The following is a 46,796-nucleotide window of genomic DNA, read 5'->3' on the forward strand; positions in this document are numbered from 1 at the left end:
GCCGTCCCACGTCTCGGCGTTGACGCCGAACACCAGCCGACCGGCGTGCTCGCCGTGGGCGAGCTGGATGCCGTGCACCGGCCCGGTGGCGTACCAGGAGTTCCACTCCCCGGGCAGTATCTCCTCGCTCAGGTCGCGCGGCTCCGACCAGGTGAGACCGTCGTCGTCGCTGAACTGGAGGTACGGGACGCGGTCGCAGGGCACGGCGCAGTTGGCGCTGTCCGTACGGCCCGTGTTGTACGTCTCCGCCAGCAGGACCCGGCCGGTCCTGCGGTCCACCACCGGAGCGGGGTTGCCGTGGGTGTCGCCCTCGCCCCTGTTGATCACCTGCAGCGGGCCCCAGGTGCGGCCGCCGTCGGTGGAGCGCTTGACGACGAGGTCGATGTCGGCGGCGTCCCCGCAGTTGAGCACCCGTCCCTCGGCGAACGCCAGAAGCGTGTTCCTGACGGTGCGCACGACGGCCGGGATGCGGAAGCAGGCGTAACCGGACTCCTGGTCGGCCCTGAAGAGGACCTGCTGCTCGAAGCCGGCGGCCCGGGTCTGTCCGCCGGCGGCGTGCCCCGGCGCCGCGAGGAGCCCGGCCGCGGCGAGGACGGTGGCGAACACGGCGGTGACGGCCGGTCTGTGACGTGCGCGGAGGTGTGACGGCATGGGTGCGACCTGCCCTTCAGGCGGCGGCGTTGCGTCGTGAGGCGGCGTGTTGCGTCGTGAAAAACAGGACATCGGACATTTCATGTCCGATGTGGACCACAGACGGTACGGGCAGCCCCAGCGCCTCACAAGGACCAGGTACGGCCATGTCGTGCGAACCGGAGTGAAAGCGGCGTGAACCGGACACCGGTCCGGGTGCCGACGTGTCGGCGGCCGAATGCGAGCCGTTCACGGGTTCGTCGACCCGGATTTCCGGTGCGGACGGCCCGTGCGGGCTAACGTTCCGTCATGACCGCACCGGACACCGAACCCCGCCTGGCGCTCGACCCCGCGCGCACCGCCCTCGTGCTCGTCGACCTGATGGACCGTATGGTCGGGCTGCCCCTCGAGCCGCACAAGGGCACGGACGTGCTGGTCGCCGCCGAGCGGCTGGCGCGGACCTTCCGCGGGGCGGGCGCCCCCGTCGTGCTGATCCGGGTGGAGCGTTCCGGCGTCGTCGAGCAGCCGCCGGGCAGCGGCCTGGCCGCCGGGCTCGCCGCGGACGGCGATCTGGAGATCGTGAAACGGACCGTCGGCGGGTTCCAGGGCACCGGTCTCGACGAGCGGCTGCGCGAGCGGGGCGTCACCACCCTCGTGTTCGGCGGCGTCGCCACGAACCTCGGTGTCGAGTCCACCGCCCGCGCCGCCGCCGACCTCGGCTACGGCCTGGTCTTCGTCGAGGAGGCGATGTCCGCGTTCACGGCCGCCGAGCACGAGGCCTCGGTCCGCCTGGACTTCCCGCGGCTGGGCACGGTGGCGGGCGTCGAGGACGTGCGCTTCGTGCGCTGAGGCGTACCCCGGGGCGCTTCCGAGGCGGGGCCCCTACGGCGCAGGGGGCGCTCCCCGTCGGTCGGAGCCCCGCCGCCGTGCAGCGGAGGAGCCGGGTCAGCCCTGGGCGGCCGCGGCCCGCAGGGCGATCCGGTGCTCGCCCGCGTACACGTTCATGGAGGCGCCCCGCAGGAAGCCCACCAGGGTCAGCCCGGTCTCGGCCGCCAGGTCCACCGCCAGGGACGACGGCGCCGACACCGCGGCCAGCACCGGGATGCCCGCCATCACGGCCTTCTGCGCGAGCTCGAAGGAGGCGCGGCCCGACACCAGCAGGACCGTGCGGGACAACGGCAGCGCGCCGTTCTGCAGGGCGCGTCCCACCAGTTTGTCGACCGCGTTGTGCCGGCCCACGTCCTCGCGGACGTCGAGGAGCTCCCCGTCCTCGGAGAACAGGGCCGCCGCGTGCAGCCCCCCGGTCCGGTCGAAGACCCGCTGGGCCGCGCGCAGCCGGTCGGGGAGACTCGCGAGCAGCTCGGGTTCCAGCCGGAGCGGTGAGGTCTCGCCGCCGCGGGTGTCGTCGACGGCCCACCGGGCCGTGGTGCGCACCGCGTCCAGGCTCGCCTTGCCGCACAGCCCGCACGACGAGGTCGTGTAGACGTTGCGTTCCAGGGTGATGTCCGGGATGACGACGCCGGGCGCCGTCGACACGTCCACCACGTTGTAGGTGTTCGACCCGTCGGCCGTGGCCCCGGCGCAGTACACGATGTTCCGCAGCTCGTCCGCGCCGCCCAGCACGCCCTCGCTGACCAGGAAGCCCGCGGCCAGGGCGAAGTCGTCGCCCGGGGTGCGCATGGTGATCGCGAGCGGCTTGCCGTTGAGCCGGATCTCCAGGGGCTCCTCCGCAACGAGTGTGTCCGGGCGGCTGGAGACCGCGCCGTCCCGGATGCGGATGACCTTGCGTCGTTCCGTGACTCGTCCCATGTCCCGATCAGCCCCGGTTCCTTGCGTGCTGTGGCCCGAACGGCCCTTGCTGTGCGGATCGCCGGAGCCACCGGACCGTCGTGGCCGGTGACCCCCTGTACACATCATTGTGCTGTACATCCGGGCTGATGCCACGGCCCGTGCGGCGGTCTGCGCGCCGCCGCCCAGGCTCGTCGACGAAATACTGTGTACAGTATGGAAGTTGGGCCGGCAAGGCTCCGCACGCCATCTCGTGCGCCGCCCGCGTGGCCCGCCGGGCGTCGGCCCGGCGGGCCGCGCGGGGCGGACCGAACCTCGTTCGGGAAAGCCTTTTCGTGGCCCTGAGCCCGGGAGTAACCTTCGGAGGTGAAGTACCGGAACGGAGGTTCCCGGTCCCGGTATTAAGTGGTATATACCCCTCCCAGGTCTTTTTATTTGAACCCCCGCTGTGCCGACTGCTTAAGTTGACGGGAAAGAGGGACGGCTGAATCGGGGGGCTCATGACCGTCACGTACGAAACCCGCGCCGGAACGGGCGGAACCGGAACAGGTATTGTGCGCATGGACGCCGGGAGGGCGGACATCGCGCAGCTCAGGAGGCTGGTGCGGGCCGGATCGCGGGCGTTGAACGAACAGTTCGACGACGACGCGCACCTGGACCGGATCATTCCCAAGCCGTGGGGCCACGAGTACCGTGCCTACGTCGACGATTTCTTCGACCTGTGGTCGCTGCACATCGACACGCCGCACAGCACGTCGATCCACGTGCACCCGAGGAAGCTGACGTACCTGCTGTGCCTCGGGGGGCAGGGCGCCACCACGGGACTCGACCGGGAGGACATCCGGATCGCGGCGGGCTCGGTCCTGCGCATCGCGCGGGGCACGTTCCACGGGACGCGGAACATGGGGGACGACCCGCTGGAACTCATCGAGGTCGAGGTGCCGAGGAACAAGTTCGACCTCATGCGGCTGCAGGACGACTACAACCGCGCCGGCACGGCGTACGAGTCGCAGTCGGTGGAACACCCGCGGAACACCATGCGCGCCGTTCCGTCCCTGCCGAACGCCCGTATGCGGAAAACGAGCCCGGACCGGCGGTTCCGGTTCGAGCTGCGCACCGGAATGGACATTTTCTACCGGCGGCGTCCGGAGGACATCTTCCACATTCCGCTGTGCGTTTCCGGCGTGGTGAACTCCGACGTCGAGATCCTGACCGGAAACCCGGCCGACACCCGGCGGCCGCTGATGGACAGGACGTACCTGTCCATCAGCCGCAACCACTGAATTCCGCGCCATACGACCGCCATACAATGGGGGAGCCAGCAATGTCTCGCAATGCCGTCATCATCACCGGTCCGGGATTCCAGGACCACGACGTCGTCTTCACGTACTACCGCCTCCTCGAGGAGGGCTGGCACGTCGACGTGGCGACGAAGCACGCCGATCCGGTCACCGGCAAGTACGGCGTCCCGCTGCCGATGGACAAGACCGCCGGCCCGCTGATCTCCTTCGAGGACCTCGCCGTCGAGGACTACGACGTCGTGATCCTCACCGGCGGCCACGAGGCCCCGGACCGCGTCCGCCAGGACCGCGACGTGCTGGACTTCGTCGCGGGCATGGACCGGGCCGGCAAGGTCGTCGCGGGCCTGTGCCACGGCCCCTGGATCATGGTCAGCGCCGGTGTCCTCAAGGGCCGCAGGGCCTGCGCGTACATCGGGCTGCGGGACGACGTGATCAACGCGGGCGCGGACGTGGTGGACAGCGACGTCATCGTCGACGGCAACATCATCACCTGCTCGTACTACGGCTACATGGGCGCGTTCATGCGGGCGGTCTTCACGACCGCCGAGAAGCTCGGCGGCGGTGGGGAGCGGGCCGCCTGATGACGGGGACGGGGGAGAACGGCCGCGGCGGGGACGGCGGCCGGACCGGGGACTGCGGCGATGTGCTGGCGGTCGACTTCGACGGAGTGGTGGCCGACGCGCTCAAGGAGTGCGCGCTCGTCACCTGGCTCGGCGGACGGGGGCTCGACCCCTCGCTGTCGGGGGCCGAGCAACTGGAGCGCGTGCCCGACGAGTTCGTCGAGCGGTTCCGCCGCGTCCGGGACTACGCACGCCTGCTGGACCACTTCGTGGTGGCGCACCTGCCCGGAGCCGGGGCGGTGGACTCGCAGGCCGCGTTCGACGCTCTCTTCTCCGGCCTGGACGCTGCGTTCGTCCGCGGGTTCACCACGGCGGCCGGCGCGGCACGGGAGTGGCTGCGGACCGGGGAGCCGGACTTCTGGCTCGACCTGCACACCCTCTACCCGGGCATGGCCGGCCTGCTGCGCCGCTGCGGCGGCCGCGTCGTGGTCGTCACCGCCAAGGACGAGGGATCGGTGCGGGCGATCCTGGCCCGGCACGGCGTCGAGCACACCGTGCGCGAGGTGTTCGGCGAGTGCCGGCACAAGGCCGGGGCCGTCCTGGACGTCAGCGCGCGGTGGGGGGTGCCGGTGGAGCGCATCACCTTCATCGACGACAACCTCGCCAACGTGCGCGAGGTCGCCCGGACCGGCGCCCGCGCCCGGTGGGCGCTGTGGGGGTACGCGACCCCCGAGCACCGGGCCGAGGCGGACCGGCACGCGGTCCCCGCGCTGCACCTGTCCGAGGTACGTCACCTCGCTCCCGTGACCGTGTGACGTCGGGGCCGGTGCCGACGGTGCCGGCCGGCGGCGGGGGCGGTGCGGGCGTGAACGCGCCCGCACCGCCCCCGCCCACGGGTTCACCGGAGCGTCCCGAGATACCGAGCAGGAGATCCATGCACAGGAGCACCGCACGGTCCGTCCCGCCCCCGCCCGGTGGGAGGCAGGCACGGACGGGGTTCACCGTCCAGCTCGTCGCCCTGGTGGCGATGGCGTTCGCGATCCCCGCCCAGCTGTATCTGGCGATCCCGGTGGCCGGCGGCGTCCAGCGGGCGTTCGGGGTGAGCGCGGCGGCCGCGGCCTGGACGGGCAGCGCGTTCTCGCTGGCGTACGCCGTCGGCTTCCTGGCCTTCGGACCGCTGTCGGACCGGGTGGGGCGGCGGCCGGTGCTGGCGTTCGGCACGCTGGCGACGGCGGCCGCGACCGGGGCGGTGGCGGTCAGCCCGGGCTTCGGCTGGTTCCTGGCCTTCCGGGTGGTGCAGGGCCTTGCCGCGGCCGCCTTCGCGCCGGTGGCGCTGGCGTACGTGGCGGAGCACGCACCGCCGGCACGGCGCGCGGTGGCACTGTCGTTCCTCACCACCGGCCTGCTGGGCGCGGGGGTCGCCGGGCAGGTCTACGGGCAGGCGGTCGCCGACCGGTGGCGCCTGGCGTTCTGGCCGGCGGCCCTGGTCTACGCGGCCGCTGCGGTGGCCTTCTGGCTGCTGCTGGCACCGGCGCGGGGGCGCTCGTCCGCCTCGGCGCGCGGCGTGGCCGCGACGCTGGGCGGGCTGCTGCGGCACCGGGGCACCGTGGCGGTGTTCGCCTCGGCGCTCACGGTGTTCGGCAGCTTCGTCGCGCTGTACGCGGCGCTGAACGCGCATCTCGGGGCGACCGCCGGGTACGACGCGGCCGGCCTGCTGGGCGTCCAGGCGCTGGGTGCGCTGGGTCTGGTGGCCGGCCCGGTGGTGAACCGGCTCGCGGGGGCGCGCGGGCCGCGCCCGCTGACGGTGGCGGGGTTCGTCGTGGCGTCGGCGGGGCTGCTGCTGGCGCAGGTCACGGCGGTGCCCGCGGTGCTGCTGGCCGGGACCGTGGTCTTCGTCGGCGGGATCAGTCTGGTCGTACCGGGCCTGGTGGGGCTGCTGCACCGTCTCGTCCCGGACGCCGCGGGGGCCGCGGTCTCGTTCAACACCTTCGTGCTCTTCGTCGGGTCGTCCCTGGGGCAGCTCGCGGCCGCGCACACCGGGTACCGCACGGTGGCGGCCGTCTCGGCGGCGGCCACGCTGGCGGCGGCGTGCGGGGTGGCGGTCTGCACCCGGCCGCCGGTCACACGGCGGCCGTCCGACGGCCCGCCCGGCCGTCCGCCCGGCGGACCGGCCGACGCCACCGCCCTGAAGACAGCGGGTGACCCCGTATGAGCAAGGTCCTCTTCGTCCTCACCAGCCACGGCGAACTCGGCGACAGCGGCCGGCCCACCGGCTTCCACCTCGGTGAGACGGCCGAACCGTGGCGGATCCTCCGGGACGCCGGCCACGAGGTCGACCTCGTCTCCGTACGGGGCGGACGGCCCCCGGTGACCGGGTACGACGCCGACTGCCCGGCCCACACCGCGTTCCTCGCCGACTCGGAGGGCGGCGCGCTCCTGGACTCCGCGCGGACGCCGGAGGAGACGGACCCCGGCGAGTACGCCGCCGTGTACTTCGTCGGCGGCCACGGCACCATGTGGGACTTCCGCGGGAACCAGGCCGTGGAGTCGCTCGCCCGCCGCGTGTACGAGGCCGGCGGGATCGTGGCCGCCGTCTGCCACGGCCCGGCCGCCCTCGTGGACGTACGGCTGTCGGACGGGAGCCACCTGGTCGCGGGCCGCAACCTGACCTCGTTCGCCGACGCGCACGAGCGGGCGCGCGGACTCGACGGCGTGGTGCCGTTCCTGCTCCAGCGCGCCCTGGAGGAGCGCGGCGCCGTCCACACCCACGCGCCCGACAGACTGCCGCACGTGGTGGTCGACGGCCGGCTGGTCACCGGACAGAACCCGGCGTCCGCCCGCGCGCTGGGCGAGCGGCTCGCCGATCTCCTCGGCGCCGGCGGCGCCGGCGGAACCGCGCCCGTCCCGCCCGCCCGATTCCCGTCACACCCCGATCGCCCACGCACCCCGGATCCCGACCCGACACGGAGGCACGTGCCATGACGAAGCAGCAGCAGAAGAGGAAGGTCCTGTTCGCCCTCACCAGCCACGGCGAGCTCGGCGACACCGGCCGCACGACCGGTTTCTACGTCCCGGAGGTCGCCCACCCGGCGGCCGTGTTCCGCGCGGAGGGCTACGACATCGACTTCGTGTCCGTACGCGGCGGAGCTCCTCCGCAGGACGGCGTGGACCCGGAGGACGAGGTCGTCACCGCGTTCCTGGCGGACCCGGACCACAAGGCCGCCCTGGAGTCGACCCGCACCGCGGCCGACGTCAGCGCCGAGGACTACGACATCATCTTCTACGCGGGCGGGCACGGCGCCATGTGGGACTTCCCCGGAGCCACCGAACTGGCCGCCCTCGCCGCCGCCGTCTACGAGCGCGGCGGTGTCGTGGCGGCCGTCTGCCACGGCCCGGCCGGGCTGGTCGACATCAGGCTGAGCGACGGCTCCCACCTCGTCGACGGCAAGCAGGTCGCGTGCTTCACCAACGAGGAGGAGGCGGCCGTCGGTCTCGCCGACGTCGTCCCCTTCCTGCTGGAGGACAGGCTGGTGGAGCGCGGCGCCCGGCATACCCGGACGGCCGACTTCGCGGAGCACGCCGTCGCCGACCGGCGCCTCGTCACCGGCCAGAACCCGGCCTCCGCCGTCCGGGTCGCCCGGCTCGCGCTCGCCGAACGCGGGTCGCGCTGAGGCCGGTTCACGCCGGGTAGCCAGGCGCTGCCCGGTCCGCCGACTGCCCGGCGGGACGTCGTGATGGCAGAGTAACCCTTGTACATGTCCGTTTTGCCCTCGGCGGGCGGACGGGTGCCTACGGGGGGCCTCCATGACGATTCAGCTGGGCTGGCTGCGCACCTTCGTCACCGTCTACCGGCTCGGATCGTTCACCAAGGCGGCCCAGGCCCTGGGACTCTCCCAGCCTGCCGTCACCCACCAGGTGCGCAACCTGGAGAAGGAACTGGGACGTCCGCTCTTCGAACGGCTCCCGCAGGGCGTGGAACCCACGTCCGCCGCCGACGCCCTCGTGCGCGAGGTGCAGGTCCCGATCGACACGCTGGCGGGCGCCGTCGAACGCTGCTTCGGGAACGAGCAGGCCCGCGGGCCCGTCCACGTGGGCGGGCCCGTCGAACTCATGACCAGCCGCGTGATCCCCGCCGTCAGCGACCTCATCGCCGACGGGCTGCAGCTCCGGATGCACTTCGGTCTCGCGGACGACCTCCTCACCGTCCTGATGGACCGGCGGGTCGACCTGGTGCTGTCGACCGTACGGCCGCGTGTGCGGGGCTTCGCCGCCACCCCGCTCGTCGACGAGGAGTTCATGCTCCTCGCCTCCGAGAAGCTGTCCCGGTGCATTCCCCGGGACCGGCTCGCGGCCGACGGCCCGGCCGTGCTGGAGGACTACCCGCTCATCAGCTACGCCGAGGTGCTGCCCATCATCCGCCGTTACTGGCTCGCCGTCTTCGGCACCCGGCCCACCGCGAAGCCCGCCCTCGTCGTACCCGACCTGAGAGGCGCGCTCGCCGCCGTGAAGTCGTCGGCCGGGATCTCCGTCCTGCCGACGTACCTGTGTGTGGAGGAACTGGCGGCGGGCGAGGTCGTCCCGCTCCTGGAACCCGAGGTCCCGCCCATCAACACCTTCTACCTCGTGGTCCGCCAGGGCGAGCTGACCCGGCCGAACCTCGCGCTCCTGCACGGGCACCTGCTGATGAAGGCGCAGCTGTGGACGTAGTCATGGACATGGGGAGGACGGAACCCGGTGCACCGGGGTCGTGAATCCGCCACAGTCATGATCCGTCACCGCGCCACAGCGCACCGCAATGGCCGCTCCCGACCGTTCATCGGCCGGAAACGACCGTTCGTCGCACCTTGCTTACCGCTCACCGCATATGGCCGGCCCTTGAGCTTCGGCTCCTTCCCAACCGGGCGGCCGGTTCCTATCGTCCGGATCATGAGTCCCCCTGTAGCGCCACCCGGCTGGAGCCGCTGGCTCGTCCCGCCCGCGGCCCTGTCGGTGCACCTCTCCATCGGGCAGGCGTACGCCTGGTCCGTGTTCAAACCCGCCCTGGAGTCCGCCCTCGGCCTGAGCGGCACCCAGAGCGCCCTGCCCTTCCAGCTCGCCATCGTGATGCTCGGCCTGTCCGCCGCGTTCGGCGGCACCCTCGTCGAGCGCAACGGTCCGCGCTGGGCCATGACCGTGTCCCTGGTCTGCTTCTCCTCGGGCTTCCTGCTGTCCGCGCTCGGCGCCTGGACGGAGCAGTACTGGCTGATCGTGTTCGGCTACGGCTTCGTCGGCGGCATCGGCCTCGGCATCGGCTACATCTCACCCGTGTCGACCCTGATGAAGTGGTTCCCGGACCGGCCCGGCATGGCCACCGGCATCGCCATCATGGGCTTCGGCGGCGGCGCGCTGATCGCCTCGCCGTGGTCCGCGCAGATGCTGGAGTCCTTCGGCGCCGACAGCGGCGGCATCGCGCAGGCCTTCCTCGTGCACGGTCTCGCGTACGCCGTCTTCATGTCGCTCGGTGTGTTCCTGATCCGCGTGCCGCGGCCCGCCGCGTCCACCGACGGCGGTCCGGCACCGCTGGAGGGCGTGCAGGTCTCCGCCAACAGCGCGCTGCGCACCCCGCAGTTCTGGTTCCTGTGGATCGTGCTCTGCATGAACGTGACCGCGGGCATCGGCATCCTGGAGAAGGCCGCGCCGATGATCCAGGACTTCTTCGCGGACACCTCCGCACCCGTCTCGGTGTCGGCGGCGGCCGGGTTCGTCGCGCTGCTCTCGGCGGCCAACATGGCCGGCCGCCTCGGCTGGTCCTCCACCTCCGACCTCATCGGGCGCAAGAACATCTACCGCGTCTACCTGGGGGTGGGCGCGCTGATGTACGCGCTCATCGCGTGGTTCGGGGACAGCTCCAAGCCGTTGTTCATCGTCTGCGCGCTGGTCGTCCTCTCCTTCTACGGGGGCGGCTTCGCGACCATCCCGGCGTACCTGAAGGACATGTTCGGCACCTACCAGGTCGGCGCCATCCACGGCCGGCTGCTCACCGCCTGGTCCACCGCCGGCGTCCTCGGACCGCTGATCGTCAACTGGATCGCGGACCGGCAGGAGGCGGCGGGCAAGACCGGCGCGAACCTGTACGGCCTGTCGATGTGGATCATGATCGGGCTGCTGGTGGTCGGCTTCGTCGCCAACGAGCTGGTCCGCCCCGTCCACGCGCGCCACCACGTGGCCGCCGAGCAGGAGGAGGCCGTCGATGTCCGGCAGTGACACCGGCAGGGACAGCACCCCGGCCGGCCGGCAGGGGCTCATCGTCGTCTCGTGGATCTGGGTGGGCGCGCCGCTCGCCTACGGTCTGTACGAACTCGTCCGGAAGGTGACCCAGCTGTTCACCGGCTGACGGCACGGTCACCGGCCGTCCGGTCACGCGCTCCGGGGCGCCCGGACACTGTTCGCGGCGCCCCGGGCGTCCAGGTGTCTGACAGAAGCCCACAACCGGGGCCGCCCATTCCTGTTCCCCCGCACGCCCTCGTACCCGTGAGTCACTGATCAGACTGGGGAATTCCGCTACCCACGGCAACGAGGGGATTCCCCACATGAACGGCTCGCGCATCGTCGCCGTCGGCCACTACCAGCCCGCCAAGGTGCTCACCAACGAGGACCTGGCGGGCATGGTCGACACCAGCGACGAGTGGATCAGAACCCGCGTGGGCATCCGTACGCGCCACATCGCCGGGCCCGGGGAACCGGTCGACGAACTGGCCGCGCACGCCGCCGCCAAGGCCCTCGCGGCCGCCGGTCTCGCGCCCGACGCCGTCGACCTCGTCGTCGTGGCCACCTCCACCGCCGTCGACCGCTCGCCGAACACCGCCGCCCGGCTCGCCGCGCGCCTCGGCATCCCCTCCCCGGCCGCCATGGACGTCAACGTCGTCTGTGCCGGGTTCACCCACGCCCTCGCCACCGCCGACCACGCCGTGCGGGCGGGCGCCGCCGACCGGGCCCTGGTGGTCGGCGCCGACAAGATGTCCGACGTCACCGACTGGAGCGACCGCACCACCTGCGTCCTCGTCGGGGACGGAGCGGGCGCCGCCGTCGTCGAGGCCGCCGCCGAGCCCGGCATCGGACCGGTGCTGTGGGGATCGGTGCCCGAGATGGGGCACGCGGTACGCATCGAGGGGACGCCCCCGCGCTTCGCCCAGGAGGGCCAGAGCGTCTACCGCTGGGCGACCACGAAGCTGCCCGCCATCGCCCGCCGGGCGTGCGAGCGCGCCGGGACGGCCCCCGAGGACCTCGCCGCGGTCGTGCTGCACCAGGCCAACCTGCGCATCATCGAGCCCCTCGCGGAACGGCTCGGCGCGGTGAACGCCGTGGTGGCGCGCGACGTCGTCGACTCCGGCAACACCTCGGCCGCGAGCATCCCGCTCGCCTTCTCCAAGCTGATCGAACGCGGCGAGATCACGAGCGGCGACCCGGTCCTGCTGTTCGGCTTCGGCGGGAACCTGTCGTACGGCGGGCAGGTCGTCCGGTGTCCGTGAACCGTAGACTGTAGACGAAAGCCAATCCATACCGGCTCGGCCGGCCGCCGCGCTGCCGCCGCTGCCCTGGAGGGGGACCGCGATGTTGTCGACAGGACTGCCGCAGGGGGCGGTGCCCCGGCTCGAACGCCCCGGTCCGCTGCGCGACCGCGTCTACGAGGCCCTGCTCGAACTCATCACCACGCGCGCCCTGCGGCCCGGCCAGCACCTGGTCGAGAGCGAGCTCGCCGGTCACCTCGGAGTCTCCCGGCAGCCCGTGCGCGAGGCGCTGCAGCGGCTGAACACCGAGGGCTGGGTCGACCTGCGGCCCGCGCAGGGCGCGTTCGTGCACGAGCCGACCGAGGAGGAGGCCGACCAGCTCCTCACGGTGCGCACCCTGCTGGAGGCCGAGGCGGCCCGGCTCGCCGCCGCCCACGCGGGCACCGCGGGCATCGAGGCCCTGGAGGAACTGTGCGCCGAGGGCGAGCGCGCGGTCGCCGCCGACGACGTGGACGGCGCCGTCGCGACCAACGCCCGCTTCCACGCCAAGGTCATGGAACTCGCGGGCAACGCGGTCCTCGCGGAGCTGGCCGGCCAGGTCGACCGCCGGGTCCGCTGGTACTACACACCGGTCGCCCGGCAGCGCGGCCGGCAGTCCTGGATCGAGCACCGTGACCTCATCGCGGCGATCGCGGCCCGCGACGGACAGCGCGCGACCGAGGTGATGCGCGCCCACACGGAGCACACACGACGGACGTACCACGCGCGGGCACGCGGGTAGGGCCCGAACGGGACCAGGCGCGTCGAGGGCGCCCGCCGGCACGGCGGGCGCCCTCGACGCGTCACCCCTCCTGGCGCATCCCTTTGTCCTGCGAGTGGAGAAAGTCGCCACCAATTCCTGCGCAACTTCTTCCCAGCCACAGCACCCGCTGCTACGTTCCCCTCGAAAGCACGCCGCACAGGCGTGACCGGAACCCGACATCCGACGTACGCAGCCGATCGAGGCAGGGAGGGGCATGTGAGACGCATGACGGCTCGACCCGCCAACGCCCACCAGGCCCGGCTGCTGCGTCTGCTGCGCGACGGCGGTCCCAGCTCGCGGGCACAGCTCGGCGACCGGGTCGACCTCTCCCGGTCGAAGCTGGCCGTCGAGGTGGACCGGCTGCTGGAGACGGGCCTGGTCGTGGCCGACGGACTCGCCGCCTCGCGCGGCGGCCGGCGCTCCCACAACATCAGGCTCGCGCCCCAGCTCCGCTTCCTGGGCATCGACATCGGCGCGACCTCCGTCGACGTCGCCGTGACCAACGCCGAGCTGGAGGTCCTCGGGCACATCAACCAGCCCATGGACGTCCGCGAGGGACCGGTCGCCGTCTTCGAGCAGGCCCTGGACATGGCCGGCAAGCTGCGGGCCACGGGACTGGCCGAGGGCTTCGACGGCGCCGGCGTCGGCGTCCCCGGACCGGTCCGCTTCCCCGAGGGCGTCCCGGTCGCGCCGCCGATCATGCCGGGCTGGGACGGGTTCCCGGTCCGCGAGGCACTCAGCCAGGAGCTCGGCTGCCCGGTCATGGTCGACAACGACGTGAACCTGATGGCGATGGGGGAGCAGCACGCGGGCGTCGCCCGTTCCGTGGGCGACTTCCTCTGCGTCAAGATCGGCACCGGTATCGGCTGCGGCATCGTCGTCGGCGGTGAGGTCCACCGCGGTACGACGGGCAGCGCCGGCGACATCGGGCACATCCAGGCGGTGCCCGACGGGCGTCCCTGCCCCTGCGGCAACCGCGGTTGCCTGGAGGCCCACTTCAGCGGCGCGGCGCTCGCCCGCGACGCGACGGAGGCGGCCCAGCAGGGACGCTCCCCGGAACTGGCCGCACGCCTCCAGGCGAGCGGTGCGCTCAGCGCCGTCGACGTCGCCGCCGCGGCCGCCGCGGGCGACGCGACCGCGCTCGACCTGATCCGCGAGGGCGGCGCCCGCACCGGCCAGGTCATCGCCGGACTCGTCAGCTTCTTCAACCCCGGCCTGGTGGTGATCGGCGGCGGCGTCACCGGTCTCGGCCACAATCTGCTCGCCGCCATCCGCACCCAGGTCTACCGTCAGTCCCTCCCGCTCGCGACCGGCAACCTGCCCATCGTGCTGGGCGAACTGGGCCCCACCGCCGGAGTCATCGGTGCGGCCCGCCTCATCAGCGACCACCTGTTCTCACCCGTGTAGACACCCGGCCCACCCGCACGACCAGGTACGTCAGCACGTCCACGTCAGCACGTCCGTACGCCAGCCCGGCAACACGTGTAAGCCCGCACAGCACAGCACAGCACAGCGCAGCACGCCCCGGCACCACACCTCACCCCGCTCTGCCCTGTCATGCCCAGCTCACGATCCGTCCTGCCCGCAAACAGCCCCGCCCCGCCCGAAGCACCTCAGCTCCGCCCTGGAACAGGCCCGCACGCCCGCCGAGGGGGACCGTCATGGCACCCGAACCACCCCTGCTCACCATGTCCGGCATCACCAAGTCCTTCCCCGGAGTCCGGGCCCTGGACGGCGTCGACCTCGACGTCCAGGCCGGCGAGGTGCACTGCCTGCTCGGCCAGAACGGCGCCGGGAAGTCCACGCTCATCAAGGTCCTCGCCGGCGCCCACCAGCCCGACGGCGGCACCATCACCTGGCACGGCGAACCCGTCACCCTGAAGTCCCCGATCGCCGCCGTGCGCCGCGGCATCGCCACCATGTACCAGGAACTCGACCTGGTGGAGCACCTGTCGGTGGCCGAGAACGTGTACCTGGGCCATGAGCCCACGGCCGCCGGTCTCGTCGTACGGGGCAGGGCGGCGAAGGAGTCCACGGCGGCGCTGCTGCGGCGGCTCGGGCACCCCGAGGTCGACCCCGCCCGGCTGGTGGGGGACCTGTCCGCCGCCCAGCAGCAGATCGTCTCCATGGCCAGGGCGCTCTCCCACGACGTACGCCTCATCGTCATGGACGAGCCGACCGCCGCGCTCGACCCGGACGAGACCGACAACCTGTTCCGCATCGTCGGCGACCTGACCGCCGACGGGGTCGCCGTCATCTACATCTCGCACCGGCTGGAGGAGATCCGCCGCATCGGCGACCGGGTGACCGTCCTGAAGGACGGGCGCTCGGTGGCGGGCGGACTGCCCGCGAAGACCACCCCGACGCGCGAGGTCGTGGCCCTGATGACCGGCCGCACCGTCGAGTACGTCTTCCCCGAGCGGCCCGCCGGGACCGCGCAGCCGCCCACCGGCACACCGCTGCTGGAGGTCCGGGGCCTCGCCCGCGCGGGGGAGTTCGAGCCGTTCGACCTCACCGTGCACCCCGGCGAGATCGTCGGGCTGGCCGGCCTCGTCGGCTCCGGGCGCTCGGAGATCCTGGAGACCGTCTACGGGGCGCGCAAGCCCACCGCGGGGCGCGTCCTCGTCGACGGGAAGCCGCTGCGGCCCGGCAGCGTCCGCGCCGCCGTCGCCGCCGGGCTCGGGCTCGCCCCCGAGGAGCGCAAGGCGCAGGCCCTGCTGATGCTGGAGTCCGTCACCAGAAACGTCTCCGTGTCGTCCATGTCCCGCTTCTCGCGCGGCGGCTGGATGGACCGGGGCGCCGAGTCCGCGGCCGCGCGGACGGCGGTACGGGAGCTGTCGCTGCGCCCCGACAACCCCGACGTCCCCGTGCGCACCCTCTCCGGCGGCAACCAGCAGAAGGCCGTCCTCGCCCGCTGGCTGCTGCGCGGCTGCAAGGTCCTGCTGCTGGACGAGCCCACCCGCGGGGTGGACGTGGGCGCCCGCGCCGAGCTGTACGCGGTCGTCCGCCGCCTCGCCGACGAGGGTCTTGCCGTCCTGCTGGTCTCCAGCGAGGTGCCCGAGGTCCTCGGCCTCGCCGACCGGGTGCTCGTCCTGCGCGAGGGCCGGATCGTGCACCGGGCTCCCGCCCGTGAACTGGACGAACACCGCGTCCTCGACCTGGTCATGGAAGGAAGCAGCTCCGTGAGCCCCACGAGCCCCGTCAGCCCATCGAGTCCCATGGAAGGAACCCCGGCGTCATGACGCAGCCCGTATCACCGCCCCGGGGCAGCACCGGCGGCACCGGCGGAACCGGCGAGGAGGTGCCGAAGGCGAGCGGGAAGTCCGGCCCGCGCGTCGCCTTCGCCCGCGCCGACGTCCGCACCCTCTCGCTGCTCGGCGTCCTCGCCGCGCTGGTCCTCATCGGCGGCATCACCGCGCCGGACGCGTTCCTGGACACCCGCAACCTGCAGCTCGTCCTCACCCAGGCGTCCGTCATCGGCGTCGTCACCGTCGGCATGACCTTCGTCATCGTCTCCGGCGGCATCGACCTGTCCGTGGGCGCGATCGTCGCCCTCGCCTCGGTGTGGGCGACCACGGTGGCCACCCAGGAGTTCGGCTTCGCGGGCATCCTCTTCACCGCGGTGGCCGTCGGCGTGGGCTGCGGCCTGGTGAACGGCGTGCTCGTCGCGTACGGCGGGATGGTGCCCTTCATCGCCACCCTCGCCATGCTCGCCTCGGCCCGCGGACTCGCCCTGCAGATCACCGACGGCAGCACCCAGGTCGTCACCGTGTCCAGCGTCCTGGACCTCGGCGAACGCGACGCCTACGTGCTCGGCATCCCGCCGCTGGTCCTCGTCTTCGCCGTCGTCACCGTCATCGGCTGGCTGGTGCTCAACCGGACGACGTTCGGCCGGCGCACGGTCGCCGTCGGCGGCAACGCGGAGGCCGCCCGGCTCGCCGGCATCGACGTCCGCCGCCAGCGGCTCTACCTGTACGTGCTCTCCGGGCTGTGCTGCGGCATCGCGGCCTTCCTGCTGATCGTGCTCTCCGGCTCCGGCCAGAACACCAACGGCAACCTCTACGAGCTCGACGCCATCGCCGCCGCGATCATCGGCGGCACCCTGCTCACCGGCGGCCGCGGCACCATCGTCGGCTCCGTGCTCGGCGTCCTGATCTTCACCACGATCACCAACATCTTCGCGCTGAACAACCTGCAGACCGACGTCCAGCAGATCGCCAAGGGCGCGATCATCGTCGCCGCGGTCCTGGTCCAGCGACGCACCGCAAGCACCACCTGAACGGGCCGACACGGGAAGGGACCAACCGTCATGTCACAGTTCACGAGCCGCAGAAGGATGCTCTTCGGGACCGCCGCGGTCGGCGCCGGCGTCGTCCTCGCCGGCTGCACCAGCAACGAGCCGAGCGACGAGCCCGCCGCCAACGACCAGCCGGCCGCCTCCGACGACAAGCCCGGCAAGGAGGTCACCATCGGCTACGCCGGGCCGCAGGCCGACCACGGCTGGCTCAACGCCGTCAACGTGCAGGCCAAGAACCGCGCGGCGAAGTACGAGGACGTCACCTTCGAGGTGACCGAGGGCTCCAACGACACCGCCACGCAGATCGGCCAGATCGAGACCCTCATCAACAAGAAGGTCGACGTCCTGGTCGTCCTGCCCGCCGACGGCAAGGCCCTCACCCAGGTCGGCCTCAAGGCGATGCGCGCCGGCATCCCCGTGGTCAACCTGGACCGCGTCTTCAACTCCCCGCAGGCGTACCGCTCCTACGTCGGCGGCGACAACTACGGCATGGGTCTCAACGCCGGGCACTACATCGGCGAGAAGCTCAAGGACAAGGAGAACGCCCGGGTCGTCGAGCTCGCCGGGCTCGACAACCTGGAGCTGACCCGGCAGCGCACGCAGGGCTTCGACGACGCCCTGAAGAACTACCCCAACATCCAGAAGGTGGCCCGGCAGGCGGCGGACTTCACCGTCGAGTCGGGGCAGGCCAAGATGGCGCAGCTGCTCCAGGCGCAGTCGAGCTTCGACGCGCTGTGGAACCACGACGACGACCAGGGCGTCGGCGCCCTGCGGGCCATCGAGCAGGCCGGGCGCGACGACTTCCTGATGGTCGGCGGCGCGGGGGCGCTCGCCGCCATGCAGGCCATCGAGGCCGACGACGGTGTGCTGAAGGCCACCGTCCTCTACCCGCCCACCATGGCCGCGTCCGCGATCGACGTCGCCCGCGCGCTCGGCCAGGGCAAGGGCATCAGCGGTCTGGCCGAGTTCGAGGTCCCGTCGTCGCTGACGCTGTACTCCGCGGTCGTCGACAAGGAGAACGTCGGCCAGTACATGTCCACCGGCTTCAAGTGACGGCCCGCACCCCCCACCGCGCCAGGACGGACAGTCCGACGACGACCCGTCCGCCGACGAAGAGGAGGACATCCCGATGACACAGCCGCACCAGCCGCACCAGGGCGACGAGGCCGGTAAGCCACGGCTCGGCGTGGGCATGGTCGGATACGCGTTCATGGGCGCCGCCCACTCACAGGGCTGGCGCACCGCGGGCCGCGTCTTCGACCTGCCGCTGAACCCGGTCCTCGCCGCCGTCTGCGGCCGGGACGCCGGGGCCGTGCGCGCCATGGCCGACCGGCACGGCTGGGCGGCGGCCGAGACCGACTGGCGGGCCCTGATCGCACGCGACGACGTCGACCTCGTCGACATCTGCACCCCCGGCGACAGCCACGCCGAGATTGCCCTCGCCGCCCTCGCCGCGGGCAAGCACGTGCTGTGCGAGAAGCCCCTCGCCAACACCGTCGAGGAGGCCGAGGCCATGGCGGCGGCGGCCGCGGCCGCCCGGGAGCGCGGCCAGCTCGCCATGGTCGGCTTCAACTACCGCCGTGTGCCCGCCACCGCGCTCGCCCGGAGGATGGTCGCCGAGGACCGGATCGGCGCCCTGCGCCACGTCCGGGTGACGTACCTCCAGGACTGGCTGGTGGACCCCGAGGCACCGCTGACCTGGCGGCTGCGCAAGGAGCTCGCGGGCTCCGGGGCCCTCGGCGACCTGGGCGCGCACATCGTGGACCTCGCGCAGTACCTCGCGGGAGAGCCCGTCGTCGGTGTCTCCGCGCTCACCGAGACGTTCGTGCGGGAGCGGCCGCTGCCCGCCGGCGCGTCGAGCGGCCTGACGAACCCGGGCGGCAGCGAAGGGCGCGGCGCGGTCACCGTCGACGACGCGGCCCTGTTCACCGGGCGGTTCGCCTCCGGTGCGATCGCCTCCTTCGAGGCCACCCGGTTCGCCACCGGCCGCAAGAACTCCCTGCGCATCGAGCTCAACGGCGAGCGCGGCTCGCTCGCCTTCGACCTGGAGCGGCTCAACGAGCTCTCGTACCACGACGCCACCGAGCCGGACGCCCACGCCGGCTTCCGCCGCATCCTCGTCACCGAGCCCGACCACCCCTACCTGGAGGCGTGGTGGCCGCCGGGCCACGGCCTCGGCTACGAGCACACCTTCGTGCACCAGGCCCGTGACCTCGTGCACGCCGTCGCGTCCGGCACCGTTCCCGAGCCGTCCTTCGCCGACGGGCTCCAGGTGCAGCGCGTGCTCGCGGCCGTCGAGGAGAGCGCCGGGAGGAACTCCGTCTACACCCCGGTCGCCCCCGTGGACCCGCTCGCCCCGGCCGCACCGACCACGCCGATCACGGTCTGACGATCCCGACGAGGAGGCCAGCACAGTCATGCCGCGCACCTTCACGCTGTTCACCGGCCAGTGGGCCGACCTGCCGCTGGAAGAGGTCTGCCGCCGCGCCCGCGACTTCGGCTACGACGGGCTCGAACTCGCCTGCTGGGGCGACCACTTCGAGGTCGACAAGGCCCTCGCGGACCCCGGCTACATCGAGTCCCGGCACCAGCTGCTCGACAAGTACGGACTCAAGTGCTGGGCCGTCTCCAACCACCTGGTCGGCCAGGCCGTCTGCGACGCGATCATCGACGAGCGCCACCAGGCCATCCTGCCCGCCCGCATCTGGGGCGACGGCGAGCCCGAGGGCGTACGGCAGCGGGCCGCCGCCGAGATCGCCGACACCGCGCGCGCCGCGGCGGCCTTCGGCGTCGACACGGTCATCGGCTTCACCGGCTCGGCGATCTGGCACCTGGTCGCCATGTTCCCGCCCGCCCCCGAGTCGATGATCGAGCGCGGGTACGAGGACTTCGCCGCGCGCTGGAACCCGATCCTCGACGTGTTCGACGCCGAGGGCGTGCGGTTCGCGCACGAGGTCCACCCGAGCGAGATCGCGTACGACTACTGGACCACGCAGCGCGCCCTGGACGCCGTCGACCGGCGCCCGGCCTTCGGCCTGAACTTCGACCCCTCGCACTTCGTGTGGCAGGACCTTGACCCGGTCGGTTTCCTGTGGGACTTCCGGGACCGGATCTACCACGTCGACTGCAAGGAGGCCCGCAAGCGGCTCGACGGCCGCAACGGCCGCCTCGGCTCGCACCTGCCGTGGGGCGACCCGCGCCGCGGCTGGGACTTCGTCTCGGCCGGCCACGGCGACGTGCCCTGGGAGGACGTCTTCCGGATGCTCCGCTCCATCGGCTACCAGGGCCCCGTCTCCGTCGAGTGGGAGGACGCCGGCATGGACCGGCTGCAGGGCGCGCCCGAGGCCCTGGCCCGCCTGAAGACCTTCGACTTCGAACCGCCGTCGGCCTCGTTCGACGCGGCGTTCGGCGGCAAGGACTAGCCGCCCGCACGGCTTCACGGTGTCCCCGGGGTGACGGCGCATCCCGGCGCACCGCACCACTGAGTACACACCCGTACGACCGGCTCCTCACTGGAGGCATTTCGTGCACCCGTACGCGAAGAAGAACCGCACCGGTCCCACCAGACGTCCCAGACTCCGCGGGGCGGCGGCCCTGCTGACCGGGCTGCTGCTCGCCGGCACCTCGCTGTCGCTCACCGCGCCGGCCGCGGGCGCGGCCGAGACGGACACCACGGCGAAGGCCGCGGCGGCCGAGGACTTCCAGCAGGTCGTCCTCGCCAAGGGCGAGGCGGAGGTCGGCGAGCCCATGTCGCTGGCCGTCCTGCCGGACCGCTCCGTCCTGCACACCTCGCGCGACGGCGAGCTGCGCATCACGGACGCGGGCGGCAACACCCGGCTCGCGGGCAAGCTCGACGTCTACTCGCACGACGAGGAGGGCCTGCAGGGCATCGGCGTCGACCCCGGCTTCGAAGAAAACCGTTTCATCTACCTCTACTACGCGCCCCCGATGGACACCCCGGAGGGCGACGCCCCGGAGAACGGCACCGCCGCCGACTTCGCCCCGTTCGAGGGCGTCAACCGGCTGTCGCGCTTCGTGCTGAACACCGACGGCACACTGGATGTGGCGAGCGAGACGCAGATCCTCGACGTGCCCGCCACCCGCGGCATCTGCTGCCACGTCGGCGGTGACATCGACTTCGACGCGGCAGGCAACCTCTACCTGTCGACGGGCGACGACTCCAACCCGTTCCAGTCGGACGGCTTCACCCCCATCGACGAGCGCCCGGACCGCAACCCGGTCTTCGACGCGCAGCGCACCTCCGGCAACACCAACGACCTGCGCGGCAAGATCCTGCGCATCAAGGTGAACGACGACGGCTCGTACGCCATACCCGAGGGCAACCTCTTCGCGCCCGGCACGGAGAAGACGCGGCCCGAGATCTACGCGATGGGCTTCCGCAACCCGTTCCGGTTCAGCGTGGACAAGGAGACCGGCATCCTCTACGTCGGTGACTACGGTCCCGACGCGGGCGCCGCGAACCCGAACCGCGGCCCGGCCGGCAAGGTCGAGTTCGCGCGCGTCACCGAACCCGGCAACTTCGGCTGGCCGTACTGCGTGGGCGCCAACGAGCCCTACGTCGACTACGACTTCGCCACCGGCACCTCGGGCGAGCCCTTCGACTGCGCCGCCCCGAAGAACACCTCGCCCAACAACACCGGCCTGACCGACCTGCCGCCCGCCCAGGCCGCCTGGATCCCGTACGACGGCGCGTCCGTACCCGAGTTCGGCGACGGCTCCGAGTCCCCGATGGGCGGCCCGGTCTACCACTACGACCCCGACCTCGACTCCCCGGTGAAGTTCCCGGAGGAGTACGACGGCGACTTCTTCGCCGCCGAGTTCGGCCGCCAGTGGATCAAGCGGATCACCTCGGACGCCGACGGCACCGTGCAGGCGATCAACGACATCCCGTGGTCCGGCACCCAGCCCATGGACATGACGTTCGGCCCGGACGGCGCGCTGTACGTCCTCGACTACGGCCTCTCCTGGTTCGGCGGCGACGACAACTCCGCCCTGTACCGCATCGAGAACGCCACCGACGGACAGTCGCCGATCGCCCAGGCCGCGGCCGACCGCACCTCCGGCCAGGCACCGCTGCGGGTGAACTTCTCCTCGGCCGGCTCCACCGACGCCGACGGCGACACGCTCACCTACAGCTGGGACTTCGGCGACGGCGGCACCTCCACGGAGGCCGACCCGAGCCACACCTACCGGCAGAACGGCACCTACACCGCCACGGTGACCGCCACCGACCCGCAGGGCCGCAGCGGCAGTGCCAGCGTGCAGATCGTGGTGGGCAACACCGCGCCGACGGTGACGCTGCAGCTCCCCGCGGACGGTCAGCTGTTCAGCTTCGGTGACGCCGTGCCGTTCAAGGTGCAGGTCACCGACCCCGAGGACGGCCGGGACATCGACTGCTCCAAGGTCACGGTCACCTTCATCCTCGGTCACGACAGCCACGGCCACCCGCTGACCTCGGCGAACGGCTGCTCCGGCACCATCCAGACCAGCGCCGACGGCGGCCACGACCCGAACGCCAACATCTTCGGTGTCTTCGACGCCGTCTACACCGACAACGGAGGCGGCGGCCAGGCCCCGCTGACCACCCACGACCAGAACGTCACCCAGCCCCGCCACCGCCAGGCCGAGCACTTCGGCGACACCTCCGGCGCGACGGTGCAGAACCGGGAGAGCGCGAACGGCGGCAAGACCGTCGGCGACATCTCCAGCGGTGACTGGATCGCCTTCGAGCCGTACGTCCTGTCCAACGCGACGCAGGTCACGGCCCGGGTCGCCGCGGCGGCCCACGGCGGCAAGATCGAGGTCCGCGCGGGCTCCCCGAAGGGCCGGCTGCTCGGCTCCACGACCGTGCCGGTGACCGGCGGCCTGGACACCTACCGGGACGTCACCGCCAAGCTGTGGCTGCCGCCGCACGGCACCACCACGCTCTACCTGGTCTTCAAGGGCGCGAAGGGCGCCGGCCAGCTGTTCGAGCTGGACGACTTCACCATCACGACGAAGTGAGGTGGCTGCTGCGATGCGAGTGACCTTCACCGCGAAAGGAGCCCGGCTGGGTACGGCCGCCGTCGGCGCCGCGCTGCTGATCGGGTGCGTGTCCGGACCGGCGGCGTCCTCCTCCGGGGGCGCCGGGGGCAAGGACCCGAAGCCGGGCGCGGGCGCCTCGGACCGGGTGCTGGTGTTCTCCAAGACGGCCGGTTTCCGGCACGACTCGATCCCCGAGGGCATCGCGGCCGTACGGGAACTGGGCGCCACCCACGGGTTCGAGGTCGACGCCACGGAGGACGCGGGCGCGTTCACCCCGCGGAACCTCGCGCGGTACGACGCCGTCGTCTTCATGTCGACCACGGGCGACGTCCTGAACCGCACCCAGCAACGCGCCTTCGAGCGCTACATCGAGGGCGGCGGCGGTTACGTGGGCGTCCACGCGGCCGCCGACACCGAGTACGACTGGCCCTTCTACGGCGGGCTCGCCGGGGCGTACTTCCACTCCCACCCGGAGATCCAGTCCGCCACGGTCCACGTGGAGGACCACGCCCACCCGGGCACCGCCCACCTGGGCAGGACGTGGGAGCGCACCGACGAGTGGTACAACTACCGCTCCAACCCGCGCGAGCAGGCCCACGTCCTCGCCACGCTGGACGAGTCGTCGTACACCGGCGGCACCATGAACGGCGACCATCCGATCGCCTGGTGCCAGGAGTACGAGGGCGGGCGCGCCTTCTACACCGGAGGCGGGCACACCAAGGAGTCGTACGCGGAACCGGCGTTCCTGCAGCACCTGGCGGGCGGCATCAAGTGGGCGGCCGGCGCGGCCCAGGCCGACTGCCGCCCGGAGAACGGCTACCGGTCCCTCTTCGACGGCACCGAGGAGTCCCTCGCGGCCTGGAAGCAGGCGGGCCCGGGCACGTTCGACCTGAACACCGACGACGGCACGATCACGTCGTCGGGCGGGATGGGCATGCTCTGGTACGCCGGGTCGGAGTTCGCGTCGTACTCCCTGAAGCTGGACTGGAGGATGGCGGGCGACGACAACTCCGGTGTCTTCGTGGGCTTCCCCGCCTCCGACGACCCGTGGTCGGCCGTGGACAACGGCTACGAGGTCCAGATCGACGCGACCGACGCCGCCGACCGGACGACGGGCGCCGTGTACACCTTCCGGTCCGCCGACACCAAGAAGCGCGACCGTGCGCTGAACCCGCCGGGGGAGTGGAACACGTACGAGATCCGGGTCGAGGGCGAACGCCTCCGCATCTGGCTCAACGGCGTGAAGATCAACGATTTCACCAACACCGATCCGGCGCGCAGCCTGCGGGACGGCCACATCGGCATCCAGAACCACGGTGCCGATGACGAGGTCGCCTTCCGCAACATCCGGATCAGGGAACTGCCCACGCGGACGTCCGCCACCGCGGACTCCGCAGCGGTCACCGCGGACTCCGCGGCGGACGTCACCGCACCGGGCAACTGAACGGCGGCGGGCGGGGGACGCCGGACCCCCGCCCGCCGTCTCCCCGCCGCACCGGAAGCCACGAAGGAAGCCGTACGGGAAGTCGCGCAGGAAGCTGCACAGGAACAAGGAGGCTCACCCATGTCCGTGTCCGTGTCCCTTACCGATTCCCGGGCCCGGGTGGGGGTGTGGCTGATCGGAGCGCGCGGCTCCGTCGCCACGACCGCCGTCGCGGGGTGCGCGGCAGTGACAGCGGGCCTGCACGCCCCCGTCGGCATGGTCACCGAGACACCCCCCTTCGCCGAAACCGGACTGCCCGCGCTGTCGTCCCTGGTCTTCGGCGGCCACGACACGCTCGACTGCCCGCTCCCCAAGCGCGCCGAGGCCCTCGCCGCCGGAGGCGTCCTGCCGCACGGCCTCCCGGCCGCGATCGCCGCCGAACTGGCCGCGGCGGACCGCGGGATCAGACCCGGCGGCCCCCTCCCGGGCGACACCCGCGGCCCCGAGGAACTGATCGAGACCTTCGCCGCGGACATCCGTGACTTCGCACGGCACCACGGCCTGACCCGGACCGTCGTGGTGAACGTGGCCTCCACGGAACCGGTGGCCGACGGCTCCGGCCTGCCGCCCAGTTCGCTGTACGCGGCGGCGGCCCTCCGCGCGGGGTGCCCGTACGTCAACTTCACCCCGTCCACGGGACTCCACCACCCGGCCCTGACCGACCTGGCCGCCTCCTCCGGGCTGCCGTACGCCGGCCGTGACGGCAAGACGGGCCAGACCCTGCTGCGGTCCGTGCTCGGCCCGATGTTCGCCCAGCGCGCGCTGGCCGTGCGCGCCTGGTCCGGCACCAACCTCCTCGGCGGCGGCGACGGCGCGGCCCTGGCCGACCCGGCCGCCGCGGCGGCCAAGAACGCGGGCAAGGAACGCGTCCTCACCGACACCCTGGGCACGACCCCCGAGGGCGAGACCCACATCGACGACGTCCCCGCGCTCGGTGACTGGAAGACCGCCTGGGACCACGTCACCTTCGACGGCTTCCTGGGCACCCGCATGACCCTCCAGACCACCTGGCAGGGCTGCGACTCGGCGCTCGCCGCACCCCTGGTCCTGGACCTGGCCCGGCTGACGGCCCGCGCCCACGAGGCCGGCCTGACCGGTCCCCTCGCCGGCCTCGCCTTCTACTTCAAGGACCCCGTGGGCGACGCCCCGTCCTCCCTCGGAGCCCAGTACGAGGCCCTGACCGGCTTCGCGCAACGACTCCGTACGACTCCCGAGGCCGGCCGCGCGGAGGGAGCCCGATGACGTTGCTGGGACGCCTGTCCGACGGCGGACGGGGCAGGACGAGGGCTGCGAGAGCCCGGCGAGCGGGGGGCGCGGTACGGGGCGGCGCGGCCCGGGACGACGCGGCCCGCGGCGGTGCGGCAGAGACGAAGCCGGCGCCGGCTTCGGATCCGCAGACGCAGACGCAGACGCAGACGCAGACGCAGCCGGTCCGGCAGCCGCAGCCCCGCACGGGCCCGCAGCCACGGGCCTGGGCCGAGCTGCTGCGTCTGCCCGCCCTGTTCACCGTCCCCGGTGACGCCCTCGCGGGCGCGGCCGCGGCGGGTGCCCGGCCGAACGGCCGCACCCTGCTTGCCATCGGCTCCTCCCTGTGCCTGTACGAGGCGGGCATGGCCCTCAACGACTGGGCCGACCGCGCCGAGGACGCCCGGGACCGCCCGCACCGCCCCCTGCCCTCAGGCCGGGTGCGCCCCGCCTCGGCGCTCACCGCGGCGGGCGCCCTCACCGCCGCCGGTCTGGCCCTGGCCGCCCGGGCGGGCCGCCCCGCCCTCACCGTCGCCGTCCCCCTCGCCGCCACCGTGTGGTCGTACGACCTCGCCCTGAAGCGCACCCGCGTCGGCCCCGCGGCCATGGCCGCGGCCCGGAGCCTCGACCTCCTGCTGGGCTCGGCCGGCACCACCGGCACCGTCCGCCCGGCCCTCGGCCCCGCTCTGGCCCTGGGCACCCACACGCTCGCGGTCACCGCCGTCTCCCGCCGGGAGACCCAGGGCGGCTCGTCCGCGGCACCACTGGGCGGCCTGCTCACCACGGCGGCACTGTCCTGGTGGCTGACACGGGGAGCCGGGAGGGGAACCGCGGACGCGGCAGGCGCGCCTCGCACGAACAGCCGGGTCGCGACGTCGCCCATCGCGCTGACCACCGCGCTCACCGCCACGTACGCCGCCGCCACCGCACGCCCGTACGCCCACGCCGCCCTGAACCCCTCACCCCCGCTCACCCAGCGCGCCGTCGGCGCCGGCATCCGCGCCACGATCCCCCTCCAGGCCGCCCTCAGCGCCCATGCGGGCGCGCCCGGCACGGCACTGCTCACCGCCGTCCTCGCCCCGGCCGCCCGCAGGTTCGCCAGGAAGGTGAGCATCACATGAGCGACCGGACGGCTCCCGCCCGATCCTCCCGGCCCGCCCAGGGCACCGTCCCCGACCCCCACCGGACCTCGGACCCCCACCGGGCCCCGAACCCCCGCCGGCCCCCGTTCCGCTTCGGCTACGGCACCAACGGCCTCGCCGACCTCCGCCTCGACGACGCCCTGGCCCTGCTCGCCGACCTCGGGTACGAGGGTGTCGGCCTGACCCTCGACCACATGCACCTCGACCCGCTCGCCCCCGGCCTCGCGGCCCGCACCGGCCGGGTGGCCCGCAGGCTGGACGCGCTCGGGCTGGGCGTCACCGTGGAGACCGGCGCCCGCTACGTCCTCGACCCACGGCGCAAACACGGCCCCTCCCTCCTGGACCCGGACCCGGACGACCGCGCCCGGCGCGTCGACCTGCTGCTGCGCGCGGTGCGCGTCGCCGCCGACCTCGGCGCCCACGCCGTGCACTGCTTCAGCGGCATCACCCCGGCCGGCACGGACGAGAGCACCGCCTGGAAGCTCCTGCCCGACACCCTCGCCCCCGTCCTCGACGCGGCCGCCGAGGCGGACGTCCCGCTTGCCGTCGAACCCGAACCCGGCCATCTCCTCGCCACCCTCTCCGACTTCCACCGGCTGCGTGAGGCGCTCGGCAGCCCGGACGCCCTGGGGCTCACCCTCGACATCGGCCACTGCCAGTGCCTCGAACCGCTGCCGCCCGCCGACTGCGTACGCGCCGCCGCGCCCTGGCTGCGGCACGTCCAGATCGAGGACATGCGCCGCGGCGTCCACGAACACCTCCCCTTCGGGGACGGGGAGGTCGACTTCCCGCCCGTGCTCAGGGCCCTCGCCGAAAGCGGCTACCAGGGCCTCACCGTCGTCGAACTGCCCCGCCACTCCCACGCCGGCCCCCACTTCGCCGAGCACTCCCTCACCGCCCTCCGCCACCACGCGGCCGCCCTCGAAGGGAGCACCCCGTGAACCACCCGCACGACATCCCGGGCGTTCCGGCGACCCCGGCGACCCCACCGATCACGACAACTGCGGAGGCACCGGCAGCCGCTACCGGAACACCCGCGGCGGGCACCACCCCCGCCGGCACCCCGCTGGACGCCCTGCGCGTCCGTGTCACCGCCGCCCTCGACGACACCGCCGGCGCCTGGCTCGACCGTGCCCTCGAAGAGGCCGCGGACCGCCCGGGCGGTCACGGCCGCGTCGCCGCCTGGGAACTGCGGCTGGCCGAGGCGGGCCGGCGCTGCGGCCCCGAGCACGCCGACGCCGTCCGCGTCCTCGTCCTGCACGCGGCCGGAGCCGACGCGGACACCCTCGTCCGCGTCTACCGCCGGGGCACCGCCGACGAACGCCGTGCCGTGCTGCACGCCCTGCCCCACCTCGTGCCGGGCCCCGAGTGCCTGCCGGTCGTCGAGGACGCGCTGCGCACCAACGACACCCGTCTCGTCGCCGCCGCGCTCGGCCCGTACGCCGCCCGCCACCTGGACGCCCACAGCTGGCGGCACGCCGTGCTGAAGTGCCTGTTCACCGGCGTCCCCGTCGACGAGGTGGCCGACCTGGCGCGCCGCGCCCGCGCCGACGCCGAACTCGCCCGCATGCTCACCGACTACGCCGACGAACGCACCGCCGCGGGCCGTCCCGTACCCGAGGACCTGTACCGCGTCCTGGCCCTGACCGGCACCGGCCCGGGCACGCCCGGCAAGGAGTCCTGATGCGCATCTTCGACCCCCACATCCACATGACGTCACGGACCACCGACGACTACGAGGCCATGTACGCGGCGGGCGTCCGCGCCGTGGTCGAGCCGTCCTTCTGGCTGGGCCAGCCCCGCACCTCGCCCGCCACCTTCCTCGACTACTTCGACTCCCTCCTCGGCTGGGAACCGTTCCGCGCCGCCCAGTACGGCATCGCCCACCACTGCACGCTCGCCCTCAACCCCAAGGAGGCGAACGACCCCCGCTGCCTGCCCGTCCTCGACGAACTGCCCCGCTATCTCGTCAAGGACCACGTCGTGGCCGTCGGTGAGATCGGTTACGACTCGATGACCCCCGCCGAGGACACCGCCCTCGCCGCGCAGCTCCAGCTCGCCGCCGACCACGGCCTGCCCGCCCTCGTGCACACCCCGCACCGCGACAAGCTCGCCGGACTGCGCCGCACCCTCGACGTCGTCCGCGAGTCCGCGCTGCCAGCGGACCGGGTGCTGGTCGACCACCTCAACGAGACGACCGTCAAGGAGGCCAAGGACGGCGGCTGCTGGCTCGGCTTCTCCGTCTATCCCGACACCAAGATGGACGAGGACCGGATGGTCGCGATCCTGAAGGCGTACGGGCCCGACAAGGTGCTCGTGAACTCGGCGGCGGACTGGGGGAGAAGCGACCCCCTCAAGACCCGCCGCGTCGGTGACGCCATGCTGGCCGCCGGCTTCACCGACGACGACGTGGACCTGGTCCTGTGGCGCAACCCCGTCGCCTTCTACGGGCTGAGCGGACGCCTCGACCTCGACGTCGCGGCCCCGGACGCCACCCACGAGGGCAACTCCATACTCCGCGGCGGTGAGTGACCGATGCGCTTCCGCCACCCCGACGGCTCCACCGTCCACCTCGCCTACTGCACCAACGTCCACCCGGCCGAGACCCTCGACGGGGTCCTCGCCCAGCTGCGCGACCACTGCGAACCGGTGCGCCGCCGCCTCGGCCGCGACCGCCTCGGCATCGGACTGTGGCTCGCCAAGGACGCCGCCCGGGCCCTCGTCACCGACCCCTCCGCGCTGCGCGGCCTGCGCGCCGAGCTCGACCGCCGCGGCCTCGAGGTCGTCACCCTGAACGGCTTCCCCTACGAGGGCTTCGGCGCCCAGGAGGTCAAGTACCGCGTCTACAAGCCGGACTGGGCCGACCTGGAACGCCTGGAGTACACCACCTCCCTGGCCCGCCTCCTCACCGGCCTGCTCCCCGACGACGTCAGCGAGGGCACCATCTCCACCTTGCCCCTGGCCTGGCGCACCGCGTACGACGACGCCCGCGCCGAGCGGGCCCGCACAGCCCTGACCACCCTCGCCGAACGCCTCGACGCCCTCGCCGAGCTGACCGGCCGTTCCCTCCGCGTCGGCCTGGAACCCGAACCCGGCTGCGTCGTCGAGACCACCGCCGACGCCATCGCCCCGCTCACCGCGATCGGCCACGAACGCATCGGTGTCTGCGTCGACACCTGCCACCTCGCCACCTCCTTCGAAGATCCGCACTCCGCCCTGGACGCGCTCACCCACGCGGGGGTGCGCGTCGTCAAGTCCCAGCTCTCCGCCGCCCTGCACGCCGAACACCCCCACCTGCCCGGCGTCCGTGAGGCACTCGGCGCGTTCGACGAGCCCCGCTTCCTGCACCAGACGCGTGCCTACCCGTCCTCGGAGCTCAAGGGCACCGACGACCTCGGCGAGGCCCTGAAGGGCGACGCCCTGCCCGACACATCACCGTGGCGCTCCCACTTCCACGTCCCGCTCCACGCGGCCCCCGCCGCGCCCCTCACCTCCACACTCCCCGTACTGAGGACGGCACTGACCCGGCTGGTCGGCGGGCCCCGCCCCCTGACCCACCACCTGGAGGTCGAGACGTACACCTGGCAGGCCCTGCCGCCCGAGCTGCGCCCCCGTGGCCGCTCCCAGCTGGCCGACGGCATCGCCGCCGAACTCACCCTCGCCCGCGACCTGCTGACCGACCTCGGCCTGAAGGAGCTGCCGTGACCTCCTCACCGGCGTCCGACGCCACGGCACAGGTGACGGGGGACCCCACCCCGCTCCTCGTCCTGGACGTCGTCGGCCTCACCCCCCGTCTCCTCGACCACATGCCCCACCTCAAGGCCCTCGGCCGGTCCGGCTCCCAGGCCAACCTCGGGACCGTCCTGCCCGCCGTCACCTGTGCCGCCCAGTCGACCTTCCTGACCGGCACGCTCCCCGCCGAGCACGGCATCGTCGGCAACGGCTGGTACTTCCGCGAACTCGGCGACGTCCTGCTGTGGCGCCAGCACAACGGCCTCGTCGCCGGCGACAGGCTCTGGGACGCCGCCCGCCGCGTCCACCCCGGCTACACGGTCGCCAACATCTGCTGGTGGTACGCCATGGGCGCCGACACCGACATCACCGTCACCCCCCGCCCGGTCTACTACGCCGACGGCCGCAAGGAACCCGACTGCTACACCAGACCTCCCTCCCTGCACGACGAACTCACCGAACTGCTCGGCACCTTCCCGCTGTTCCACTTCTGGGGCCCCGGCGCCGACCTCGTCTCCAGCCAGTGGATCATCGACGCCACCCGCCACATCATGCGGACCCGGCACCCGGACCTGACCCTGTGCTACCTCCCTCACCTGGACTACGACCTGCAGCGCTTCGGTCCCGACGACCCGCGCTCGCTGCAGGCGGCCACGGACCTCGACACCGCCCTCGCCCCCCTCCTCGACGACGCCCGCGCGGAGGGCCGTACCGTCGTCGCGCTGTCCGAGTACGGCATCACCCGCGTGGACCGCTCCGTCGACATCAACCGCGCCCTGCGCCGCGCCGGACTCCTCGAAGTCCACACGCAGGACGGCATGGAATACCTCGACACGATGGCCTCACGCGCCTTCGCGGTCGCCGACCACCAGATCGCCCACGTCTACGTACGCCGCCCCGAGGACCTGGCGGCCACCCGGGAGGCGCTCGCCGGTCTCCCGGGCATCGAGCAGCTCCTCGACGACGAGGGCAAGAAGGCCCACCACCTCGACCATCCGCGCGCCGGCGAACTCGTGGCCATAGCCGAGCCGGACGCCTGGTTCACGTACTACTACTGGCTCGACGACGACCGCGCGCCCGACTTCGCGCAGCTCGTCGAGATCCACCGCAAACCCGGTTACGACCCGGTCGAGCTGTTCATGGACCCGCACGACCCCTATGTGAAGGTCAAGGCGGCCACGGCGGTCGCCCGCAAGAAACTCGGCATGCGCTACCGCATGGCGGTGGTGCCCCTGGACGCCTCGCCTATTCGCGGCAGCCACGGCCGCCTCCCCGAGAGCGACGACGACGGTCCGCTCCTCATCTGCTCCACCCCCCACGCAGTCACCGGCCGCGTCGCGGCCACCGACGTGAAATCACTGCTGCTCTCCCTGGCCGGCCTCGCGTGAGCGAGACGGCCGGATCGATTACGGACAGTGAAGCACGCGCCACTGACAATGCGTCCGGCGCGCGTCCGACCAGCACTTCTTCAGCATCCTTCAGCACCCGTCACCGCTGAACACCGACGAGAAAGAGAGACACCGTGACCGTGTTCGACGAAGAATCCGGAACGCGCGACGCGCTGCGCCGCGCTCTCGGCGTCGACCGCCGCCGCTTCCTCAGCACCTGCACCGCCGTGGCGGGCGCGGCGATCGCCGCGCCCGTCTTCGGCGCCTCGCCCGCCCTGGCGGGGGACCGGGGCAGAGACCACGACCGTGGCCACGGCCACGGGCACGGCCACGGGCACGGCGGTGACGTCCTCGTCCCGCCGGAGAAGCGCGGCATCATCCTGTACACCGTCCGCGACGCGACGGGCCGCGACCCGCTCGCCTCCGACCTGCCCTCCGGCTTCCGCGAGGTCTTCAAGCAGCTCTCGCGCCACGGGTACCGGCAGGTGGAGTTCGCGGGCTACAGCCAGCACGCCAACGCGCCGGGCGGTGCGGACCTGACCTCCGTCAAGGGCGCGAGACTGCTCCGCTCCTGGCTCGACGACTACGGGCTCAGAGCGCGCGGCAACCACGGCTTCATCCCCTCCTCCTGGCCGCTGACCAAAGCGGACCTCGACACCTTCAAGCTGCATCTGGAGATCGCCAACATCCTCGGCCTGGAGCACATGGGCACCGGCGGCGACCCCACGGGCAGCTCCTACCGCGCCGACTGGGACGTGGCGGCCGACAAGTGGAACGCGCTCGGCGCCATAGCCCGCCGCGAGGGCATCAAGCTGTACACCCACAACCACGACGCGGCGTACGGCTTCCTGCTCGACGGGGGACCGCTGGACGACCAGGGCCGGCCCACCCGCAGCTCCGGCATCCGCAAGCTCGAGTACTTCCTCAAGGTCACCGACCCGAAGCTCGTCTGGCTGGAGATGGACATCTTCTGGGCGCACGTGGCCCAGTACAAGTTCCACACCTACACGGCCCACGACGGCTCCACCCGCCGGAAGGTCTTCGACCCGGCGGCGCTCGTCGCCCGGCAGAACAGGCGTTACCCGCTGTTCCACGCCAAGGACGGCGTCGTCAACACCACCAGCGGTCAGGGCTACGACATGGTGCCCTTCGGCACCGGCGTCATCGACTACCGCACGTTCTTCTCCCGCGTCGGGGAGCGGAACTACCACAACCCGATGGTCGAGCAGGACGACGCCCCCAGCACCACCGACCCCGGACAGTCGCTGAGGTACGCGAAGATCGGCTACGACAACATCGCGGCCCTGCGCGGCAGGCGCCGCTGACCCGAGGCGCACCGGGGCACACACGAAGCGGCCCTCCCCACGTGGCGTCGTGGGGAGGGCCGCCTTCCGCGGTGATACGCCGGTCAAGGTGTCGTGGCGGCCGGGGACGGGCGCGGCGTACGGCGGACGGACGCCGCGTACGGCGGACGGGTGCGGAGCGGCCCTCAGGCCGTCTCCTCTCCGAGGGGCTGCGGGTCGGCCACGACATGCCTGGCCTCCGGCCTGCCCGGTGCCTTCAGGAACAGCGCGAGGACCGCGGAGGCGAGTCCGATAGACCCGGCCAGGACGAAGGCGCCCTCGTAGTCCCACGCACCGACGACGACCGCGCCCATGCCGGAGCCCACCAGGCCGGATATCAGCTTCGAGCTGTAGACCATGCCGTAGTTGGTCGCGTTGTTGTTCTCACCGAAGTAGTCGGCCGTCATGGCCGCGAACAGCGGGAAGATAGCGCCGCCGCCGAAGCCGGAGACCATCGAGCAGAACAGGAAGAACGGCATGCTGCCCATCTGGCCGGAGGCGAGGACGCCGAACTGGGCGACGCCCAGCACCACACACACGATGATGAGCGTCTTGCGCCGCCCGTAGCGGTCGGATATCCAGCCGATCACCCCGCGGCCCGTGCCGTTGACGATCGCCTTCAGGGACATCGCCGTGGCCACGATCCCGCCCGCGAAGCCCATGTCCTTGCCGAACGGGACCTGGAAGGCGATGCCGAAGATGTTGATGCCGGCCGTGCACAGCAGGCAGAACCACATCATCCACAGGACGGGCGTGCGGGCGGCCTCCTTCGGGGTGTACTGCTTCACCGCCGGCGGGTTCTTGGCCAGGGCCCGCCGGATCTTCGGGTCGTCGGTCTGCCGCAGCGGGTCGACGTGCGCGGGCCACCAGTTCTTCGGCGGGTCCCTGAAGAACCAGCCGGCCGCGGCGACGACCAGACACAGTCCGACACCCACCGACGCGAGCACGGTCTGGTAGTTGCTCAGATCCATGTACGAGGTGAACAGGAACACAAAGGGAACGGACCCGTAGGCGAAACCGCCGTTGACGAAGCCGGTCTTGCCGCCCTTGCGCTCCGGGTACCACTTGCCGACCATGTTGACGCAGGTCGCGTAGACGAGACCCGCACCGATGCCGCTGCACATGCCGAAGCCGAGGTAGGCGACGAGCACATGCGGCGCGTAGGCCAGGGACACATAGCCGAGCAGGGTGCCGACCGCGCCGATCAGCATGGCCGTGCGGGCGGGCAGCCTGCCGCTCTCCCGTAACCGCCCGGCGGGGAAGGCCACGGCCGCCTGGAAGAACACCCAGACGCCCATCAGCCAGAAGATGTGCCCGCTGCTCCACAGGTGGGCCTCGTGGAGTGTCTCCTCCGCCGACGTGAACGCGTACTCGGCGGAGCTGATGCCCATCATGCCGATCCACGGCAGGATGACCATCCATCTGCGTGGTCGCCCCATGACGTCCCGGTCGGTCTCGCCGATCCGGTACAGACGGCCGTTGCGGTCCGTCACCTCCCTGTAGGGGACGGACGTCGTCAGGTCGGTGGTTGTCATTCGCTCATGCACCCCTTGCTTGCGTCGAAAGTTCTGGCCAGCGCCCCCTGTCCCATGCCTTCCGTGCGCGCGGGTCCCGGGGCGGCCGACGCGCACCGTCGGCCGCCCCGCCCTCGACTCACCTCCTGTACCGCCCCCCAGCGCTCGGCGGCCTAGCTCCGGCGCCCTGGAAGAGGCGCGGGGAACCACGTGACCAGCCACAATGAACCCGAATCTGACGCATCGGGCCCTCAGTGACGCTCCCGCGCGCGGGAGCGTCACAGCAGCCCTGCCGCCCGCGCCCACCGGTACTTGGCCCCGAGCACCGCCACCGGCTTCTCGGTCGTGTACGGGTACGCCACGACCCCCCGCTCGAAGAGGTACTGGCACGCCTCCTCGACCTCGACGTCGCCCGCGAGCGACGCCACCACGGGCTTCTCGATGCCACGCTCGCGGTATTCGGCCACCACGCGCGCGGTGAGCTCGGCGAAGACCATGGGAGGGGTGACGATGGTGTGCCAGTAGCCGAGGACGAGCGCGTGGATGCGCGGGTCCTCCAGGCCCAGCCGGATCGTCGCCTCGTACGTCGACGGCGGCTCGCCCCCGGTGATGTCCACCGGATTGCCCGCCGCCCCGAAGGGCGGGATGAACTCACGGAACGACGCGTCCAGGTCCGGCGGGATCTCCATCAGCGACAGCCCGTTGTCGGTCACCGCGTCGGACAGGAGCACACCGCTGCCGCCCGCCCCCGTGATGATGACGACGTTGTCACCGGTGGGCACCGGAAGCACCGGCAACGCGCGCGCGTACTCCAGCATCTCGTTCAGCCCGGGCGCCCGGATGACACCGGCCTGCTTCAGCACGTCGTCGTAGACGGCGTCGTCGCCGGCCAGCGCGCCCGTGTGCGACCCGGCCGCCTTCGCACCCGCCGCCGTACGCCCGGCCTTCAGGACCACGACCGGCTTCTTCGGTACGGTCGCCCGCGCCGCCTCCACGAAGGCCCGCCCGTCCTTGAGGTCCTCCAGGTGCATGGCGATGCACTCGGTGTGCGGATCCTCGCCGAACCAGGTCAGCAGGTCGTCCTCGTCCAGGTCGGACTTGTTGCCGAGCCCGACGATCGCCGACACCCCCGTCTTCGTGGTCCGCGCGAACCCCAGGACGGCCATCCCGATCCCACCGGACTGCGAGGTCAGCGCCACCCCGCCCTTGACGTCGTACGGCGTGCAGAACGTGGCGCACAGGGTCTGCCACGTCGAGTAGTAGCCGTAGATGTTCGGCCCGAGCAGCCGGACGCCGTGCCGTTCGGCGATCGCCACGATCTCGGCCTGCAGCTCGTGCTCGCCGGTCTCGGCGAATCCGGAGGGGATCAGCACGGCGTTCGGGATCCTCTTGCGCCCCACCTCCTCCAGGGCCGCGGCCACGAACTTGGCGGGGATCGCGAACACCGCCACATCCACCTCACCGGGAACGTCCGTGACGCTCTTGTACGCCTTGCGGCCCAGGATGTCATCGGCCCTGGGGTTCACCGGATGGATCTCCCCGGCGAAACCGCCGTCGACGAGGTTGCGCATCACCGAATTGCCGATCTTGCCCGGCTCGTTCGAGGCGCCGATCACGGCGACCGACGAGGGCCGCATCAGCCGCCGCATCGAGGTGAGGATCTCCGCGCGCGTGTACGTGCGACGCGGCTGCGGCACCGACTCGGCGAGGATCACGCGGATGTCCGCCGCGACCGCTCCCTCGGGGGTGGCGATCACGGGGTTGAGGCCCACCTCGGCGATCTCCGGGAAGTCCGCGACGAGCTCGGAGACCCGGCGGATCTGCTCGGCGACCGCCCACCGGTCCACGGCCGGCGCGCCCCGCACCCCGCGCAGCACCTCGGCCGCACGGATGGAGTCCAGCATGGACAGGGCCTCGTCGGCGGAGACGGGCGCCAGCCGGAAGGTGACGTCCTTGAGGACCTCGACGAGGACCCCGCCGAGCCCGAACGCCACCACCTTTCCGAACGTCGGGTCGGTCACCGCGCCGACGATGACCTCCTGTCCCTTCGGCAGCAGCTCCTGGATCTGCACACCCTCGATACGCGCCTCGGCGTCGTACGCGCGCGCGTTCTCGACGATCCGGTGGAACGCCGCCCGTACGTCCGCCGCGCCCTCCACACCGACGACCACGCCGCCCGCGTCGGTCTTGTGCAGGATGTCGGGGGAGACGACCTTCATCACGACGGGGCCGCCGAAGCGCGCCGCGCAGGCCACCGCCTCGTCGACGTCCGACGCCAGTTCCTCGCCGGGCACGGCGATCCCGTACGCGTCGGCGATCACCTTGCCCTCGGGCGCGGTCAGCGCACTCCGGCCCTCGTCGCGCACGGCGTCGAGCAGTGCACGCACCCTGAGCACCCGGTCCTCGGCCAGCACGTCAGATCACCCCGTTCGACTTGAGCAGGCGCAGCTCCTCGGCACCGAGACCGAGCTCGCCGACGTAGACCTCTTCGTTGTGCTCGCCGAGCAGCGGTGAACTGGTCACCGTGACGGGCGAGTCGGACAGCTTCAGCGGGCTGCCCACGGTCGTGAACTCGCCCCGCTCGGGGTGCGGCACCGTCACGACCATCTCGTTGGCGGCCAGGGACGGGTCCTCGATGATCTCCTTCGTGGACAGGATCGGCCCGCACGGGATGTTGTGGGCGTTGAGCCGCTCCAGCACATCCCACTTGGGCAGGGTCGCGGACCACTCCTCGATGAGCTGGAACATCTTGTTCAGCTTGGGCAGCCGGGCTTCCGGCGTCGCCCATTCCGGATCGTCGGCGAGCTCGGGCCGGCCGATGAGCTCGGTGATCGGCTGCCAGCCCACCGGTTGCACGATCACGTACACGTAGTCGTTCGGGCCGCCCGGCGCGCACTTGACCGCCCAGCCAGGCTGACCGCCACCGGACGCGTTCCCCGAGCGGGGAACTTCCGGGCCGAAGTCGTCGTTGGGGTATTCAGCGAGCGGGCCATGGGCCAGGCGCTGCTGATCGCGCAGCTTCACCCGGCAGAGGTTGAGCACGGCATGCTGCATGGCCACGTTGACCCGCTGACCGCGCCCGGTGTTCTCCCGCTGGTACAGCGCCGCGAGAATCCCCGCCACGGCATGGACACCCGTGCCCGAGTCCCCGATCTGGGCCCCCGTCGCCAGCGGCGGCCCGTCCTCGAAGCCCGTGGTGGACATCGACCCGCCCATGGCCTGCGCGACGACCTCGTACGCCTTGAACTTCGTGTACGGGCCGTCCCCGAAACCCTTGATGGAGGCATAGACGATCCGCGGATTGATCTCCTGGATGCGGTCCCAGGTGAAACCCATGCGGTCGACCGCGCCCGGGCCGAAGTTCTCGACCATGACGTCGGAGCGCCGGATCAGCTCGGTGAGCAGCTCCTTGCCGCGCTCGGTCTTGGTGTTGAGGGTGATGCTCCGCTTGTTGCAGTTGAGCATCGTGAAGTAGAGGGAGTCGACGTCCGGTATGTCCCGCAGCTGCCTGCGGGTGATGTCACCGGTCGGCGCCTCCAGCTTGACGACGTCCGCGCCGAGCCAGGCGAGGAGCTGGGTCGCGGAGGGCCCGGACTGCACGTGCGTCATGTCCAGGACACGAATGCCTTCGAGTGCCTTGCCCGCGCTTCCGGACGGTGCCTTGCCCGCGCTTCCGGACGGTGCCTTGCCCGTCGTACCACTCATGGAGGCCACCTCACTTGTACATGGTCTGGTTCATGGTTCCGGGGGCGTACGCGTCCGGATCGACCCAGACGTTGACCAGCGAGGGCTTCCCGGACTCGCGGGCGCGCCGCAGCGCGGGGCCGATGTCGGCGGGGTCCCGGACCTCCTCGCCGTGACCGCCCAGCATCCGCGCGAACTCGTCGTACCGGACGTCACCGAGGGTGTTGCCGACCCGCTCGCGCTCCTTGCCGTACTTGGCGGCCTGGCCGTAGCGGATCTGGTTCATGGAGGAGTTGTTGCCGACGATGCCGACGAACGGGAGGTCGTAACGGACGAGGGTCTCGAAGTCCCAGCCGGTGAGGGAGAACGCGCCGTCGCCGAAGAGGGCGACGACCTCCTTGTCGGGCCGCGCCTGCTTGGCCGCGAGCACGAAGGGGACCCCGACGCCGAGCGTGCCGAGCGGACCCGGGTCCATCCAGTGCCCGGGCGACTTGGGCTGCACGACCTGCCCGGAGAAGGTGACGATGTCGCCGCCGTCGCCGATGTAGATCGAGTCCTCGGTGAGGAAGTCGTTGATCTCGCTGACCAGCCGGTACGGATGGATGGGGGAGGCGTCGGACTTCAGGCTCGGCAGCCGCTTCTCGATCGCCTTCTGCTCGGCGGCGCGCAGCTCGTCGAGCCACTCCTTGCGCTTCGACGCGCCCCCGTCGACGCGCCCGGAGGCGGCCTCGGCCACGGCCCTGAGCACCATCCCCGCGTCGCCGACGATCCCGAGGTCGATGTCGCGGTTCTTGCCGACCGTGCGGTAGTCGAGGTCGATCTGCACGACGGTCGCGTCCGGCGACAGCCGCTTGCCGTAGCCCATGCGGAAGTCGAAGGGCGTCCCGACGATGACGATGACGTCGGCGTTGGTGAAGGCGTACCGGCGGGAGAGCTGGAAGTGGTGCGGGTCCCCGGGCGGCAGCGTGCCGCGGCCGGCGCCGTTCATGTAGGCGGGCACGTTCAGCGTGCGCACCAGCTCGACGGCGGCCTCGGTGCCGCGGGTCGTCCACACCTGGCTGCCCAGCAGCACGGCGGGCTTCTCGGCGTGCACCAGCAGATCGGCGAGCTTCTCGACGGCCTCCGGGTCGCCGGACGAGCGGGTCGAGGCGCGGTAGGCACCGGCCTTCGGCACCCGCGCCTTCTCCACCGGCACCTTGGCGTCGAGCACGTCCCGCGGGATTTCGAGGAAGGAGGGACCCGGCGCACCGTGGTAGCACTCGCGGAACGCCATCGACACCATGTCGGCCGCGCGCGCCGTATCCGGCACGGTCGCCGCGAACTTGGTGATCGGCGACATCATGTCGACGTGCGGCAGGTCCTGCAGCGACCCCATCTTGTGCTGGCTGAGTGCCCCCTGCCCGCCGATCAGCAGCATCGGGGACTCCGCGCGGAACGCGTTGGCGACACCGGTCACGGCATCGGTCGTCCCCGGGCCGGCCGTGACGACGGCGCACCCGGGCCTGCCGGTGATGCGCGCGTACCCGTCGGCGGCGTGGGCGGCGACCTGCTCGTGACGGACGTCGACGACCTCGATGCCCTCGTCGACGCAGCCGTCGTAGATGTCGATGATGTGGCCGCCGCAGAGGGTGTAAATGACCTCCACACCCTCTGCCTTGAGTGCCTTGGCAACCAGATGCCCACCGGAGATGAGGTCCTGGCTGTTGTCGTCGGGCATGGCGAAGTCCTGTCCCTTCGTAGGGGATGGGCGCGCGTTCGCGCAGCTCAGACACGGTGCATGCGCTGTTCGTGGATGCCGTCGAGAAGGAGTGCATAGATTGCATACAGTCGACGGATACTGTATGAAGCTTGTTATCCCGTATCGGCCGGGGCGGTGTCCAGGGGGACGTACGGCATTTTGCGAGGCCTTGGTGCACGGTTGACGTATGAGTTAATGCACGGCCTGAGGCATGGCTGCGCTCAGGGCTTGACGCACCGCCTGCCTGCACGGCCTGACGCGCAGCTGCGCGAAGCGGCCCTTCCACCCGGTCCCGCGGCCCCCTCGGCCGGCTCTTCGGTCGACTGCGCGGTCGGATGACGGTCAGGAGTCGGCGTGCACCTCGACGCACATCAGCGCACCCACTCCCTGGCCGAGCGGATCACCACCATGAACGGTGCCGCCGCGCCGCCGCCGTCCTTGCCCACGCGGCGCAAGGGGCCGAGACATGGGCGCGGACGTCACCGTGGTCTTCGTGCCGCCCGCCTTCGCCGGGGCGGCGGTCGTCGAGGCCGCCGACGCCGGCATCGGCCTCGCCGTCGTCATCACCGAGGGCGTCCCGGTCCACGACACGGTGGCCTTCACCGCGCACGCCGCGACACGCGGCACCCGCATCATCGGCCCCAACTGCCCCAACTGCCCCAACTGCCCCAACTGCCCCAACTGCCCCAAGCTGACCAGCACCCGGCCGGTCCAGCGCGGGCATCATCCCGGCCGACATCACTGAGCCGGGCCGCATCGGCCCGGTATCCCAGGTATCCCAGTCCGGCGCACTCACCTACCAGCTCACGCACGAACTGCGCGACATCGGCTTCTCCACGTGCATCGGCATCGGCGGCGACCCGGTCGTCGGCACCACCCGCATCGACTGCCTGGCCGTGTTCGAACAGGACCCGGACACCGGCATCAACTCATGATCGGCGAGATCGGCGAAATCGGCGAAATCGGCGAGATCGGCGGCGACGCGGAGGAGCGCGCGGCGACATACGTCCGCGAGCACGTCACCGCGTCGGCCGACCGGCTACGTCGCGGGCTTCACGGCGACCCCGAGGGCAGGACGACGGGGCCTGCGGGCGCATATCGCCGCGCGCTCCTCCGGTACGGCACAGGCCATGAGGGAGGCCTTGGAGGTGGCCGGAGTGCCCGTCGGCGGCATCCCCGCCGAAACAGCACGACTCGTCGTGGCCCGGCTGGAAGCGGAACCCGAGCATGCCGGAAACAAGCCGGATGTCGCTCATAGTTGACGAAAGATGACTTTCCGTTGCCATCCCGGATCACTACGGTCGTGGTTACCAAGCCTCGCGTACCCATCCGCGCGTCACCGGTACGCGAGGCGAGCCATGCCCGTACCCGAACCCGAACCCGACCCGACCCTGATCAAGGACGGCGTGCGGCCGATACACACGCACGACACGCACGACACGCACGACACGCCCGAGCAGAGCCGAACCGATAGGCGCCGTCCGTCGATCAGAGCCCCCTCGGGAACCCTGTCCACGCACGACCCGCCCCCGACTGTGCACCGAGAGCGGAGCAACCGAATGGCATCAACGGCGTCACCCCTCACCCTCAAGGCCGGCACCTCCTGGTCGGACGCCTGGCAGCGCTGCCTGGCCGTCGCCCCCGAGGCATTCCGGGACGACCGCGTCCTCAACCTCTGGAACGCCGCCTGGCAGGCGGACGGCCGGGCCCTGCCCGCGACCACCCCCGTCGACGGCAGCCCCGTCGCCGGCCCGCCCCGCCTCGACGGCACCACCGCTCACCAGGCCGTACGCGCCTCACTCGACCAGCACCGCGCCTGGCGCCACATTCCCCTCCCCGAACGCCGCGCCCGCGTCGCTGCCACCCTCGAGGCCCTGACCCAGCACAGGGAACTCCTCGCCCTGCTCCTCGTCTGGGAGATCGGCAAACCATGGCGCCTCGCCCAGGCCGACGTGGACCGTGCCATCGACGGCGTGCGCTGGTACGTGGACGGCATCGACACCATGATGAAAGGCCGTACTCCGCTCGACGGCCCGGTCTCCAACATCGCGAGCTGGAACTACCCGATGAGCGTGCTCGTCCACGCGATGCTCGTACAGGCCCTGGCGGGCAACGCGGTCATCGCCAAGACCCCGACCGACGGCGGCGTCGCCTGCCTCACCCTGGCCTGCGCCCTCGCCGCACGCGAAGGCATACCGGTCACCCTGGTCAGCGGCAGCGGCGGCGAACTCTCCGAGGCTCTGGTCCGTGCCCCCGAGATCGGCTGCGTCTCCTTCGTCGGCGGCCGCGACACCGGCGCCGCGGTGGCCACGGCCGTGGCCGACCTCGGCAAACGCCACATCCTCGAACAGGAGGGCCTGAACACCTGGGGCATCTGGAACTACACGGATTGGCACGCACTCACAGAGGTCATCCCCAAACTCTTCGACTACGGCAAGCAGCGCTGCACCGCATACCCGCGCTTCGTGGTCCAGCGCACCCTGTTCGACGAGTTCCTGGCGGCGTACCTCCCCGCGGTACGCACCCTGAGGATCGGCCACCCGCTCGCCGTGGACCACCCGGACGCCCCCTACCCCCACCTGGACTTCGGCCCGGTCATCAACGCGGCCAAGGCCAAGGAGCTGACCGACCAGGTGGCCGAGGCCGTCGACCGCGGCGCGATCCCGCTCCACCGGGGCGACCAGGCCGACGCCCGCTTCCTCCCCGGCCAGGACACGTCGGCGTACGTCCACCCGGTGACCCTCCTCAACCCGCCTCCCTCCTCGCCCCTCCACCACGCCGAACCGTTCGGCCCGGTCGACACGATCGTCCTGGTCGACACGGAGGCGGAGCTGCTGGCCGCCATGAACGCCTCCAACGGCGCCCTGGTCGCCACCCTCTCCACGGACGACAGGGCGACGTACGACCGCCTCGCCCCCCAGATCCGCGCCTTCAAGACCGGCCACAACAGGCCACGCTCCCGCGGTGACCGCGAGGAACTGTTCGGCGGCTTCGGCGCCTCCTGGCGCGGCGCCTTCGTCGGCGGCGAACTCCTCGTCCGCGCGGTCACCCAGGGCCGGACGGGGGAGCGGCTGCCGGGGAACTTCCCGGAGTACCAGCTGATGCCGTGACCCGCCCCCGGCCACCCCGGCCGACCGGACCCCTCACCGAGGACTACCGGACGCGCACCCACCGTGAGAGCGCGCGTCCGGCGCCCGCGGGCCCTCCACGGCATGGATACGCAGGTGAAACGCACTGCGAAACCTTGGTATGGTTGTCCATGTCGCCGCCGGGAAGCCCCCGGCAGGGCGACAGACACCTGGTCCGGGTGGCGGAATGGCAGACGCGCTAGCTTGAGGTGCTAGTGCCCTTTATCGGGCGTGGGGGTTCAAGTCCCCCCTCGGACACACAGTTCCCCCATGGTGCTCGATTTTCGGGCAGGTGGAATAGGCACCCGCTTCCGGCTCCTGGCCGGGGCGGGTGTTCGTCGTTTCGGTGTCCGCCTGTGGCTTCTCCCTTCATCGGTGAGGGTCGGTGGGACTCTGGTCAGCCGATACTGATCCTCTCTTCTTGGGGGGTGCTGGCGGTCAGGGTTCTGGTTGCCGGGTCGTAGGTCAGGGAGATCGCCTTGATGCGGAGGTGGGCGATGGCCTCGGTTGGTGTAGGCGGTCCCGTACTCGTGCTGAGGGCGGCTGGCGCGTCGGGTCCTGGCCCTGTGAGGCGGTGGGTGAGCCGGAGGAGCAGGGTCGGCAGGTGCGGCAGGACGTGGTCCTCGCGCAGGTAGGTGTTGGGGGTGCGGCCGGGCTTGGACCGGGTGGCGCTGGTGTGGCCGTGGCGACAGCGGTAGCCGGGGCGGTGGTGGACTTAGAGGTCATCTCAATTGGTGAGTCGGCGGTAGCAGATGAGGGTGCAGGCGATGCTGGCGAAGGCCAGGAAGTGCTCCGCCTTGCGCTCGTAGCGGCGGTGCAGGCGACGGCAGCCGGCGAGCCAGGCCATGGTCCGCTCGATGGTCCAGCGGTGACGGCCCAGCCGCTTGGAAGACTCGACGCCCTTGCGGGCGAGGCGGTGCCGGATGCCGCGCTCGCGGAGCCATTTCCGCAGATGAGCGTAGTCGTACCCCTTGTCGCCGTGGAGCTTGGCGGGCTTGCGCCGGCGCGGGCCGCGGCGGGAGCGGACGGGCGGGATGCCGCGCACGAGCGGCTCCAGGGCCTGGCTGTCGTTCAGGTTGGCAGCGGAGATCCCGACGGACAGAGGCAGCCCGGTCCGCTCGGTGATCAGGTGGATCTTCGACCCTTTCTTGCCCCGATCCACAGGATGCGGACCCGTCAGGTCCCCCCTTTCAGGGCCCGCAGGTTCACCGAGTCGATCGCGCACCGCGACCAGTCCCGCTCGCCCCGCGAGCCGAGCTCGTCCAGCACCAGCCGGTGCAGCTTCGCCCACACCCGCGCCTTCGACCACTCCGTGAACCGGCGATCGGCCGTCGCACCGGACGGCCCGAACACCGGCGGGACCTGCGACCACGTACAGCCCGTCGTCGCCACGAAGATGATCGCGGTCAGCACCTCACGGTCGCCGTACCGGCGCCGGCCGCCACCCTGCGGACGTGACGGCGCCTCCGGCACCACCCGCTGGAACAGCTCCCGCAAACCGTCCGGGACCAGACGCTCAACCAACAGCACACCCTCAGGCTACCGCCGAAACCAAATGAGATGATCTCTTAGACGGTGTCCTACGTGGTGAGGCGAACGTAGACTCAGGTACGGGGCGGGGAACTTGGAGTTGGATCGTTCCGGACGGACTCTGGGAGATCGCAAAGCCGCTGCTCCCACCGTCGAGGGTGCGTCCGCAGGGCGGCGGAACACCGGACACGCCTGATGAGACGCTGTTCGCGGCGATCATCTACGTGCTGGTCAGCGGCTGCGCCTGGCGGGCCTTGCCGCCGTGCTTCGGCATCTCGAAGTCGACCGCGCACCGCCGCTTTCTGATCTGGTCCAGAGCCGGTGTCTGGGGCCGCCTGCACCAGGCTGTGCTGCACCGGCTCGACGACACGCCGGACTCGTCGACGTCACCCGCGTCGTGCTCGACACCGCCCACGTCCGCGCTAAAAAAGGGGCGAACACACAGGTACGAGCCCCGTGGACCGGCGCAAGCCGGGTTCCAAGACGCACATCCTGTCGGACGCGAACGGACTGCCCCTCCTCGTCGGCATCTCGGCCGCCAACGTCCACGACAGCGAAGGGCTGAAGCCCATGGTCGAGGGCCACCGCACGCAACACGACCCCTACCGCGGCCGGTACTTCAAACCCCAACGGCTCCACGCGGACAAGGCGTACGACGTCCCCCACCTGCGCAGATGGCTCTGGGGAAAGCACATCGGCGTACGCATCGCCCGCAAGGGGATCGAGTCCAGCGAGCGACTAGGTGTGCTGCTTGGACAGGTTGGTGACGCGGCTGGCTGGGGTTCGGCCGCTGATTCCGGTGTGGGGTCGGTGGTAGTTGTACCAGTCCAGCCAGGCGGGGAACGCTGCCTGCCGTTCGGTGTCTGACGTGTAGGGCTGGTGGTAGGCCCATTCCTCCAGCAGGGTGCGGTGGAAACGTTCGACCTTGCCGTTGGTCTGCGGCCGCCAGGGCCTCGTCCAGCGGGGGCTGATGCCCAGCTGGCGGCAGGTCTGGCGCCAGGTGTTCTTGGAGTAGGCCCAGGCGTTGTCCGTCAGCACGCGCTCGATGACGATGCCGCGGGCGGCGAACCAGGCGGCCGCCCGCTTCAGGAAGGCGGCGCAGGTCGGGGCGGTCTCGTCGGCGAGGTCCTCGGTGTAGGCGAGCCGGGAGTGATCGTCCAGGGCGGTGTGCAGGTAGGCGTAGCCGGCCGTGGACCGCTTGCGGTTGGCCTGGCCGGCGGCCCTGCCCCGCATTCTGTGACCGCCGCCGTCAGGGATGCGCCCGAGTTTCTTGACATCGATGTGGACCAGTTCGCCGGGGCGGGTGCGCTCGTAACGGCGCACGGGCCGGCCGGTGGCTCGGTCCAGCGCCGCAAGGGGCGGCAGACCGTGCTCACGCAGGATGCGGTGGGCGGTGGAGGGGGCCACCCCGGTGCGGACGGCCAGCCTGAGCGGCCCGATACGGTGCTCCTGCCGCATACGTACTACCTGCTCCTCGACCGCGGTGGCGGTCTTGCGCGGTGAGTGATGGGGACGGCTGGAGCGGTCGTACATGCCGGCCCAGCCCTGCAGCCGGTAGCGGTCGGCCCATCGCTTGGCGGTGGTGTGGCTGACCTGGAACCGCTCGGCCGCCCGGCGCAGCGGCCGGCCGTCCTCGACCACGCACCAGGCCAGACGCAGCCTCCCGGTCGGCGTCAGCGGGGCGTTACCGTGGCACATGAGGGCCTCCTCGGACCGGCGGTAGATGTCGCAATCCCCACCGAATCCAGAAGGCCCTCACCCATGCAAGACCGCATGCCGTCACCAACGTGCCCGAACAGCACACCTAGGGGCTCGCAGGCGGCGAGCCCCCGGCATGCGGGTGCGCTGCGTCAGCGGGCGGTCGGCACGGGGCCCACGGGGGTGTCCCCGCGGAGGGTGATGCGGTGCATGACGCGGTGCTGTTCGCCGTAGTCGCGGTTGGCGTAGTGGGACGTGCTG

At 71.8% G+C, this 46,796-nt stretch carries 37 protein-coding genes, 1 tRNA gene and 2 pseudogenes (1 of these 40 running past the window's edge); 32 read left to right on the forward strand and 8 right to left on the reverse strand.

Annotated features, from left to right (window positions below; translation table 11 throughout):
* Positions 1 to 651, reverse strand: partial view of a sialidase family protein gene (locus IEZ04_RS08015; protein ID WP_189215979.1) — the start only. The gene continues 1,266 nt to the left of window position 1, outside the view; the window shows 651 of its 1,917 coding nt (coding positions 1-651); it begins with the start codon at positions 649 to 651; the stop codon falls past the left edge of the window.
* A 288-nt stretch (positions 652 to 939) separates the two neighbouring features.
* Between IEZ04_RS08015 and IEZ04_RS08020 the strand changes: the two genes are divergently transcribed.
* Positions 940 to 1,479 (forward strand): isochorismatase family protein, encoded by a 540-nt coding sequence (locus IEZ04_RS08020; RefSeq protein ID WP_189215980.1) that lies wholly within the window; start codon positions 940 to 942, stop codon positions 1,477 to 1,479.
* Between the two features lie 96 nt (positions 1,480 to 1,575).
* Here the strand turns inward: IEZ04_RS08020 and fdhD are convergent, their stop codons facing one another.
* Positions 1,576 to 2,439, reverse strand: a complete 864-nt coding sequence (gene fdhD / locus IEZ04_RS08025; RefSeq protein ID WP_189215981.1) for a formate dehydrogenase accessory sulfurtransferase FdhD — start codon at positions 2,437 to 2,439, stop codon at positions 1,576 to 1,578.
* A 539-nt stretch (positions 2,440 to 2,978) separates the two neighbouring features.
* On the opposite strand from fdhD, the gene IEZ04_RS08030 reads away from it, so the two are divergent.
* From IEZ04_RS08030 to IEZ04_RS08160, 27 genes are all read left to right on the forward strand, one after another.
* On the forward strand, positions 2,979 to 3,701 hold the full coding sequence (locus IEZ04_RS08030) for a cupin domain-containing protein (RefSeq protein WP_229820885.1): 723 nt from the start codon (positions 2,979 to 2,981) through the stop codon (positions 3,699 to 3,701).
* 41 nt (positions 3,702 to 3,742) lie between these two features.
* A complete protein-coding gene (locus IEZ04_RS08035; protein ID WP_189215983.1) occupies positions 3,743 to 4,300 on the forward strand; it encodes a DJ-1/PfpI family protein in 558 nt (185 codons plus the stop codon).
* Positions 4,300 to 5,094 (forward strand): HAD family hydrolase, encoded by a 795-nt coding sequence (locus tag IEZ04_RS08040; RefSeq protein WP_189215984.1) that lies wholly within the window; start codon positions 4,300 to 4,302, stop codon positions 5,092 to 5,094. The genes IEZ04_RS08035 and IEZ04_RS08040 overlap by 1 nt, the downstream gene beginning before the upstream one ends.
* A 119-nt stretch (positions 5,095 to 5,213) precedes the next feature.
* Complete coding sequence (locus tag IEZ04_RS08045; RefSeq protein ID WP_189215985.1) at positions 5,214 to 6,491, forward strand: MFS transporter; 1,278 nt, start codon at positions 5,214 to 5,216, stop codon at positions 6,489 to 6,491.
* Positions 6,488 to 7,261 (forward strand): type 1 glutamine amidotransferase domain-containing protein, encoded by a 774-nt coding sequence (locus IEZ04_RS08050; RefSeq protein ID WP_189215986.1) that lies wholly within the window; start codon positions 6,488 to 6,490, stop codon positions 7,259 to 7,261. The genes IEZ04_RS08045 and IEZ04_RS08050 overlap by 4 nt, the downstream gene beginning before the upstream one ends.
* A complete protein-coding gene (locus IEZ04_RS08055) occupies positions 7,258 to 7,950 on the forward strand; it encodes a type 1 glutamine amidotransferase domain-containing protein (RefSeq protein ID WP_189215987.1) in 693 nt (230 codons plus the stop codon). The genes IEZ04_RS08050 and IEZ04_RS08055 overlap by 4 nt, the downstream gene beginning before the upstream one ends.
* A gap of 133 nt (positions 7,951 to 8,083) precedes the next feature.
* Positions 8,084 to 8,986: a LysR family transcriptional regulator gene (locus IEZ04_RS08060; protein WP_189215988.1), complete on the forward strand. Its 903-nt coding sequence runs from the start codon at positions 8,084 to 8,086 to the stop codon at positions 8,984 to 8,986.
* 219 nt (positions 8,987 to 9,205) lie between these two features.
* Positions 9,206 to 10,522: an OFA family MFS transporter gene (locus IEZ04_RS08065; protein ID WP_189215989.1), complete on the forward strand. Its 1,317-nt coding sequence runs from the start codon at positions 9,206 to 9,208 to the stop codon at positions 10,520 to 10,522.
* Entirely contained in the window at positions 10,509 to 10,652 is a 144-nt protein-coding gene (locus tag IEZ04_RS08070) for an MFS transporter small subunit (RefSeq protein ID WP_189215990.1), read from the forward strand. The genes IEZ04_RS08065 and IEZ04_RS08070 overlap by 14 nt, the downstream gene beginning before the upstream one ends.
* Positions 10,653 to 10,848: 196 nt before the next feature.
* Positions 10,849 to 11,787 (forward strand): beta-ketoacyl-ACP synthase III, encoded by a 939-nt coding sequence (locus IEZ04_RS08075; RefSeq protein WP_189215991.1) that lies wholly within the window; start codon positions 10,849 to 10,851, stop codon positions 11,785 to 11,787.
* An 82-nt stretch (positions 11,788 to 11,869) separates the two neighbouring features.
* Positions 11,870 to 12,547, forward strand: coding sequence for a GntR family transcriptional regulator (locus IEZ04_RS08080; protein WP_189215992.1), 678 nt, complete (start codon positions 11,870 to 11,872; stop codon positions 12,545 to 12,547).
* A 246-nt stretch (positions 12,548 to 12,793) separates the two neighbouring features.
* On the forward strand, positions 12,794 to 13,975 hold the full coding sequence (locus tag IEZ04_RS08085; protein WP_189215993.1) for an ROK family transcriptional regulator: 1,182 nt from the start codon (positions 12,794 to 12,796) through the stop codon (positions 13,973 to 13,975).
* Between the two features lie 254 nt (positions 13,976 to 14,229).
* Positions 14,230 to 15,810: a sugar ABC transporter ATP-binding protein gene (locus tag IEZ04_RS08090; protein WP_189215994.1), complete on the forward strand. Its 1,581-nt coding sequence runs from the start codon at positions 14,230 to 14,232 to the stop codon at positions 15,808 to 15,810.
* Positions 15,807 to 16,847, forward strand: a complete 1,041-nt coding sequence (locus tag IEZ04_RS08095; protein WP_189215995.1) for an ABC transporter permease — start codon at positions 15,807 to 15,809, stop codon at positions 16,845 to 16,847. Before IEZ04_RS08090 ends, IEZ04_RS08095 begins: the two co-directional genes overlap by 4 nt.
* Before the next feature lie 30 nt (positions 16,848 to 16,877).
* Positions 16,878 to 17,918, forward strand: a complete 1,041-nt coding sequence (locus IEZ04_RS08100) for a substrate-binding domain-containing protein (RefSeq protein WP_189215996.1) — start codon at positions 16,878 to 16,880, stop codon at positions 17,916 to 17,918.
* A gap of 76 nt (positions 17,919 to 17,994) precedes the next feature.
* On the forward strand, positions 17,995 to 19,254 hold the full coding sequence (locus IEZ04_RS08105; protein ID WP_189215997.1) for a Gfo/Idh/MocA family protein: 1,260 nt from the start codon (positions 17,995 to 17,997) through the stop codon (positions 19,252 to 19,254).
* Positions 19,255 to 19,282: 28 nt separating this feature from the next.
* Positions 19,283 to 20,287, forward strand: coding sequence for a sugar phosphate isomerase/epimerase family protein (locus IEZ04_RS08110; protein ID WP_189215998.1), 1,005 nt, complete (start codon positions 19,283 to 19,285; stop codon positions 20,285 to 20,287).
* Positions 20,288 to 20,390: 103 nt separating this feature from the next.
* On the forward strand, positions 20,391 to 22,889 hold the full coding sequence (locus IEZ04_RS08115) for a PQQ-dependent sugar dehydrogenase (RefSeq protein WP_189215999.1): 2,499 nt from the start codon (positions 20,391 to 20,393) through the stop codon (positions 22,887 to 22,889).
* A gap of 13 nt (positions 22,890 to 22,902) precedes the next feature.
* A complete protein-coding gene (locus IEZ04_RS08120) occupies positions 22,903 to 24,354 on the forward strand; it encodes a ThuA domain-containing protein (protein WP_189216000.1) in 1,452 nt (483 codons plus the stop codon).
* 120 nt (positions 24,355 to 24,474) lie between these two features.
* On the forward strand, positions 24,475 to 25,635 hold the full coding sequence (locus tag IEZ04_RS08125) for an inositol-3-phosphate synthase (protein ID WP_189216001.1): 1,161 nt from the start codon (positions 24,475 to 24,477) through the stop codon (positions 25,633 to 25,635).
* On the forward strand, positions 25,632 to 26,759 hold the full coding sequence (locus IEZ04_RS08130; RefSeq protein ID WP_189216002.1) for an SCO3242 family prenyltransferase: 1,128 nt from the start codon (positions 25,632 to 25,634) through the stop codon (positions 26,757 to 26,759). The genes IEZ04_RS08125 and IEZ04_RS08130 overlap by 4 nt, the downstream gene beginning before the upstream one ends.
* Positions 26,756 to 27,721, forward strand: a complete 966-nt coding sequence (locus tag IEZ04_RS08135; RefSeq protein WP_189216003.1) for a sugar phosphate isomerase/epimerase family protein — start codon at positions 26,756 to 26,758, stop codon at positions 27,719 to 27,721. The genes IEZ04_RS08130 and IEZ04_RS08135 overlap by 4 nt, the downstream gene beginning before the upstream one ends.
* A 50-nt stretch (positions 27,722 to 27,771) precedes the next feature.
* The gene (locus tag IEZ04_RS08140) at positions 27,772 to 28,464 is read left to right on the forward strand and encodes an EboA domain-containing protein (RefSeq protein WP_189216059.1); all 693 of its coding nucleotides are present in this window, start codon (positions 27,772 to 27,774) and stop codon (positions 28,462 to 28,464) included.
* Positions 28,464 to 29,312, forward strand: a complete 849-nt coding sequence (locus IEZ04_RS08145; protein WP_189216004.1) for a TatD family hydrolase — start codon at positions 28,464 to 28,466, stop codon at positions 29,310 to 29,312. The genes IEZ04_RS08140 and IEZ04_RS08145 overlap by 1 nt, the downstream gene beginning before the upstream one ends.
* 3 nt (positions 29,313 to 29,315) lie before the next feature.
* Positions 29,316 to 30,485, forward strand: coding sequence for a metabolite traffic protein EboE (eboE, locus tag IEZ04_RS08150; protein WP_189216005.1), 1,170 nt, complete (start codon positions 29,316 to 29,318; stop codon positions 30,483 to 30,485).
* A complete protein-coding gene (locus IEZ04_RS08155) occupies positions 30,482 to 31,900 on the forward strand; it encodes an alkaline phosphatase family protein (protein ID WP_189216006.1) in 1,419 nt (472 codons plus the stop codon). Before eboE ends, IEZ04_RS08155 begins: the two co-directional genes overlap by 4 nt.
* 134 nt (positions 31,901 to 32,034) lie before the next feature.
* A complete protein-coding gene (locus tag IEZ04_RS08160; RefSeq protein ID WP_189216007.1) occupies positions 32,035 to 33,225 on the forward strand; it encodes a sugar phosphate isomerase/epimerase family protein in 1,191 nt (396 codons plus the stop codon).
* A 164-nt stretch (positions 33,226 to 33,389) separates the two neighbouring features.
* Here the strand turns inward: IEZ04_RS08160 and IEZ04_RS08165 are convergent, their stop codons facing one another.
* The 4 genes from IEZ04_RS08165 to IEZ04_RS08180 all read right to left on the reverse strand — a co-directional run bounded on the left by IEZ04_RS08165 (position 33,390) and on the right by IEZ04_RS08180 (position 40,158).
* Complete coding sequence (locus IEZ04_RS08165) at positions 33,390 to 34,778, reverse strand: OFA family MFS transporter (RefSeq protein ID WP_189216008.1); 1,389 nt, start codon at positions 34,776 to 34,778, stop codon at positions 33,390 to 33,392.
* 257 nt (positions 34,779 to 35,035) lie between these two features.
* Entirely contained in the window at positions 35,036 to 37,168 is a 2,133-nt protein-coding gene (locus tag IEZ04_RS08170; RefSeq protein ID WP_189216060.1) for an acetate--CoA ligase family protein, read from the reverse strand.
* A 4-nt stretch (positions 37,169 to 37,172) separates the two neighbouring features.
* Entirely contained in the window at positions 37,173 to 38,462 is a 1,290-nt protein-coding gene (gene frc, locus IEZ04_RS08175) for a formyl-CoA transferase (protein WP_268245655.1), read from the reverse strand.
* A gap of 10 nt (positions 38,463 to 38,472) precedes the next feature.
* The gene (locus IEZ04_RS08180; protein ID WP_189216009.1) at positions 38,473 to 40,158 is read right to left on the reverse strand and encodes a thiamine pyrophosphate-binding protein; all 1,686 of its coding nucleotides are present in this window, start codon (positions 40,156 to 40,158) and stop codon (positions 38,473 to 38,475) included.
* Positions 40,159 to 40,639: 481 nt separating this feature from the next.
* Here IEZ04_RS08180 and IEZ04_RS08185 point away from each other — a divergent pair.
* The 3 genes and pseudogenes from IEZ04_RS08185 to IEZ04_RS08195 all read left to right on the forward strand — a co-directional run.
* Positions 40,640 to 41,441 (forward strand): annotated as a pseudogene (locus IEZ04_RS08185) (hypothetical protein); the annotation flags it as partial.
* Positions 41,442 to 41,738: 297 nt separating this feature from the next.
* The gene (locus IEZ04_RS08190; RefSeq protein WP_189216010.1) at positions 41,739 to 43,289 is read left to right on the forward strand and encodes an aldehyde dehydrogenase family protein; all 1,551 of its coding nucleotides are present in this window, start codon (positions 41,739 to 41,741) and stop codon (positions 43,287 to 43,289) included.
* 191 nt (positions 43,290 to 43,480) lie between these two features.
* Positions 43,481 to 43,565: transfer RNA gene (locus IEZ04_RS08195), tRNA-Leu, on the forward strand.
* 469 nt (positions 43,566 to 44,034) lie between these two features.
* Here the strand turns inward: IEZ04_RS08195 and IEZ04_RS08200 are convergent.
* Positions 44,035 to 44,831, reverse strand: a protein-coding gene (locus IEZ04_RS08200; RefSeq protein ID WP_229820898.1) for an IS5 family transposase whose coding sequence is annotated in 2 segments (ribosomal slippage) — positions 44,035 to 44,493 and positions 44,496 to 44,831 — 795 coding nt in all. Because the reading frame shifts where the segments join, the coding sequence is not laid out codon by codon here.
* Positions 44,832 to 44,941: 110 nt separating this feature from the next.
* Here IEZ04_RS08200 and IEZ04_RS08205 point away from each other — a divergent pair.
* Positions 44,942 to 45,581, forward strand: a pseudogene (locus tag IEZ04_RS08205) (IS5 family transposase); the annotation flags it as partial.
* On the opposite strand, the gene IEZ04_RS08210 reads toward IEZ04_RS08205, so the two are convergent.
* The gene (locus tag IEZ04_RS08210; protein WP_189216012.1) at positions 45,576 to 46,535 is read right to left on the reverse strand and encodes an IS481 family transposase; all 960 of its coding nucleotides are present in this window, start codon (positions 46,533 to 46,535) and stop codon (positions 45,576 to 45,578) included. The pseudogene IEZ04_RS08205 and the gene IEZ04_RS08210 overlap by 6 nt on opposite strands.
* Between the last annotated feature and the right edge of the window lie 261 nt (positions 46,536 to 46,796).

The sequence above is a fragment of the Streptomyces ruber genome (genome assembly GCF_014648075.1).
Lineage (GTDB): Bacteria > Actinomycetota > Actinomycetes > Streptomycetales > Streptomycetaceae > Streptomyces > Streptomyces ruber.

Excerpts from the sequence above, each read along its gene's own strand:
- IEZ04_RS08030 (WP_229820885.1), top strand. The coding sequence starts at position 2,979 with ATGGACGCCGGGAGGGCGGACATCGCGCAGCTCAGGAGGCTGGTGCGG.
- IEZ04_RS08095 (WP_189215995.1), top strand. The coding sequence starts at position 15,807 with ATGACGCAGCCCGTATCACCGCCCCGGGGCAGCACCGGCGGCACCGGC.
- IEZ04_RS08190 (WP_189216010.1), top strand. The coding sequence starts at position 41,739 with ATGGCATCAACGGCGTCACCCCTCACCCTCAAGGCCGGCACCTCCTGG.
- IEZ04_RS08035 (WP_189215983.1), top strand. The coding sequence starts at position 3,743 with ATGTCTCGCAATGCCGTCATCATCACCGGTCCGGGATTCCAGGACCAC.
- IEZ04_RS08130 (WP_189216002.1), top strand. The coding sequence starts at position 25,632 with ATGACGTTGCTGGGACGCCTGTCCGACGGCGGACGGGGCAGGACGAGG.
- IEZ04_RS08085 (WP_189215993.1), top strand. The coding sequence starts at position 12,794 with ATGACGGCTCGACCCGCCAACGCCCACCAGGCCCGGCTGCTGCGTCTG.
- IEZ04_RS08100 (WP_189215996.1), top strand. The coding sequence starts at position 16,878 with ATGTCACAGTTCACGAGCCGCAGAAGGATGCTCTTCGGGACCGCCGCG.
- IEZ04_RS08040 (WP_189215984.1), top strand. The coding sequence starts at position 4,300 with ATGACGGGGACGGGGGAGAACGGCCGCGGCGGGGACGGCGGCCGGACC.
- IEZ04_RS08060 (WP_189215988.1), top strand. The coding sequence starts at position 8,084 with ATGACGATTCAGCTGGGCTGGCTGCGCACCTTCGTCACCGTCTACCGG.
- IEZ04_RS08180 (WP_189216009.1), bottom strand. The coding sequence starts at position 40,158 with ATGCCCGACGACAACAGCCAGGACCTCATCTCCGGTGGGCATCTGGTT.
- IEZ04_RS08210 (WP_189216012.1), bottom strand. The coding sequence starts at position 46,535 with ATGTGCCACGGTAACGCCCCGCTGACGCCGACCGGGAGGCTGCGTCTG.
- eboE (WP_189216005.1), top strand. The coding sequence starts at position 29,316 with ATGCGCTTCCGCCACCCCGACGGCTCCACCGTCCACCTCGCCTACTGC.
- IEZ04_RS08045 (WP_189215985.1), top strand. The coding sequence starts at position 5,214 with ATGCACAGGAGCACCGCACGGTCCGTCCCGCCCCCGCCCGGTGGGAGG.
- IEZ04_RS08070 (WP_189215990.1), top strand. The coding sequence starts at position 10,509 with ATGTCCGGCAGTGACACCGGCAGGGACAGCACCCCGGCCGGCCGGCAG.
- IEZ04_RS08120 (WP_189216000.1), top strand. The coding sequence starts at position 22,903 with ATGCGAGTGACCTTCACCGCGAAAGGAGCCCGGCTGGGTACGGCCGCC.
- fdhD (WP_189215981.1), bottom strand. The coding sequence starts at position 2,439 with ATGGGACGAGTCACGGAACGACGCAAGGTCATCCGCATCCGGGACGGC.
- IEZ04_RS08050 (WP_189215986.1), top strand. The coding sequence starts at position 6,488 with ATGAGCAAGGTCCTCTTCGTCCTCACCAGCCACGGCGAACTCGGCGAC.
- IEZ04_RS08080 (WP_189215992.1), top strand. The coding sequence starts at position 11,870 with ATGTTGTCGACAGGACTGCCGCAGGGGGCGGTGCCCCGGCTCGAACGC.
- IEZ04_RS08055 (WP_189215987.1), top strand. The coding sequence starts at position 7,258 with ATGACGAAGCAGCAGCAGAAGAGGAAGGTCCTGTTCGCCCTCACCAGC.
- IEZ04_RS08090 (WP_189215994.1), top strand. The coding sequence starts at position 14,230 with ATGGCACCCGAACCACCCCTGCTCACCATGTCCGGCATCACCAAGTCC.
- IEZ04_RS08125 (WP_189216001.1), top strand. The coding sequence starts at position 24,475 with ATGTCCGTGTCCGTGTCCCTTACCGATTCCCGGGCCCGGGTGGGGGTG.
- IEZ04_RS08165 (WP_189216008.1), bottom strand. The coding sequence starts at position 34,778 with ATGACAACCACCGACCTGACGACGTCCGTCCCCTACAGGGAGGTGACG.
- IEZ04_RS08145 (WP_189216004.1), top strand. The coding sequence starts at position 28,464 with ATGCGCATCTTCGACCCCCACATCCACATGACGTCACGGACCACCGAC.
- IEZ04_RS08075 (WP_189215991.1), top strand. The coding sequence starts at position 10,849 with ATGAACGGCTCGCGCATCGTCGCCGTCGGCCACTACCAGCCCGCCAAG.
- IEZ04_RS08020 (WP_189215980.1), top strand. The coding sequence starts at position 940 with ATGACCGCACCGGACACCGAACCCCGCCTGGCGCTCGACCCCGCGCGC.
- IEZ04_RS08105 (WP_189215997.1), top strand. The coding sequence starts at position 17,995 with ATGACACAGCCGCACCAGCCGCACCAGGGCGACGAGGCCGGTAAGCCA.
- IEZ04_RS08065 (WP_189215989.1), top strand. The coding sequence starts at position 9,206 with ATGAGTCCCCCTGTAGCGCCACCCGGCTGGAGCCGCTGGCTCGTCCCG.
- IEZ04_RS08135 (WP_189216003.1), top strand. The coding sequence starts at position 26,756 with ATGAGCGACCGGACGGCTCCCGCCCGATCCTCCCGGCCCGCCCAGGGC.
- IEZ04_RS08110 (WP_189215998.1), top strand. The coding sequence starts at position 19,283 with ATGCCGCGCACCTTCACGCTGTTCACCGGCCAGTGGGCCGACCTGCCG.
- frc (WP_268245655.1), bottom strand. The coding sequence starts at position 38,462 with ATGAGTGGTACGACGGGCAAGGCACCGTCCGGAAGCGCGGGCAAGGCA.